Annotated in this window: 59 protein-coding genes and 1 pseudogene (1 of these 60 cut by a window edge); 28 read left to right on the top strand and 32 right to left on the bottom strand. The window is 44.2% G+C overall.

The window, feature by feature from the left end:
* Positions 1–185 precede the first annotated feature (185 nt).
* The 4 genes from leuC (at position 186) to leuB (ending at position 4,064) form a co-directional block, all read left to right on the top strand.
* Entirely contained in the window at positions 186–1,619 is a 1,434-nt protein-coding gene (gene leuC / locus FTU46_RS06240) for a 3-isopropylmalate dehydratase large subunit (protein ID WP_180104568.1), read from the top strand.
* Between the two features lie 21 nt (positions 1,620–1,640).
* The gene (gene leuD / locus FTU46_RS06235) at positions 1,641–2,291 is read left to right on the top strand and encodes a 3-isopropylmalate dehydratase small subunit (RefSeq protein WP_180104567.1); all 651 of its coding nucleotides are present in this window, start codon (positions 1,641–1,643) and stop codon (positions 2,289–2,291) included.
* A gap of 88 nt (positions 2,292–2,379) precedes the next feature.
* Complete coding sequence (locus FTU46_RS06230) at positions 2,380–2,943, top strand: hypothetical protein (RefSeq protein ID WP_180104566.1); 564 nt, start codon at positions 2,380–2,382, stop codon at positions 2,941–2,943.
* Between the two features lie 41 nt (positions 2,944–2,984).
* Positions 2,985–4,064 (top strand): 3-isopropylmalate dehydrogenase, encoded by a 1,080-nt coding sequence (gene leuB / locus FTU46_RS06225; RefSeq protein ID WP_180104565.1) that lies wholly within the window; start codon positions 2,985–2,987, stop codon positions 4,062–4,064.
* A gap of 63 nt (positions 4,065–4,127) precedes the next feature.
* Here leuB and FTU46_RS06220 read toward each other — a convergent pair whose 3' ends face one another.
* Complete coding sequence (locus FTU46_RS06220; protein ID WP_159123639.1) at positions 4,128–4,541, bottom strand: hypothetical protein; 414 nt, start codon at positions 4,539–4,541, stop codon at positions 4,128–4,130.
* Positions 4,542–5,266: 725 nt separating this feature from the next.
* Positions 5,267–5,488, bottom strand: coding sequence for a translation initiation factor IF-1 (gene infA, locus FTU46_RS06215; protein ID WP_001284370.1), 222 nt, complete (start codon positions 5,486–5,488; stop codon positions 5,267–5,269).
* A 231-nt stretch (positions 5,489–5,719) separates the two neighbouring features.
* On the opposite strand from infA, the gene FTU46_RS06210 reads away from it, so the two are divergent.
* Positions 5,720–6,727 (top strand): AraC family transcriptional regulator, encoded by a 1,008-nt coding sequence (locus FTU46_RS06210; protein WP_004781856.1) that lies wholly within the window; start codon positions 5,720–5,722, stop codon positions 6,725–6,727.
* Positions 6,728–6,835: 108 nt separating this feature from the next.
* On the opposite strand, the gene truA is transcribed toward FTU46_RS06210, so the two are convergent.
* From truA to asd, 5 genes are all read right to left on the bottom strand, one after another.
* Entirely contained in the window at positions 6,836–7,633 is a 798-nt protein-coding gene (gene truA / locus FTU46_RS06205) for a tRNA pseudouridine(38-40) synthase TruA (protein ID WP_159123637.1), read from the bottom strand.
* Positions 7,634–7,651: 18 nt separating this feature from the next.
* Positions 7,652–8,620, bottom strand: coding sequence for an asparaginase domain-containing protein (locus tag FTU46_RS06200; RefSeq protein WP_180104564.1), 969 nt, complete (start codon positions 8,618–8,620; stop codon positions 7,652–7,654).
* Between the two features lie 46 nt (positions 8,621–8,666).
* Positions 8,667–9,995, bottom strand: a complete 1,329-nt coding sequence (locus FTU46_RS06195) for a fimbrial protein FimV (RefSeq protein WP_180010941.1) — start codon at positions 9,993–9,995, stop codon at positions 8,667–8,669.
* 65 nt (positions 9,996–10,060) lie between these two features.
* Positions 10,061–11,665, bottom strand: coding sequence for a FimV family protein (locus FTU46_RS06190; protein WP_180010938.1), 1,605 nt, complete (start codon positions 11,663–11,665; stop codon positions 10,061–10,063).
* 138 nt (positions 11,666–11,803) lie between these two features.
* The gene (asd, locus tag FTU46_RS06185) at positions 11,804–12,922 is read right to left on the bottom strand and encodes an aspartate-semialdehyde dehydrogenase (protein WP_180010936.1); all 1,119 of its coding nucleotides are present in this window, start codon (positions 12,920–12,922) and stop codon (positions 11,804–11,806) included.
* Between the two features lie 188 nt (positions 12,923–13,110).
* Here asd and FTU46_RS06180 point away from each other — a divergent pair, with 188 nt between their 5' ends.
* Together FTU46_RS06180 and FTU46_RS06175 are read left to right on the top strand one after the other, a co-directional pair.
* A complete protein-coding gene (locus FTU46_RS06180; protein WP_180104563.1) occupies positions 13,111–14,241 on the top strand; it encodes an endonuclease/exonuclease/phosphatase family protein in 1,131 nt (376 codons plus the stop codon).
* A gap of 335 nt (positions 14,242–14,576) precedes the next feature.
* Positions 14,577–14,984, top strand: a complete 408-nt coding sequence (locus FTU46_RS06175; RefSeq protein ID WP_180104562.1) for a GNAT family N-acetyltransferase — start codon at positions 14,577–14,579, stop codon at positions 14,982–14,984.
* Between the two features lie 40 nt (positions 14,985–15,024).
* Here FTU46_RS06175 and FTU46_RS06170 read toward each other — a convergent pair whose 3' ends face one another.
* The gene (locus tag FTU46_RS06170; protein ID WP_180010930.1) at positions 15,025–15,960 is read right to left on the bottom strand and encodes a lauroyl acyltransferase; all 936 of its coding nucleotides are present in this window, start codon (positions 15,958–15,960) and stop codon (positions 15,025–15,027) included.
* Between the two features lie 123 nt (positions 15,961–16,083).
* Positions 16,084–17,991, bottom strand: a complete 1,908-nt coding sequence (locus tag FTU46_RS06165) for an ATP-binding cassette domain-containing protein (RefSeq protein ID WP_180104561.1) — start codon at positions 17,989–17,991, stop codon at positions 16,084–16,086.
* 39 nt (positions 17,992–18,030) lie between these two features.
* Between FTU46_RS06165 and FTU46_RS06160 the strand changes: the two genes are divergently transcribed.
* The 13 genes from FTU46_RS06160 (at position 18,031) to FTU46_RS06100 (ending at position 30,440) form a co-directional block, all read left to right on the top strand.
* A complete protein-coding gene (locus FTU46_RS06160; RefSeq protein WP_004781873.1) occupies positions 18,031–18,276 on the top strand; it encodes a SlyX family protein in 246 nt (81 codons plus the stop codon).
* Positions 18,277–18,500: 224 nt separating this feature from the next.
* Positions 18,501–19,502, top strand: a complete 1,002-nt coding sequence (locus FTU46_RS06155) for a hypothetical protein (RefSeq protein ID WP_180104560.1) — start codon at positions 18,501–18,503, stop codon at positions 19,500–19,502.
* A gap of 19 nt (positions 19,503–19,521) precedes the next feature.
* On the top strand, positions 19,522–20,460 hold the full coding sequence (locus tag FTU46_RS06150; protein ID WP_180104559.1) for a PIN domain-containing protein: 939 nt from the start codon (positions 19,522–19,524) through the stop codon (positions 20,458–20,460).
* 71 nt (positions 20,461–20,531) lie between these two features.
* On the top strand, positions 20,532–20,981 hold the full coding sequence (locus tag FTU46_RS06145) for an ammonium transporter (RefSeq protein WP_004781877.1): 450 nt from the start codon (positions 20,532–20,534) through the stop codon (positions 20,979–20,981).
* Positions 20,982–21,012: 31 nt separating this feature from the next.
* On the top strand, positions 21,013–23,655 hold the full coding sequence (topA, locus tag FTU46_RS06140) for a type I DNA topoisomerase (protein WP_005232311.1): 2,643 nt from the start codon (positions 21,013–21,015) through the stop codon (positions 23,653–23,655).
* Positions 23,656–23,779: 124 nt separating this feature from the next.
* A complete protein-coding gene (locus tag FTU46_RS06135) occupies positions 23,780–23,977 on the top strand; it encodes a hypothetical protein (RefSeq protein WP_180104558.1) in 198 nt (65 codons plus the stop codon).
* A 32-nt stretch (positions 23,978–24,009) separates the two neighbouring features.
* Positions 24,010–24,768, top strand: a complete 759-nt coding sequence (locus FTU46_RS06130; protein WP_180104557.1) for a hypothetical protein — start codon at positions 24,010–24,012, stop codon at positions 24,766–24,768.
* A gap of 125 nt (positions 24,769–24,893) precedes the next feature.
* Positions 24,894–25,466: an HdeD family acid-resistance protein gene (locus FTU46_RS06125; protein ID WP_180104556.1), complete on the top strand. Its 573-nt coding sequence runs from the start codon at positions 24,894–24,896 to the stop codon at positions 25,464–25,466.
* A 122-nt stretch (positions 25,467–25,588) separates the two neighbouring features.
* Complete coding sequence (locus FTU46_RS06120) at positions 25,589–26,731, top strand: glycerate kinase (RefSeq protein WP_180104555.1); 1,143 nt, start codon at positions 25,589–25,591, stop codon at positions 26,729–26,731.
* 289 nt (positions 26,732–27,020) lie between these two features.
* Positions 27,021–29,009: an ATP-dependent helicase gene (locus tag FTU46_RS06115; protein WP_180104554.1), complete on the top strand. Its 1,989-nt coding sequence runs from the start codon at positions 27,021–27,023 to the stop codon at positions 29,007–29,009.
* Positions 29,010–29,092: 83 nt separating this feature from the next.
* Complete coding sequence (locus FTU46_RS06110; RefSeq protein ID WP_004781890.1) at positions 29,093–29,344, top strand: RNA-binding protein; 252 nt, start codon at positions 29,093–29,095, stop codon at positions 29,342–29,344.
* A 209-nt stretch (positions 29,345–29,553) separates the two neighbouring features.
* Positions 29,554–30,057, top strand: coding sequence for a DUF6586 family protein (locus FTU46_RS06105; RefSeq protein ID WP_159123620.1), 504 nt, complete (start codon positions 29,554–29,556; stop codon positions 30,055–30,057).
* A gap of 104 nt (positions 30,058–30,161) precedes the next feature.
* Entirely contained in the window at positions 30,162–30,440 is a 279-nt protein-coding gene (locus tag FTU46_RS06100; RefSeq protein WP_004781893.1) for a hypothetical protein, read from the top strand.
* A gap of 200 nt (positions 30,441–30,640) precedes the next feature.
* Here the strand turns inward: FTU46_RS06100 and FTU46_RS06095 are convergent, their stop codons facing one another.
* The 4 genes from FTU46_RS06095 to FTU46_RS06080 all read right to left on the bottom strand — a co-directional run bounded on the left by FTU46_RS06095 (position 30,641) and on the right by FTU46_RS06080 (position 34,544).
* The gene (locus tag FTU46_RS06095) at positions 30,641–32,368 is read right to left on the bottom strand and encodes a cation:proton antiporter (RefSeq protein WP_159123619.1); all 1,728 of its coding nucleotides are present in this window, start codon (positions 32,366–32,368) and stop codon (positions 30,641–30,643) included.
* A 153-nt stretch (positions 32,369–32,521) separates the two neighbouring features.
* Positions 32,522–32,677, bottom strand: a complete 156-nt coding sequence (gene rpmG, locus FTU46_RS06090; protein ID WP_001205031.1) for a 50S ribosomal protein L33 — start codon at positions 32,675–32,677, stop codon at positions 32,522–32,524.
* Between the two features lie 16 nt (positions 32,678–32,693).
* Complete coding sequence (gene rpmB / locus FTU46_RS06085) at positions 32,694–32,930, bottom strand: 50S ribosomal protein L28 (protein ID WP_000048256.1); 237 nt, start codon at positions 32,928–32,930, stop codon at positions 32,694–32,696.
* Positions 32,931–33,095: 165 nt separating this feature from the next.
* The gene (locus tag FTU46_RS06080; RefSeq protein WP_180032011.1) at positions 33,096–34,544 is read right to left on the bottom strand and encodes a coniferyl aldehyde dehydrogenase; all 1,449 of its coding nucleotides are present in this window, start codon (positions 34,542–34,544) and stop codon (positions 33,096–33,098) included.
* A gap of 115 nt (positions 34,545–34,659) precedes the next feature.
* Here FTU46_RS06080 and FTU46_RS06075 point away from each other — a divergent pair, with 115 nt between their 5' ends.
* From FTU46_RS06075 to FTU46_RS06055, 5 genes are all read left to right on the top strand, one after another.
* On the top strand, positions 34,660–35,379 hold the full coding sequence (locus FTU46_RS06075) for a TetR/AcrR family transcriptional regulator (RefSeq protein ID WP_034580311.1): 720 nt from the start codon (positions 34,660–34,662) through the stop codon (positions 35,377–35,379).
* A 61-nt stretch (positions 35,380–35,440) separates the two neighbouring features.
* Positions 35,441–36,307 (top strand): formyltetrahydrofolate deformylase, encoded by an 867-nt coding sequence (purU, locus tag FTU46_RS06070; RefSeq protein ID WP_004781900.1) that lies wholly within the window; start codon positions 35,441–35,443, stop codon positions 36,305–36,307.
* Between the two features lie 193 nt (positions 36,308–36,500).
* The gene (locus tag FTU46_RS06065) at positions 36,501–37,277 is read left to right on the top strand and encodes a TonB-dependent receptor (RefSeq protein ID WP_034702349.1); all 777 of its coding nucleotides are present in this window, start codon (positions 36,501–36,503) and stop codon (positions 37,275–37,277) included.
* A gap of 25 nt (positions 37,278–37,302) precedes the next feature.
* Positions 37,303–37,926: a MotA/TolQ/ExbB proton channel family protein gene (locus tag FTU46_RS06060; RefSeq protein ID WP_004781903.1), complete on the top strand. Its 624-nt coding sequence runs from the start codon at positions 37,303–37,305 to the stop codon at positions 37,924–37,926.
* Positions 37,926–38,330: a biopolymer transporter ExbD gene (locus FTU46_RS06055; protein WP_159123616.1), complete on the top strand. Its 405-nt coding sequence runs from the start codon at positions 37,926–37,928 to the stop codon at positions 38,328–38,330. Before FTU46_RS06060 ends, FTU46_RS06055 begins: the two co-directional genes overlap by 1 nt.
* Positions 38,331–38,419: 89 nt before the next feature.
* Here FTU46_RS06055 and msrA read toward each other — a convergent pair whose 3' ends face one another.
* The 6 genes from msrA to FTU46_RS06025 all read right to left on the bottom strand — a co-directional run bounded on the left by msrA (position 38,420) and on the right by FTU46_RS06025 (position 42,798).
* Positions 38,420–38,944 carry a peptide-methionine (S)-S-oxide reductase MsrA gene (gene msrA, locus FTU46_RS06050; protein ID WP_004781907.1) on the bottom strand — a complete coding sequence of 175 codons (525 nt, stop codon included), beginning with the start codon at positions 38,942–38,944 and terminating at the stop codon, positions 38,420–38,422.
* A 98-nt stretch (positions 38,945–39,042) separates the two neighbouring features.
* Positions 39,043–39,504, bottom strand: a complete 462-nt coding sequence (locus tag FTU46_RS06045) for an META domain-containing protein (RefSeq protein ID WP_004781908.1) — start codon at positions 39,502–39,504, stop codon at positions 39,043–39,045.
* A 103-nt stretch (positions 39,505–39,607) separates the two neighbouring features.
* Positions 39,608–40,654, bottom strand: coding sequence for a DUF4105 domain-containing protein (locus FTU46_RS06040; RefSeq protein ID WP_004781909.1), 1,047 nt, complete (start codon positions 40,652–40,654; stop codon positions 39,608–39,610).
* A gap of 26 nt (positions 40,655–40,680) precedes the next feature.
* The gene (dfrA40, locus tag FTU46_RS06035; RefSeq protein ID WP_179993111.1) at positions 40,681–41,193 is read right to left on the bottom strand and encodes a trimethoprim-resistant dihydrofolate reductase DfrA40; all 513 of its coding nucleotides are present in this window, start codon (positions 41,191–41,193) and stop codon (positions 40,681–40,683) included.
* Positions 41,194–41,291: 98 nt separating this feature from the next.
* Positions 41,292–42,134: a thymidylate synthase gene (gene thyA / locus FTU46_RS06030; RefSeq protein WP_180012673.1), complete on the bottom strand. Its 843-nt coding sequence runs from the start codon at positions 42,132–42,134 to the stop codon at positions 41,292–41,294.
* Positions 42,135–42,306: 172 nt separating this feature from the next.
* Positions 42,307–42,798, bottom strand: coding sequence for a lipocalin family protein (locus FTU46_RS06025; protein ID WP_180104553.1), 492 nt, complete (start codon positions 42,796–42,798; stop codon positions 42,307–42,309).
* A 388-nt stretch (positions 42,799–43,186) separates the two neighbouring features.
* Here FTU46_RS06025 and FTU46_RS06020 point away from each other — a divergent pair, with 388 nt between their 5' ends.
* Positions 43,187–43,732, top strand: coding sequence for a CHAP domain-containing protein (locus FTU46_RS06020; RefSeq protein WP_159123612.1), 546 nt, complete (start codon positions 43,187–43,189; stop codon positions 43,730–43,732).
* 49 nt (positions 43,733–43,781) lie between these two features.
* Here the strand turns inward: FTU46_RS06020 and FTU46_RS06015 are convergent, their stop codons facing one another.
* From FTU46_RS06015 to lgt, 3 genes and pseudogenes are all read right to left on the bottom strand, one after another.
* Positions 43,782–44,168: a hypothetical protein gene (locus FTU46_RS06015; RefSeq protein ID WP_180104552.1), complete on the bottom strand. Its 387-nt coding sequence runs from the start codon at positions 44,166–44,168 to the stop codon at positions 43,782–43,784.
* Positions 44,161–44,553, bottom strand: a pseudogene (locus FTU46_RS06010) (hypothetical protein). Before FTU46_RS06010 ends, FTU46_RS06015 begins: the two are co-directional and overlap by 8 nt.
* 89 nt (positions 44,554–44,642) lie before the next feature.
* A complete protein-coding gene (gene lgt, locus FTU46_RS06005; RefSeq protein ID WP_180104551.1) occupies positions 44,643–45,455 on the bottom strand; it encodes a prolipoprotein diacylglyceryl transferase in 813 nt (270 codons plus the stop codon).
* Between the two features lie 93 nt (positions 45,456–45,548).
* Between lgt and FTU46_RS06000 the strand changes: the two genes are divergently transcribed.
* Entirely contained in the window at positions 45,549–46,340 is a 792-nt protein-coding gene (locus tag FTU46_RS06000; RefSeq protein WP_180104550.1) for an NRDE family protein, read from the top strand.
* A 34-nt stretch (positions 46,341–46,374) separates the two neighbouring features.
* Here FTU46_RS06000 and FTU46_RS05995 read toward each other — a convergent pair whose 3' ends face one another.
* The 4 genes from FTU46_RS05995 to FTU46_RS05980 all read right to left on the bottom strand — a co-directional run bounded on the left by FTU46_RS05995 (position 46,375) and on the right by FTU46_RS05980 (position 50,217).
* Entirely contained in the window at positions 46,375–48,603 is a 2,229-nt protein-coding gene (locus FTU46_RS05995) for a PhoX family phosphatase (RefSeq protein WP_159123607.1), read from the bottom strand.
* A 187-nt stretch (positions 48,604–48,790) separates the two neighbouring features.
* Complete coding sequence (tatC, locus tag FTU46_RS05990; protein ID WP_180012668.1) at positions 48,791–49,570, bottom strand: twin-arginine translocase subunit TatC; 780 nt, start codon at positions 49,568–49,570, stop codon at positions 48,791–48,793.
* Complete coding sequence (gene tatB / locus FTU46_RS05985) at positions 49,567–49,989, bottom strand: Sec-independent protein translocase protein TatB (RefSeq protein ID WP_179992406.1); 423 nt, start codon at positions 49,987–49,989, stop codon at positions 49,567–49,569. Before tatB ends, tatC begins: the two co-directional genes overlap by 4 nt.
* Positions 49,990–49,998: 9 nt before the next feature.
* Positions 49,999–50,217, bottom strand: a complete 219-nt coding sequence (locus FTU46_RS05980) for a Sec-independent protein translocase subunit TatA (RefSeq protein ID WP_159123604.1) — start codon at positions 50,215–50,217, stop codon at positions 49,999–50,001.
* Positions 50,218–50,403: 186 nt separating this feature from the next.
* On the opposite strand from FTU46_RS05980, the gene FTU46_RS05975 reads away from it, so the two are divergent.
* Positions 50,404–51,285, top strand: coding sequence for a permease (locus FTU46_RS05975; protein WP_159123603.1), 882 nt, complete (start codon positions 50,404–50,406; stop codon positions 51,283–51,285).
* Between the two features lie 166 nt (positions 51,286–51,451).
* On the opposite strand, the gene rdgB is transcribed toward FTU46_RS05975, so the two are convergent.
* From rdgB to FTU46_RS05945, 6 genes are all read right to left on the bottom strand, one after another.
* Positions 51,452–52,078 carry an RdgB/HAM1 family non-canonical purine NTP pyrophosphatase gene (rdgB, locus tag FTU46_RS05970; RefSeq protein ID WP_180104549.1) on the bottom strand — a complete coding sequence of 209 codons (627 nt, stop codon included), beginning with the start codon at positions 52,076–52,078 and terminating at the stop codon, positions 51,452–51,454.
* 116 nt (positions 52,079–52,194) lie between these two features.
* Positions 52,195–52,785 (bottom strand): tetratricopeptide repeat protein, encoded by a 591-nt coding sequence (locus tag FTU46_RS05965; protein WP_218951175.1) that lies wholly within the window; start codon positions 52,783–52,785, stop codon positions 52,195–52,197.
* Entirely contained in the window at positions 52,782–53,375 is a 594-nt protein-coding gene (gene metW / locus FTU46_RS05960; RefSeq protein ID WP_004781976.1) for a methionine biosynthesis protein MetW, read from the bottom strand. The genes FTU46_RS05965 and metW overlap by 4 nt, the downstream gene beginning before the upstream one ends.
* Positions 53,375–54,535 carry a homoserine O-acetyltransferase gene (locus FTU46_RS05955; RefSeq protein ID WP_034704397.1) on the bottom strand — a complete coding sequence of 387 codons (1,161 nt, stop codon included), beginning with the start codon at positions 54,533–54,535 and terminating at the stop codon, positions 53,375–53,377. Before FTU46_RS05955 ends, metW begins: the two co-directional genes overlap by 1 nt.
* A 112-nt stretch (positions 54,536–54,647) precedes the next feature.
* A complete protein-coding gene (leuA, locus tag FTU46_RS05950; RefSeq protein WP_180104548.1) occupies positions 54,648–56,345 on the bottom strand; it encodes a 2-isopropylmalate synthase in 1,698 nt (565 codons plus the stop codon).
* A gap of 464 nt (positions 56,346–56,809) precedes the next feature.
* Positions 56,810–57,345: the 3' portion of a TonB-dependent siderophore receptor gene (locus tag FTU46_RS05945; protein ID WP_180104547.1), read on the bottom strand. 1,783 nt of this gene lie beyond the right edge of the window; 536 of the gene's 2,319 nt are visible here — the last part of the coding sequence; its start codon lies off the right edge, out of view; its stop codon occupies positions 56,810–56,812.

Below are 57,345 nucleotides of genomic sequence, written 5' to 3'. Positions count from 1 at the left end.
ATTTTTAATAAAACGATCGGAAAATTAAATTTATAAAAAGAGAGCTAAACCATGATTTAATTTAAGTTTTAAAATATTCCAAAAAGTTTTTTAACTAATAAAAATGATAAATTAGATTTATGTGAATGCAGCGATATAATCAAAATTAGCGAAAGAATTTACCCAGTCCAGTGGAGCACATCGACATGGCAGGCGAGACCCAAACAGCAAAAACATTATACGATAAGTTATGGGATGACCATTTAGTAAAACAACGAGATGATGGTTCAGCTCTACTTTATATCGACCGTCATTTATTGCATGAAGTGACTTCGCCACAAGCCTTTGAAGGCTTGCAACTTGCTGGCCGTAAGCCATGGCGTTTAAGTGCCAATATTGCGACACCTGACCATAACGTACCGACCTCTAAAAAAGAGCGTGAGCAGGGCGTGGCTGGGATTGAAGATGATACTTCACGTATCCAGGTACAAACCCTGGATGATAACTGTAAGACGTTCGATATTGTTGAATTTGATATTAACGATATTCGTCAAGGCATCGCGCACGTTGTTGGTCCTGAGCAAGGCTTAACCTTGCCAGGTATGACCGTTGTATGTGGTGACTCACATACTGCAACACATGGTGCATTTGGCTGCTTGGCACACGGGATTGGAACATCAGAAGTTGAACATGTATTGGCAACCCAATGCCTGGTTCAGAAGAAAATGAAAAATATGTTGGTACGCGTTGACGGTAAATTGGGTCAAGGCGTAACACCGAAAGATGTGGTTTTAGCCATTATCGGTAAAATCGGAACTGCAGGCGGTACAGGTCACGCGATTGAATTTGGTGGTCAGGTGTTCCGTGACATGTCGATTGAAGGCCGTATGACCGTGTGTAACATGGCAATCGAAGCGGGTGCACGTGTCGGTATGGTCGCAGTCGATGAAAAAACCATTGAGTATGTTAAAGACCGTCCATATGCACCGAAAGGCGAGCAATGGGATCAGGCGGTTGCGTACTGGAATACCTTGCACTCCGACGAAGGTGCTCACTTCGATACAGTTGTAGTGTTACAAGGTGAAAAGATTGAACCGCAAGTGTCTTGGGGGACTTCTCCTGAGATGGTGATTCCGGTGTCTCAAGCGGTTCCAACTTTGGAACAGGCCAAAGATGATGTACAGCGCAATGACTGGAACCGTGCTTATCAATATATGGGCTTAACTGCAGGTCAGCCTTTAGCAGATATTCAGTTAGACCGTGTATTCATCGGTTCTTGCACCAACTCACGTATCGAAGATATTCGTGCTGCGGCTGAAGTAATCAAAGGCCGTAAAGTGGCTTCTAGCATTAAGCAGGCCATGGTCGTTCCGGGTTCGGGTTTAGTGAAACAGCAGGCAGAATCTGAAGGTTTGGACAAAGTCTTTATCGAAGCTGGTTTTGAATGGCGTGAACCAGGCTGTTCTATGTGCTTGGCAATGAATGCTGACAAGTTGCAGCCAGGCGAACATTGTGCCTCAACTTCAAACCGTAACTTTGAAGGTCGTCAGGGTAATGGCGGTCGTACCCACTTGGTGAGTCCAGCCATGGCGGCGGCGGCAGCGATTGCCGGTCACTTTGTTGATGTCCGTTCATTTTAATTGGTACGCAGGAGCAGAAATATGAAAGCTTATACCGTTGAACAAGGTATTGTTGCACCCTTAGACCGTGCCAATGTCGATACAGATTTAATTATTCCAAAACAGTTTTTGAAATCGATCAAACGTACCGGTTTCGGTGAAAACCTGTTTGATGAATTGCGTTATTTGGATGAAGGTTATCCGGGTCAGGATAACTCGGTTCGTCCGATTAACCCGGACTTCGTGTTAAACCAGCCACGTTATCAAGGTGCATCGATTTTAATTTCTCGTGCTAACTTTGGTTGCGGTTCAAGCCGTGAGCATGCGCCGTGGGCATTGAATGAATACGGTTTCCGTACTGTGATTGCGCCAAGCTTTGCTGATATTTTCTTTAATAACTGTTTTAAAAATGGCATGTTGCCGGTGATCTTACCGGAAGAAACGGTTGATCAGTTATTTAAGGAATGTGCAGCAGCTGAAGGTTATCAGTTAACAATTGATCTGGAAGCGCAGGAAGTTCGTACACCAAATAGCGAAAGCTTCAAGTTTGAAGTGGACCCATTCCGTAAACATTGTTTGTTAAATGGTTTGGATGATATTGGCTTAACTTTGCAGGCAGCAGATGATATTCGTGCCTACGAAGAAAAAACCAAACAATCACGCCCATGGGTATTTGCTGAAATTCATTCATAAAACAGCAAAAATTGTCATGGCATGACTGCGAAGGCCTTGCTAATATCAGAAGATTATTAATTTTTTTTGATAGGTTAATACAGACATCATGGCAACGTATTGGAAACAGTGGCTTGCTCTAAGTGCAGTATCAGTGCTGATGACCGCGTGTCAGAGCATTGATACCTTCAAACTTAAACATGCCAAAGAAGATGCAGAAAGCGAATCCAATGCCTTGATTTATTGTGTAGGCACACCGGATTGTCAGTTTGAACGTTTAGATCGGACCATGATTGTGGATGAGGCCACCAAGCGAATCAGCCCAGAAGCGCTGGATCAGCGTCTGGTTCGTTTGCAGGCCAAAAACCTGAAACAGGATAATCCGATTTATTTATCTGTACCGGAAGGGCAGCATGAACTGGTGGTGCGTTTCTATCCGATTAGCAAGGATAAGGCTGAGACCTTGCATCTGTTCCAGCAGTTTAAGGCGAATAAACGCTATACCCTGAAAATGTTCCGTGACCGAAATGCACGTAGCACCAGTTTATTAAATGCCTCTGCACCTGATCCATTGTGTGTGGACCTGTTGCAAGAGCAGAAAGTGATTCGTCGTTTTTGCAAACCTTATAATGTCATCAATGGCATTGCAGAGTTTGTAGAAAAAAAAATTTAACCTAGTCAGGTGGATGCCTGACCTTATAAATGGAAAAGCTCATGTCTAAACAAATTTTGATTTTAGCTGGTGACGGTATTGGCCCTGAGATTGTAAAAGCCGCAGAACAGGTGCTTACACGAGTTAATGAAAAATTCAATCTGGGTTTAACATGGGAACAAGGTCTGTTGGGCGGTGCTGCGATTGATGCACACGGTTCACCTTATCCAGAGGTAACGTCTGAACAGGCGAAAAAAGCAGACGCAATTCTGCTCGGTGCTGTAGGTGGTCCAAAATGGGATACGATTGAGCGTTCAATCCGTCCAGAACGTGGCCTGTTAAAACTACGTAGTGAATTGAATCTGTTTGCAAACTTGCGTCCAGCGATTCTTTATCCGCAATTGGCTGATGCCTCTAGCTTGAAACCGGAAATCGTCTCTGGTCTGGATATCCTGATCGTACGTGAATTGACTGGTGGTATTTACTTCGGTCAACCACGCGGGATTCGTGAACTGGAAAATGGCGAAAAACAAGGTTTCAATACTGACGTTTATGCAGAGTCTGAAATCAAACGTATTGCCAAAGTTGCGTTCGAACTTGCTGGCCTGCGTGGCGGTAAAGTATGTTCAGTCGATAAAGCCAACGTGCTTGAAGTGACTGAGCTTTGGAAACAAACCGTGACTGCACTGAAAGAAGAGCAATATCCAGACATTAACCTGTCTCATATGTATGTAGACAATGCTGCGATGCAGTTAGTACGTGCGCCTAAGCAGTTTGATGTGATTGTGACTTCAAACCTGTTCGGTGACATTCTATCTGATGAAGCTGCAATGCTGACTGGTTCAATCGGTATGTTGCCATCAGCATCATTAGATGAAAATGGTAAAGGCATGTACGAACCTTGCCATGGTTCTGCACCAGACATCGCAGGTCAAAACCTGGCAAACCCATTGGCAACCATTCTGTCTGTAGCCATGATGCTGCGTTATACCTTCCGTGAAGAAGCAGCCGCAAAAGCCATTGAAGATGCAGTAGGGAATGTTCTAGACCAAGGTCTGCGTACTGCTGACATCATGTCTGAAGGCATGACTAAAGTGGGTACAGTGGAAATGGGTCAGGCAGTGGTAACTGCATTGAACTGAGTTACTCATTAGTTCCACGTAAAAAACGCAGCCTTGAGCTGCGTTTTTTACGACTGATTTTGATTAACAGGTTCGACCCGAAAGGCTGACAGAAGTTGCAATATTGTCTTTGAGCAAAAAGGTAATCTTGCATTGCAAATTCACATCATAACCTGATGCAGGACTCACAGTGACTGGAACCGGAACTGTGCCAGTACCTGCTGCCGGAAACTGGGCAATCGGTAAGGGAACGGTCACAGGACGTTCCACGACATAGCTGAGCTGTTGGGAGCTGAGCTCAGGTTCACTGATTTGCTGATAACCCAAACGTTTCAGATCTAAATTGCGATCAATATACTGGCTACTCTGCCCAATAAATTGCTGTAAATAAGTTTCACGGTCAGTCTGGCTGATCGTAGGTGTCTGTGCACACCCTGACAGACCGAGCAACAGGATGCTCAAGCCCAATACCAGAGAAGTACCTTTGCTTAACAACATCACATCACTCCTACTCAAGGAACGCTTAAAAACAGTGTAGTAGCAAAGTGTGAGAGGAACTGTTGTAATTTATTATTAGGCAAGACAGGATCAATCAGGCAGTTAGATGTTAGCTGTAGCTGTCAAATTCAAGACAACTTAGAACGCTCTTATATCCACCTCAAAATGAATAAAAAGCAAAAATGAATCTTAACAGGCACGTCCGCTATATTGCACGGATTGGGCAATCCCTTGTTCTAGCTGAAAATGAATCTGACAGGACATTTCAACCTGATAACCCGGGCCGGGTGCAGTTGCGAGTCGTACAGGGGCACCTATACTGACACTTTGCTGAATGGCCGGTGTTCCCAGCGGAAGTTCAATGGTGCGAAGTACGGTATAACTCAGACGTTTTTCCGTTTGTACAGGTGCTTTTGAGGTCTTAAAACCGAGTGCAGTTAAATCCAGATCCTTGCGAATCGACTCTGCAGATTGGCCGATATATTGCTATAACTGCTGATCTATTTGTCGTAATTTTGTCGAATTGGTAGTGGCGCAGGCAGTCAGGCTGATTCCTAGGATCAGAGAAAGCAAGATTTTTTGCATGAATGATTCACTGTTTTTATTAGAGGAAAAATAGAAATTATTATCTTCGAATGCAGTATAGGGAATGTGCAGGGGAATTGATATAAAAGAAAAGACAATAAAAAAGCCACTGGATGAGTGGCTTTTGCTTCCGCTAAAACTTAGCGCGCACGGTATGTGATACGACCCTTAGTCAAATCATAAGGAGTCATTTCGACCTTCACGCTATCGCCAGTCAAAATACGAATATAGTGTTTACGCATTTTACCAGAAATATGGGCAATTACTTCGTGACCGTTTTCTAAACGTACACGGAACATAGTATTAGGAAGCGTCTCGGTGACAACGCCTTCGAACTCGATGAGTTCCTCTTTATTGGCCATAGCCTACCTGAATGAATAAATTGGAAAGGCGCAAATTATAGTCAATTTTTTCGCAAAACACAAGGTGTAACGGGCGTTAGACTGATCATCTGTCAGTAAAATAAGCGAAGTATGAGTTTAAACTTTTTAACTAAAAAGCGTGTGGTATCTGTTGTCAGTTTGGTCAATCACAGTTAATCTAATTTCAATCTTTTTAAGTATAAATGAAGTACATACAAGGAAGGTTTTTGAGTGAGTCAGCTAACGGATGCATCAGTCGTATTGCGTTTAGGCTATCAAGCGATTCGTCGTGCAGGTTTGCCAACAGAAGAACTTCTGACAAAAGCAGGAGTCGCTTTAAATCAGGTGGAGACCAATGATCGTACTCCGCTCAGTGCTCAGTATGCCTTCTGGGTTGCCGCAGAAGAGGTCAGTAAGGACCCGGATATCGGATTGCATCTGGGTGAACATTTGCCGCTCTATCGCGGACAGGTGATCGAGCATCTGTTTATTTCATCAGAGAATTTTGGTGAAGGCTTGAAACGTGCACTGGCTTATCAGCGTCTGATCAGTGATGCCTTTCATGCCAAGCTGGTGGTCGAAGACGATCGCTGCTATCTGACCAATGGTGAACAGCCTTTTGCTGAAAGTCTGGTCAATCGTCACTTTACCGAATGTGCGATGTCGGGTGTGCTGCGTTTCTTTAAATTTATTACTGAAGGCCGCTTTGAACCGATCTATATCGATTTCAATTTTTCCAAAGGCGCGGCAGATGAAGAATATTTCCGGGTTTATGAATGTCCGGTAAGTCTGGGACAGAAAGAAACCCGTTTGTATTTTGATCCAAGCATTCTTGATTTCCCGCTTTGGCAGGCAGAACCGGAACTGTTGCAGCTACATGAACAGCTGGCAATTGAAAAATTACAGGAACTGGCTCGTTACGATTTAGTCGGGGAAGTACGTCGTGCAATCGGTTCTACTTTAGAAAGTGGTGAAACGACTTTGGAAACTGTAGCCGCTCAACTGAATATTACCCCACGCCGTTTACGTACCCAGCTCAGTGAGGCTAATACCAGTTTCCAGCAGATTCTGTCCGATTATCGCTGTCGTCTGGCTAAACGTTTATTGGCGAGTACCAATGAAAGTGTAGAACGTATCGTTTATCTGACTGGATTCTCGGAGCCAAGTACCTTCTACCGTGCTTTTAAACGCTGGACCAATGAAACGCCGGTGGAATATCGGAAGCGCAAGCAGCGTTAATCTTTAAAATCTAAAATCCTCCCCCAACCCCTCCTTTAATAAAGGAGAGGAGTTCCTCCCTTTTTCAAAGGGAGGTTAGGAGGGATTTAAAAATTAAAAATAATTAGCTTATTCCGGCATATTTAACCAGTATGGACCCAAAGGTACTTTGGGTAGGTCAAAATACTCTGGATATTCAGCCTGGATAAAATACAGACCGTCCGGTGGTGCGGTAACACCGGCTGCTTTACGATCTTCTGCTGCAAAAATATGGTCAATATGGTCAACCCCATACATGCCTTGGCCGATTTCCAGCAAACAGCCCATGATATTGCGTACCATATGATGCAGGAAGCCATCCGCCTGAATATCTAGAATCAGATAAGGCCCATGCTGGATCAGGCGGCAGTGACGGACGTGACGTACCGGCTGATTGGACTGGCAGGCTGCTGCACGAAAACTCTCAAAGTTATGTGTGCCTTCAAACTTTGCAGCCGCTTCAATCATCTTTTTGACATCAAGTGGATAGTAAATATGAGTGACCTGTTTATGCAGCAAGGCAGGGCGTACCGGATAGTTATAGACAATATAACGATAACGGCGTGCCTGTGCTTTAAAGCGTGCATGGAAGCCATCATCCATCTCCTTGATCCATTGGATTGAGATATCCTTAGGTAACTGGCTATTTGAGCCCATTAACCAGCCTCGTTCAGAACGCAAGGCATGGGTATCAAAATGTGCGACCATATTGGTCGCATGCACGCCGGCATCGGTTCGGCCTGCACCATGCAGAATAATCGGTTCATCGGCAATTTTACTGAGAACCTTCTCGATGGTTTCCTGAACACTGATTACGCCCGGTTGTTGAGTCTGCCAACCTCGATAATTCGTTCCACAAAACTCAATTCCCACCGCAAAACGCTGCATAATGACCTCAAAACCTGACTAATCGTACCAATGGGCATGCCATTGTTCTACCGTGTCATATTGTAAATACATTTTTAGGGCTTTTGCATAAAGATCAGCATGGCCATAACTTTCATTGAGTAGAATTTTGCAATCATGCACCCATTCAGCAATGGCATAACGCTGATCGGTGGCACCGAAAGGCACTTGAGTAGTTAAGACCGAGATACAGCCTTTGGCATAGAGCTGATTGATAAAATCTACGATCTTTGGATTGACGGCCAGATTGCCGGTTCCAAAGCCTTGCAGGAATAGAAAATGCGGAGGATAGGCCAAAATATTTTTCAGATTATTGAACTGTTGAACTAAATCGATCGGCTGCATCATCAAGCTCATACAGTTAAAATCCAGAGCTTTGGCAATATCGTCTGCTGTAACCTGATGACTTTGCTGGTTGGCCTGAATAGCGATATGCGCATCCAGACCAGTAAAGGCATTCAGCTCAGTGGTATGTTGCTTTAAGGCAGTTTGAGCATGAATCAGTTGCTGATGAAAAGCCAGATAAACACCTGCATTACACTGAGTTACTGAAGCGAGCGCAAAGCTCAGATTGTCCATGGCATCGCTAAATTCGCGTTGCGCATCGCCTTCAGCATTCAGGAGGGGATACTGGCTGCCAGTCAGCACAATATGAGCCGAATTCCCCATAAAATGTGCCAATACTGCGCTGGCATAGCTCAGGGTATCTGTCCCGTGAATAATCACAAAATGTTGTATCTGCTGTTCAGATTGCAGATTTTGGATAAATTGCACCAGTTCTAACCAGTCTGTAGCAGTACAGGCACTACTGTCCTTAATCACAGGAGCGCAGTAATACTGAATGAACGGTTGATCTGTAAGTAGCTGTTCCAGTTTTGGAATAAATAAATCGGCAGACATAGGGGCGAGCGGATCACCGACACAGCCAAAGGTGCCGCCCATATAAATCAGTGCAATATCTTTCATCATAAAAAAAGCAGCCAAATGTGACTGCTTTAGTGTAAAGGGAAATTGATTAAGATGCGATTTGATTCAGCAACTGATCGGCTTGCTGACGTTGTGCTGCTGTATATTCAGCTTCACGTTCAGCTATGACTTCACGGGCAGCTGCATAAGCGCCTAACTGGATATATTGCTGTGCCAGCTCCAGGTTAAGGTCCGCTTCATTAACTTCCATCAGTTCCGGGAAGGACTGCACCAATGGATCATGTTGATCGGTTGTTGAAGTCACAGGCGCTGTCGGAATCTCAAAATTCACCCCTGTAGAAACAGGAGCCTCTTTTACAGCTTCGACATTATCAAGTTTAAAATCTAGTCCAGATGTTTCAGTCGCAGCAGGCGTTTCAGTTGCAGGCGTTGCAATATCGAGGCTAGACAGGTCAAACTCAGTCGCAGGTTCGGCTGTTTTTTCTGCTGCAGGTATTGGAGTGTCTAAAGAGAAAGAGAAATCTAAAGGCTGGATTTCTTCTGTTGTTGCAGGCGCTGATTCTGTTTTTAAGGATATAGATGGTTCAAGCTCAAGCTTAAAATCCAGAACCGGTGCTGACTCAGTTGCTGCTGTTGGAGCAGTCTGGGTTTCAGCAGTATTCATCTGAAGATCAAATTCAACTGAATTATCTGATACAGGCGGAACTTCTTCCGTTTTTACTGGCTCAGCCGCTGGAATCTTCGGTTCAAAGTTGAACTCTAAGGGTTGGATATCAGGTACTGGTTCCGCTACAGCAGCTGGTTTGCTCGGTTGCAGTTCCTGTTGTAAGGCATCAAATGCCTGTTCGTTTGAAGCGGGAGCGGCAACCAGGTCTGCAAAGGCATCTGTAGAAGGTTTGCTTTCCTGTACAGGAGGGGTTTGTGGCTGAGCACTTGGGAAATCAATAGTATCCTGAACAGCTACCGAAGAGTTTTCGAACTCACGCTTTTTGACCTCAGCCTGAGTCAGAATATCTTCCAGTCCTAGAGAACGGACATGGTTAATCAGCTGTGAAATCGCAAATTCATCTTTTTGCAGGATATGAATGTCGAGTAGCAGTAAATACAACTCATGTTGAGAATTATCGCGATTCAGTGCCTGATTGATTTGCGCTTCAGCTGCAAAGAAATTACGTTCCTGAATCAGACCTTCAATTTTCTTGCGTGTCTCTGCTGATAGAGGCGTTGCTGATTTTTTAACGACTCCGGCTGGCTCGACCACTTTGGTTCTTTGTGAAGTGGATTTTGACGCAGCGCCAGGTTTTTTCACTTTTACAGTTTTAGTTTTTGCTTTATCTGATTCTTGAGCATCTTGTCGTTTTTTTATGACAATTAATACGATGATCAATATCACTAATGGAATCACATAAATCAGCATGTTTTACCCCTTGGGGATAGAGTCCTTAAGTTCGCCTATCCCAATAAATCGTCATGTGTAACTTTTTAATTAATTGGCTTTTTATCTGCCTGTTGTGCTTTAAGCTGTTGTTGCAGCTGGGCAAGACGAGCATTTAATAATTGAATTCTGTGATCCTTCTGATTGAGTGCCAATTCTAGTTCAGTTACGTTTCTCTGTAATTTAACGGTTTTTTCACGGGCTGTCATAACTTTTAATGACAACTCTTTCGAAGTTCGATTTTCTTTTGTGTTTGAGTTGGCAGAAACCTGGCCGGAATCACGCTGATTCTCGGCAACCAGGCTCATTTCAGCCTCATTCAGGCGATATTTGGTTTTTGCAGCAGGTTTAGAGGGTGCTTGAGCAGACTTAATTGCTGAGGCCTGTATCGGAGTTTTCGCAGTATGAACGGTCGCTAAATTAAGTGCTGCGCCTTTACGCAAGCGGTTAGCATCACCCCCAATAAAAGCATGTTCATTCTCACGCTTGATCTGCTGCATGACCTCACTTACTGGACGCTGCTGTTCATTGGCAATCCTGGAAGCAATGCCCCAAAGCGACTCATTTGACTGTACCACATACGTCGGCTTGATCTGGGTTGAGGTGCTTTGTTTGATGGCTGCCGGCTGTGCCTGAGTTTTAGTCGCTAAATTTGGTTTGTCCTGTGCAGTGCTGGATGCCGCCTGCTTGCGAGCCTGTTGTTCTGCATATTTTTTGACAAGTGGATCACTGGACACCATCTGGTTTTCAGTGCTTGTCGGTGCAGAAACTTGCGCTGAGGCTGCATTTTTATTTGTTGGATCTATTGTAATTTCAGCTGGTTTTGTTTCAGCCTGAATTTTTGTAGCTGCAGCCTGTAAGTTTGACGTTGCATCTGCTTGAGCCGCAGTCGCGTGAGCTGCTTTGGATGAAGTATTCACTGGCGCAGTGTTTACATTGCCAGCTTGCTGTGAACTATGACTTGTCGCTGCTACCGCAGTTTCAGTATTAAGTTTTGTTGGGCTTGTGACTTGAGCTGCAATACTCGATGTCGGCTCATGGGTCACAGCAGCTAACGCTGTTTTAGGGATAGAGCTGGCTGATAATGCAGGAGGTGCTGTGTTTTGTAAGGCTAACGGTTTTTCTGCCACAAACGGGGTGGTTGGTTTGGATTGTGCATTGGTATAACGCGTACTCACCGGTAAGTTCAGGGCAATATCTTTTTCACTCACGACTACGACAGGCGCGAGGGGCTGTTCAGTCTGTTTCAGGCTGGCCTGTAACAAATCAGTTTTAGGTCTTAATGCAGTACGGATATGCTGTAGGCGTGCTGCATTGCCTTCCTTGATTTTAACAATGATATTTAATTCACGATCAGTAACCGGGCGCGAGGAGGTAATGGTAATAACCCCAGTTCCATTACTGTTGCGACGGGTGAAAAAATTCAAATGACCCGGTGGCTGATGCGATGCGCCCATAGAAATCAGGTCTTCTGGCGAGGCTAAACTTACCTCAATGGGCAAGTTAATATCTGATTGACGGAAATTCATTTCCGCATAAAGCAATTCCCCAGGTGCAGACTGGATTTGTACCGAATCTACATTAATCGCATAGATATTTTGTGAAGCAACAATGGCTAAAATGGCAAGCTTTAATTTGTTATATACAGTCATCTGTGAGCTCAGTCATTATCGCATAGCGAAAATTATAGATTAACGGGATGTTTGTTTTTTGTAAAATACTTACGCAATAGTTACACAAAAAAGCCGATCAATAAAGATCGGCTTCATGCTTTATTTCCTGACGGAAACTTAAGAGTTTTTATAGTCAATCAAGATGCGCAGCATACGACGTAAAGGTTCTGCAGCACCCCAAAGTAACTGGTCACCTACTGTGAATGCACCTAGGTATTCTTTACCCATGTTCAGTTTACGCAGACGACCAACAGGTACAGTTAATGTGCCAGTCACTGCAACAGGAGTCAGATCAGTCATTGAGGCTTCACGAGTGTTTGGCACAACTTTAGACCAGTCATTTGCATTTGCAATGATATCTTCGATCTCATCCAGTGGAACGTCTTTGCGAAGTTTCAGGGTTAATGCCTGAGAGTGACAACGCATTGCGCCGATACGTACACAATGGCCATCAATCGGTACGATCTGCTGGTTACCTAGAATCTTGTTGGTTTCAGCCTGACCTTTCCATTCTTCTTTAGACTGGCCGCTTTCCAGCTGCTTGTCGATGTATGGAATCAGAGAACCTGCTAAAGGTACACCGAAGTTTGCAGACGGGAAGCCTTCACCACGTTGCAATTCAGCAATTTTAGAATCAATGTCCAGAATTGGAGAACGTGGATCATCCAGCAAGTCTTTGGTATTGTTATATAAATAACCCATACCAGTAATCAGCTCACGCATGTTTTGCGCGCCAGCACCAGAAGCTGCCTGATAAGTCATTGAAGTTGCCCATTCCACCAGATTGTTCTGGAATAGACCACCTAAGCCCATCAACATCAGGGAAACAGTACAGTTACCGCCCACGAAAGTTTTGGTGCCTTTGACCAGACCGTCTTTGATCACATGCATGTTCACCGGATCAAGTACGATGATTGCTTCATCATCCATACGCAGGGTAGATGCTGCATCAATCCAGTAGCCATTCCAGCCTTCAGCTTTGATTTTTGGGAAAACTTCAGTGGTGTAATCGCCACCTTGACAGGTAATAATGACATCCATTTGCTTCAGACTGTTAATGTCTGTTGCATCCATAAGTGCTGGGGCAGTCTTACCACCAAATGCCGGAGCTTCACCACCCGCATTACTGGTAGAAAAATAGAATGGCTCAAAATGAGCAAAATCATTCTCTTCAACCATACGTTGCATAAGGACGGAACCCACCATCCCGCGCCAACCGACCAGACCTACTTTCATGTCACTTTGCCTCGGTGCGTTAAAAAATCAAAAGGGATTCGAGTGTATCAAAAAGGGACGTGACTGCAAGAGCTACACAATCAAAACATCAATATTCTTGAGCGAAATATCTGCTTTATGATACATACAAAATTGATAAAGCAATTTTTCTTTTAGAAAAAATAATAACTTAGTAAAGAGTGTATCTTATGGTAGGGTTTATCCAGATCATGGCAATCGTGGTCATCTGGTTAAGTTTCTGGTCGCTGATTCCCCGAGATGAATGGTGGATTCGTGGTGCAGATTTTCCACGTTTACAGATTCTGGTTTTGGGCTTCATTGCCTTTGTTCTTTTTCTCCTGGTCGATCACCCATGGACGGCCTTCAATCAGCTGCTTTTTGTCGGCCTGATCGCTGCTTTGGCGTATCAGCTGAAAATGGTCTTGCCTTATACCTTTGTTTGGAAAAAACAGGTCAAGCAGGTCAAGCAGGATCAGCTGGATCCGGATCGTCAGATTTCCCTGATTGTTTCAAATGTTCTGACCACCAATACTAAATATCATTTACTGATTGAACAGATCCAGACCCATCAGCCAGACTTGGTCTTAACGTTGGAAACCGATCAGGCATGGCAGGATGCATTGGCTGTCATTGAGCCAGATTATCCCTATCGGGTGCCCGTACCTTTGGATAATCTGTATGGCATGCATCTGTACAGCAAACTTGAGCTGAGTGAAACCGAGGTTAAATTTATTCTGAGTGATGAAATTCCCTCGATTCATACCAAGGTCATGTTACGTTCCGGACAGCCGGTACAGCTTTATTGTCTGCATCCGAAACCGCCAAGTCCAACTGAAGCCAAAGATTCAACCTTACGTGATGCAGAACTGCTGATTGTAGGGGATCAGATTAAGGATCTGGATGAAAGCTGCATTGTGATGGGAGATTTGAATGATGTGGCCTGGTCACGCACGACACGTTTATTCCAGCGTATCAGCGGTTTGCTGGATCCACGTGTCGGTCGACGCTATGTAAATACCTTCCATGCCGATTATCCTTTATTACGCTGGTCGCTTGACCATGTGTTTCACAGCACCGATTTCGCTCTGGTGCATATGGAGCGTTTAAAACACGTCGGGTCAGATCATTTTCCGGTTTATCTGGTTTTACAAACTGGGCGGGTATTTGAGCATCACCAGGAAGAGCTGGAAGAAACGGATCAGGATGATCAGGAAGCCAAAGAAGCTATTCAGGAAGGAATTGAAAAGGCAGAGAAAGAAGAGAAGAAAGTCACTGATAAGATTGCGATGGCTTATAAGAATGAGGAGAAATTCTTATAGTTTTAGCTGAAAAGTGTACGATATTGCTTACAGCAGTTTCCGCTTCTTGCGAATGGGCAGTACAGAGGAATCCACGTATTCTAAGCTCATCAGCACAGGGAGTCGAGAAAGGATATTCTCATAAGGAAGACGAAGCTGAATGAAAACATCATGGAAATGATGCTGAAAGGGAAATCACAACAACGAAGAAGCAATTATAACATATGAAAGCACAACCTCATTAACCCGGGTTTTACAGGATGTAGAACCCGGGTTAAATTATTTTTAGCTCATTTTTTATTATAATTAATTGATTATTAAAATAAAATTTAAATTAAAAAATGGATATTACCTGAATGAAAGTTATGATTTCCGATCATGATTCAGTCAATGAATCTGAAGTGCTACAGCTCTATCTTGTCAATCAATGGTCAGCTGCAGAAAAACCTCAATTGCTTTTAAAGGCTTTGCAGCATTTTCATAGTCTGGTGACGGCACGTATCAACGGTCGGCTGGTCGGCTTGGGAAATGCGATTTCAGATGGTTATCTGGTGGTGTATTTCCCACATTTATTGGTTCACCCAGAGGTGCAGCGACAGGGCATTGGTCGTCTGATCATGCAAGAAATGCTGCAACGTTATTCAGGATTTCATCAGAAAATTCTGGTGGCTGATCAGCATGCCACTGAATTTTATAAAGCTCTAGGCTTTGAGCGTGCAGGGCATACACAAGCAATGTGGATTTATCAGGGAACCGATCATTGATTTTTCTTGCCAATAATAGCGTTCATATTAATTCTAGTTCTTAATAGATTTTATCGTAGCCTTCAGGACGGGTCTTAAAGCGACGGTGGAACCACATATATTGCGTCGGTGCAATGCGCAACTGGCGTTCAATAATCAGATTTACCCGGGTTGCATCATCGACTTCATCCGCACTTGGCAGGTTCTCTACCGCAGGCTCGATCAACACACAGTAGCATGGATCTTTAATATCACCAGTTCGATAAAAATAGAGTGGAATGGCAGCGGCTTTGGTCATTTTTAATAAGCGACGATGTGCAGTGACTGTGGCTGCAGGTACTCCAAAAAAGGGTGCCATCACACCCTGTTTTAAACCAAAATCCTGATCCGGACTGTACCAGATAGCATGGCCATTTTTCAGGTTACGCACCAGACCGCGCATATCATCATGGTCAATCTGGTTGGCATAAATGGTGGCACGGCAGCGGTAAATCAGCATATCGAGCAAGGGATTATTTTGTGGTCGATACACCACATCCGGCTCAAAATACTGTGCACATAAATAACCACCAGCATCCAGCAAAGTCGAGTGGGTACCGAGCAATAAAGCCCCTTTACCTTCTGCCTGAGCCTGCTGGATATGTTCCAACCCTTCAATTTGTACCCGGCCTTTAAACCATTTTGGACAGTACCAGGCATTCAAGGTTTCAAATACACCGAGCATCTGGTCAATAAAGACCATACGGGCATTGTCCTGAACTTCTTGAGCTGACCATTCCGGGAAACAGACTTCCAGATTGCGAAGCGTGGTTTCACGGCGAGATTTCAAATATTTAAATGCCATCTGGCCGAGTAGATCTGCCAGACGATGCTGAATCGCCCAAGGTAAGATGGCCAGAATCATCAGAAATACAATACCCACCCAGATACCCCAGTATTGCGGTAACAGGAATGACCATTGAAATTCACCGGGTTGGTATTCTGGCGTTCGACTCATAAATTCAATATTTAAAATCAAAGATGTCAGCAGTGTAGCAGAAGAGCTTTTTGAAATAAAAAACTGCAAAATAAAAAAGCACCTGTATGAATACAGATGCTTAGTGACTAGGCGATTTAAAGATTAACCTTTGGTCATATTTTCCAGTTCGTCCCAACGTTCCATTTTTTCCAGCAAAATCTCATCAATTTCACCTAAACGTTCAGATGCTTTGGTCGCTGCTGCGGCATCTGTGACAAACCACGAGCCATCCGCCAGTTTATCGGAAAGTTCAGCTTGTTCTTTTTCCAGTGCTTCAATTTCAGCCGGTAACATTTCCAGTTCACGCTGATCTTTGTAGCTGAGTTTTTTCTTTGGCGCAGGTGCTACAGGTGTAACCGCTGCTTCGGCTTTGGCCTGAGCTTTTTTGACTGCCATTTTCTGGTCAACCACAGTCTGATCTGGACGTTGCTCCAGATAATCTTGATAACCACCGACATATTCATCAATATTGCCTTTGCCATCAAAGACCCAGGTCGATGTGACGACGTTGTCCATAAAGGCACGGTCATGCGAGATCAGTAGCAGAGTGCCTTTGTATTCAGCTAGCATTTCTTCCAGTAGTTCCAATGTCACCATATCCAGATCGTTGGTCGGTTCGTCCATCACGATCAGGTTTGATGGTTTCAGTAACAGCTTAGCCAGCAGAATACGGTTACGTTCACCGCCAGATAGAGCTTTAACTGGCGTACGCGCACGTTCTGGCGAGAACAGGAAGTCTTGCAGATAGCTATAGATATGACGACGTTGGCCATTCACATCGACATGATCTGAACCTTCCGAAACGTTATCTTTAACTGATTTTTCCAGATCCAGCACATTACGTAGCTGGTCAAAATACGCAATTTCCAGCTGGGTCCCGGTTTTGACTGTACCGCCATGCTCGATTTCTCCCAGAATGGCTTTGATCAGTGTGGTTTTACCGACACCATTATCACCCACCAGACCGATCCGATCGCCACGCATTACCAGCGCCGAGAAATCATTAATGATCGGTGCATTGTCACCAAACTTCACGCTGAGATGTTCAATCTCGAACACCACTTTGCCTGAACGCTGTGCTTCCTGAGTCGACATGTTGACTTTGCCTTGCTGGAAGCGGCGTGCTTTAGACTCTTCACGCAATTCTTTCAGAGCACGGACACGACCTTCGTTACGGGTACGACGTGCTTTAATGCCTTGACGAATCCAGGCTTCTTCTTCAGCGAGTTTTTTCTCGAACAGGGCATTCTGTTTTTCTTCTGCTTCCAGCTGCTGAGCTTTTAGGTCGAGGTAACGTGAATAGTTGCCTTCATAGCTACGCAAAATACCACGGTCCAGCTCGACAATACGGGTCGCAATACTGTCCACAAAGGCACGGTCATGCGAAATAAACAGTAAGGTCAAGTTATTCTGCTCGAGCAAGAATTTTTCCAGCCATTCAATACTTTCGACGTCCAGATGGTTCGTCGGTTCGTCGAGTAACAGCACATCAGGTTGGGTGAGCAGGGCACGTGCCAACAGGACACGACGTTTACGACCGCCAGATAAATCGGCCAGATCCGCTTCAGGATCCAGTCCCATTTTACTCAGGATTGAGTTGACCTTAGTTTCCAAAGCCCAGCCATCCAGCTGATCCATCTGATGCTGCAAATGTCCCATGCGATCACAGGCTTCCATATCGCCCAGCACACAGGCTTCACTGGCTTCATGATAGGCACGCAACACTTCTGAAGCTTCACCGGCGCCATCAGCAACAATATCTGCAACCTTGCCAGAATCCATCGGCACGTCTTGGGCCAGCATGGAAATGGTGATGCCATTTTGTAACGAAACTTCACCACTATCCGGGAGTAAACTTCCTTCAATCAGTTTAAGTAAGGTAGACTTACCCTCACCATTACGGCCAATCAAACATACTCGTTCACCGCGTTCCAAATTAAAGTTGGCGCCGTCGAGCAAGGCAGGTCCGCCAAATGCCAGTTGGACATCCCTTAAAGTAATATAGGCCATAATGTTAATGTTTCCTGAAATCCCAAATGAGGACTTAAAATGACTAAACAACAAAATCTAAATGATCAGGCGTCATTTTCCGCACCCATTGAAGATTTGCAAGTGCGAATTGCATTTTTAGATGATTTAGTTGAACAGCTGAATCAGCAAGTCACTCGCCAGAATCTGGAAATTGCCGATTTAAAAAAACAAATGCAGTTGTTATATCAACGTGTTGAGTCTGCAGATTTGTCCGAAGGGATTGATGCTTTTGATCCGGTCACCAACCGTCCACCGCATTATTAATTTACAAATAATTTTTAAAAAGAAAGCAAAAAGAAAGCCCTCCAGTCGCGAGGGTTTTCTTTTAAGCTGGTGAAGCTCGATAAACCTAAACCAAGTCGCTACTTTTATTCCGTCCAAGATGATCTTTAAAATCTAAATATCGTCATGGAAGGTGGAAACTATTTGACCTTTCACACACTTCCTACTCTAATAGTATTTTCTAGCTCAGTTTTTAATCTTGCCTTATGCGCCAAAAAGTTGTCCTTCTTGATCTCGAAAATAACTTTCCTACAGCCAAACTGTTACGTGACATCGTTGAACATTATCCGACCTTGTATCTGTTTAACTGTGCCGGAAAATTCGAGTTTGCTCTAGAAGAACTGACTGAGTTGGCGAGCTGGATCAGCAGTGGACAAATTATCATTCTGGATGTCCCGGAAGCAGAGCATAAGGAATATGAATATGCTGTGATTGTGGGTCAGCTGATGGCTTTGCTGGAAGCAGATACTCAGGTCGAGCTGATCTCAGCTATGGATAGCAGTGAAATGCTGATGCAAATGCTACAGGCTTCAGATATTGATTGCAGCCTGATTCAGGTGTTGCCAGAGAATGCATCAATAGAGACTCAAGATAAACCTAAAATCCAGTTGCCAAGTATTGAAGCCATTAAAGCTAAACCGGCTTTGCAGCTGGTAAAAAAGTACTGTGATGCGCTCGGTAAGATGAGTGGCAAACCGACCACGCTCGAAACCTTAAAAAATTCTGTCACCAATATTCTGCAAGTTTTACCAGCCAAGGCGCAGCATATAGTTGGCATGCTGATTAATCTGAAAATAGTCAAACGCTATGACGAGCAGATCAGTTTCCGTAAAAAAGTGCTGAAACAGTGGATGCAGCTGGATATCAATGACAACCAACCTGCTGAAAAACCAGCTTTGGATCAGGTGGTCTCGAAGCTTAATCCTGAAGAGCCTGTTGTTGCACCTGCTCAATCTCCAATTCAGTCTGCCCAGCAAGATCTGTTCAAAAACTTTAATAAAATTGATCCGGTACAGCTCGAAGTTGCACGCAAGCTGCGCGAATTACAGGGAAATAAGCCTAAAGATATTTATGAATTACGTGATTTGCTCGAGCAGTTATTTCCAAAGTCAGATGTCCGTCTTTTACTTAAAGAATTGATTGAAAAAGGATATATTTATTGGAATGGTCACGAAGTGTTATATAGTCATGAGATGTTTCTGAATTAGAATAATCTCATGAGGGCATATGAAAAAAATACTGTTATTGGATATTGAAAACTTACCTAAAACTGAAACAGAGCTCCTTCAATATCTTGCCCAATATCAATATGTTTATCTGGTCTATGCCAAAACGCCCATGGGGTTTAGTCTGGATGGTGTCGTCAGGCTTGCACCTGCAATCAGTGCAGGAAAACTAAAAGTCCTGAAGATGCCTAAAATAGGTAAAGACGCTGCTGATTTTGGCCTATGTTTTATTGCTGGACAGCTTTCTACCCAATATAAAAGCTCTGAAGTTTGCTTCGAGATTATGTCGAATGACTTTTCTATGGAATATGTGGCGGACTTACTTAAAATTGCCAAATTTCAGGCTAAAGTTATTTCAGCTAAACCATTAGTCAATCCAAATATTGCTCAGCAAATAAAAGCAGAAATAGACATTCAAAAACTGATTTTTCAATACTGCTCCAATTTAGTGAGAAGTAACTTTTCTAAGCCTGCAAAAGTAGAAACTTTAATCAACTCGCTTAAAGCCAATTTAAAAGTGGAAGAAAAATATGCTCAGCTTTTAGTAGATGAATTAATTAGAATAAAAATTATTAAAAATCATTCTGGTAAGCTTCAATATCAGACTGCAGCAATTGAAAAAATTTATAAACAGCATTTAGCTACCGTCGAAACCGTCGAAACCGTCGAAACCGTCGAAACCGTCGAAACCGTCGAAACCGTCGAAACTCAAGATGAAGTGACTGAAAGAAAATTAAGTCATTTACGTCTGCGCCTGATGCCTTATCTCAATGTTTTTGCAGAACGTCGGCCTAAATTTATTGCCAGTTTCGAGGCGTTACTAGAGCGATGCGTGCCTAAGGAAGAGGTACGAGAATCACTCGATTTACTCATCAAACATCAGCTAATACAGTTAAATAAACGGGAAATTATTTATAGTCCGCAGCTGCTGGGAAATTAAATTTATCCAGCGGTGCTTGCCTTTTATAGCGGGCTTATGCAAATCTAATATAAGAACATAAAGGTTGAACTATGGAAAATACCGGAATCTGGGTGGCAGTTGTCATCATCGTTTTCGTACTGGGGTCTATTTTTGGTCTGCGTGTGAGTCCTAGAGAAAAGGCATTAGGACTTATGCGTGATAAAGCCCGCAAGATGGGCTTACATCCACGTCTGGTGGTTGCACCGGACTGGACCAACATTCCCAAGGCGACTGAAAGTCGTGCCAGTATGGTGGCCTATTATAGTGTGCTGCTTCCAGATGCCCGTTTACCGCTGATGCGTGCCCGCGTGGTTGATAACAAACTTGAACTGGTGCATGGGGATGACAAATTTAAAGATTTTCCCATTGCATTAAAGGGCATTTATGCTATTGATATGCAGGCAAACTGTGTAGGACTCTATTGGGATGAAGAATCTGATCTTAGAGCCACACAACTTGATGACATCAAGGCACTATTACATTCTTTGGCTGAACTTTAATTTTAGAAATAAACAGGATTAAACGGTTAATATGGCGAACGCTCCTCGGTCCACATCAAAAAGCAGCACGGCGAAGTCTTCCGACGCTGGAAGTAAACGTGCCTTGGTGATTGTGGAGTCGCCTGCAAAAGCGAAAACAATCAACAAGTATCTCGGTTCAAACTACATCGTGAAATCCTCGGTGGGTCATGTGCGTGACTTGCCAACGGGCGGCTCTGCGAAAACTGCAGAGAAAAAACCGGTGACCCGAACCAAGCTGACTGAAGCAGAAAAAGCGGAAAAATCACAGCAGGCGTTGATTAACCGGATGGGTGTCGATCCAGAACATGACTGGAAAGCCAAATATGAAGTCCTTCCGGGCAAGGAAGGCGTAGTCGCTGAACTGAAAAAACTGGCATCGCAAGTCGATGAAGTGTATCTCGCAACGGATTTGGACCGTGAAGGGGAGGCGATTGCCTGGCATTTAAAAGAAGTGATCGGCGGCGATGATTCACGCTATCAACGTGTGGTCTTTAACGAAATTACCAAAAATGCCATTCAGGAAGCGTTTAAACAGCCCTCACGTCTAGATACCAATAAGGTCAATGCCCAGCAGGCACGCCGTTTCCTGGATCGTGTCGTCGGCTTCATGATTTCGCCACTGCTATGGGAAAAAATTGCCCGTGGTCTGTCTGCGGGGCGTGTACAGTCTGTCGCTGTAAAGCTGGTCGTGGAACGCGAACGTGAAATTCGTAAGTTCATTCCTGAAGAATACTGGCAGGTTTTTGCAGATACCAAATCCAAGAAAGATGATATTCGTCTGGAAGCGGTCAAGCAAAATGGCAAGACTTTAAAGCTGCATAATAAAGCTGAAACAGATGCTTTACTGAATCTGATTAAAGACGCTGAATATAAAGTTATTAGCCGTGAAGATAAGCCGACCAAGGTGAATCCAAGTGCGCCGTATATCACGTCTACCTTGCAACAGGCCGCAAGTACCCGTCTAGGTTTCTCGGTAAAGAAAACCATGATGCTGGCACAGCGCCTATATGAAGCTGGTTTCATTACCTATATGCGTACTGACTCCACCTTCCTGAGTGATGATGCAGTCAATATGGTGCGTGGTCATATCGAGTCTGAATATGGCGAGAAATATCTGCCAGCCAAGCCGAACCGTTATGGTAATAAAGCTGGTGCGCAGGAAGCCCATGAGGCCATTCGTCCATCCAATGTGGCATTGAAGGGCGATAGTCTGGCTGGAGTGGAACGTGATGCACAGCGTCTGTATGACCTGATCTGGCGTCAATTTGTAGCTTGTCAGATGACACCAGCAGAATATTTATCATCGACTATTTTAGTGGATGCGAATGGTGTTGAACTGAAAGCCAAAGGTCGTACTCTGGTATTTGATGGTTTCACCAAAGTTCGTGGCCAGAACAAATCTGATGATGATGTACTGTTGCCTGCTGTGAAAGTTGGTGAAGTGCTGAAGCTGGAAAAACTAGATCCATCTCAACATTTTACCAAACCACCGGCACGTTTTACTGAAGCATCATTGGTAAAAGAGCTTGAGAAAAAAGGTATTGGTCGTCCTTCGACTTATGCTGCCATTATCTCGACCATTCAGGATCGTGGTTACGTAAAACTGGAGAACCGTCGTCTCTTTGCCGAGAAGATGGGTGAGATCGTCACTGATCGTCTGGATGAAAGTTTCAACAACCTGATGAATTATGACTTTACTGCAGACCTTGAAGGTCAGCTGGATAAAGTGGCAGATGGTGAACGCAACTGGAAAGATCTGTTAGACAGCTTCTATGGTGATTTCAAGAAACGTCTGACCAATGCTCAGGGTGAAAACGGCATGCGCCGCAATCAGCCTGTCGAAGTTGAAGCAGTCCATTGTAAAGAATGTGACCGTCCGATGCAGATCCGTACCGGTACAACAGGCGTATTCCTGGGCTGTTCGGGTTATAACTTGCCACCGAAAGAACGTTGTAAAGGTACATTGAACCTGACTCCGGTTGAATCTCTGGCTGCACTGTCTGATGATGATGCAGCAGAAACTGCTGACCTAATGTCGAAAAAACGTTGTCCAGTCTGTGGCACTGCAATGGACAGCTATGTGATTGATGGCGGCCGTAAACTGCATATCTGTGGTAATAACCCGGACTGTACAGGTTATGAGCTGGAAGAAGGCGAATTCAAGATTAAGGGTTATGATGGCCCAACCATTCCATGTGATAAATGTGATGGTGAAATGCAGCTGAAAACTGGCCGTTTTGGTCCATATTTTGCCTGTACCAGCTGTGAGAATACCCGTAAAGTCTTGAAGAATGGTCAACCTGCGCCTCCGCGTGTTGATCCGATCAAGATGGAACACTTACGTTCAACCAAGCATGATGATTTCTTTGTTCTGCGTGATGGTGCCGCCGGTCTGTTCCTGGCCGCGAGCAAGTTCCCGAAAGTCCGTGAAACTCGCGCACCGAAGGTTGCAGAACTGCGTACTGTAGCGGATCAGCTGGATCCAAAATATCAGTTTATTTTGCAGGCACCAGATGTGGATCCTGAAGGAAATCCAACCTTGGTGAAATTCAGCCGTAAGAACCAGTCTCAATATATTGGTTCGGAAACCCCTGAAGGCAAGCAAACCAAATGGTCGCTGGTCTATCAGGATGGCAAATGGGTTGAGGCCTAAGCTATAAGACATCAAGAAAATGCTGACGAAAGTCGGCATTTTTTTATGACTAAGTATTTTTGATCAACACAGTTCTAGGATATTCTAGGCGTTAAATAATAAAAGATTAAAATAGGAATCATGCATGACTTGGCTAGATAAATTCCTGTTCTTAAGTATCGGATTAGGATCTATCCTGTATTTCATGCTTGGAAAGATTAATGAAATGGGTATTCCTATGGATCGGGGAATGCTGATGATTCTGGTGATTATTATGTCGCTGGTTACTTTGAGCTGTGTTTTATATCTGCGCTCTGAAGATCAAAAAACGAAACAAAAATAACATTTAAATTAACTCTCTATTGGCATGTTCATATGTGGAAAAAAATCCGAATCCTGATTTTATTGATGATTTTGTTTGTGGTGGCAGTAAATGCTTATCGAGATCAGAATCAGGACTGGAACAAACCAATCTTTGTTCTGTTGCATCCGATCAATGCAGATGGATTGGCGACCACACAGCAATATATCCAGCAATTGTCTGCTCAGGATCTAAAAGGAACACAAGAATATCTGGAAAAAGCGGCCCAGCAGTACCGTGGACAGCCCACTTATTTTTATTTTAATCTGGGGCGTGAACTTAAAGAATTGCCGCCTAAAGTGCCGGAGCAGGCCTCCTTACTTGGCAATATTTTATGGAGTCTGAAATTCCGTTTCTATGCCTGGCAACAGCAGCAAGGTTCAGATCCTTCATCGAATGTTACGCTCTTTTTAAATTATTATGATCCTGCACACACCCAGCAATTAAAACATTCAACGGCTCTGCAAAAAGGCCGAATTGGTTCAGTCAATCTATTTGCTTCAAGCAGACAGTCTGACCAGAATAAGATTGTGCTGGTGCATGAATTACTGCATGCCTTTGGCGCTTCAGATAAATATGATCTCGCCACAGGCCAGCCGATATACCCCGTGGGTTATGCCAATCCGAATCAGCAGCCTTTATTTCCCCAAACCAAAGCTGAGCTGATGGCAGGGTACATCCCAGTATCGCAAAGCACCAGTAAAATGCCGGAATCTTTAAATCAGACCCTGATTAATGAAATCACGGCGATTGAAATTGGCTGGAAAAAATAATTAACGAAGTGCTGAATAAACCGGCATAACTTACTATTTTTATAAATAAACTCAGTGAATTTTTAACAAATTTATCCATGATTTAAGAGCATAATCAAAGTCATAGCTAATAATTTGAGAAGAATATGAAGACTGTTGGAAATGATCTGGTTCGGCATCAATTGCATGAAAACCGTAAATGGTATTTAGGCCTAGGTACCTTATTAGTGTTATTTGGAATCGTACTGTTAGCATCACTGCCTTTTGCCACCTTATCCGTAGTATTCCTGTTTGGTATCCTGATGATGATAGGTGGGGGAGTTCATCTGATCGCCGGGATTAAAATCTTCGATGGGGCATTTCGTTGGCTCTGGCTGCTATTCGGTATCATCTATTTTATTGCGGGCTATTATGCCTTTAGCACGCCAGCGAAAACTGCGATTGTACTGACCCATCTGCTTGCGATTGCTTTGATCGTGGCGGGGATAATTCGCATCTTGAATGCTTTTATCTTTAAAGCATTCCGCGGCTGGGGCTGGACTTTATTTTCCGGGATTTTGACTTTAGCTACAGGTATCCTGATTCTATTGTCACCGAATGCACCGTTCTGGGTTCTAGGTGCTTTTCTGGCAATCGATATTTTGTTCCAAGGGATTAACTATCTGACTTTAGCTTCCTATATCAAGCATCGTGTGCCAAAAAGCTCCGCAGATATTTAAGTAATACCAGTATAAAAAAGAGTGCAATGAGCGCTCTTTTTTATTGGCATGTTCAGCTTTGGCTGTAAGATGGGTATGCATTTCAAATTAGTATATAACCTATCACGCGGCCGATCATATTCATGAAAACCTTTGTTCTAGCGCCAGATTCTTTTAAGGAAAGTATGACTGCCGAGCAGGCCTGTCAGGCGATGCAGCGTGGTATTTTGCAGGTCTTTCCGGATGCAAATTGTATTACTGTGCCTATGGCAGATGGTGGTGAGGGAACTGTAGATGCATTAATCTCAAGCCTAAAGGGTGAACGAGTAACGTGCCGAGTCACCGGGCCATTAGCCAGTCAGTCGATCGAAACTTACTTTGGCTTGGTTGATGCTGGTCAGACCGTAGTGATTGAAATGGCCAAGGCAAACGGGATTCATCTGCTCGAAGTTGCTCGGCGTAATCCTATGCTGACTTCAACCTATGGGACGGGTGAAATGATCAAGCAAGCACTGGATCTTGGTGTAAAGAAAATCATTATTGGGCTCGGTGGTAGTGTTACCAATGACGGTGGTGCCGGTATGGCTCAGGCTTTGGGAGTCCGATTCTTAAATACTGCAGGAGAATCAATTCAGGTCTGCGGTGGTAATCTGGATCAGATTGATCAAATTGATTTTTCCCAACTCGATGCTCGTTTAAACAATACGGAAATCTTGATCGCTTCAGATGTGAATAATCCGCTCTGTGGGTCGAATGGTGCTTCAGCGATCTTTGGGCCGCAGAAAGGTGCAACATCGGAAATGGTGCAACAACTGGATCGGAACCTGAGTCATTTTGCTGATCTGGTTGAAGCAGGTTTAGGTATTTCTTCTAAAAACCTTCCCGGCGCAGGGGCAGCCGGTGGGTTAGGTTTTGGGTTGATGGCGTTTGCAGGAGCAAAGCTGCAATCCGGTGTAGCGTTAATTATGGAACAGAATAAACTGGCACAAAAAATTGCGAATGTAGATTATGTTTTCACTGGCGAGGGCAAGATTGATCATCAGACTGCTTTAGGAAAAACACCATTTGGTGTGGCTCAGGTCGCCCAGCAATTAAATAAACCGGTAATTGCGTTTGCAGGTTTGGTCGGTGAGGGGATTGAGTCACTGTATCAGGTTGGTTTTAGTCAGATTGTCGGGATTAATCTACCAGATTATTTATTGGAAGAAGCCTTAAAGAATGCAGAAATCAATCTGGAAAAAGCGGTTGTTCAAACTGTTCAAAATATTAAGGAACAGGGTGTTTGAGTAAGATGGTCATTGCCGCAAAAGCTTTATAAAAAGACAAATATAAACGCGTAAGCAGATTTTACTTTTCAGGGATGAGAAGCCTCAAAATATATTTTGAGTTTGTAAGGTAACAAAAATCCTTTGCTGGATTTAGGGTATATCCCTATACCTCAATCCAGCGGAAGGCATCCATGCCGTCAACCCTATAGCTCATTAAGAATAAAAGTTCGCCCTGTTCCAGAGCAGCTCAAAGCTATAATAAGAGTGATCTGTTAAACTACACCTATCCACAAATTGATGAGTGACCATGAGTTTAGCCTCCCTGATAGATGAATTAAATCCGCAACAAAAGCAAGCTGCGACAACAGAAGCAAAGCACAGTTTGGTTTTGGCTGGGGCAGGCTGTGGCAAGACCAAAACTATCGTGGCACGTGCAGCTTATCTGATTGATCAAGGCGTACCAGCGAATCAAATTCAGATTCTGACCTTTACACGTCGTGCGGCGAGTGAAATCGTGGCACGGGTGGAACTGGCACTCGGTGAACAGGCCAAAGGCTTACGTGCATCAACGTTTCATACCTTCTGTATGTATCTGCTGCGCCGGATTCCAAAGGCTTTTGGACTGGAACAGTTTTCAATTATTGACCGTGATGATCAGCTGATGATGTTCCGCCTGATTCGTGGGCGTGATGACAAGAAAAATCCAAATTACTTGCCGAAGCCACAGGAACTCTGTGATTTATATTCCTTTGCGCGGAATACCCGGCAGAAACTGAGTCTGGCTTTGGAAAAGCAGATGCCAGAATATCTGGCACTCAAAGACCAGATTGCCGACATTATGAAGGAATATGAAGCGCGTAAGTGTGCGCGTAGCTTTCTGGATTATGATGATATCCTCGCTGTGGTGGCGACTGCTTTGGCACAGTCTGAAGGGCTAGTGGAATATGTGTCCTCAATTTGTCGGCATATGCTGGTGGATGAAATGCAGGATACTAATCCATTGCAATGGGCATTGCTGGAACCGCTAAAAGATCAGATCAGTCTGTTTTGTGTTGGCGATGATGCACAGTCGATTTATGGTTTCCGTGGTGCTAATTTTGAAAATATTCACCATTTCAAGGAACGGGTACCGGATGCAAAAATTTTTAAACTAGAAAAAAATTACCGCTCAACTCAGGAAATTCTGGATCTATCTAACTGGCTGCTGGATCAGTCCGAAATCAAATATGACAAGCGTCTGGATGCGCATCGCGGTGAAGGCATCAAGCCAAAGATGCATATTTTCCCGAATGAGTTTGATGAAGCGAAATGGATCGCGATTGATATAAAAGAGCGGCATTACTTGCAAGGCAGCAAATGGTCCGATCACATGGTGCTGGTACGTTCCAGTTATGCAGCGCGACATATTGAAGCAGCTTGTATCGCGGCCAATGTTCCGTATCGATTCATCGGCGGGATGAAACTGTTAGAAACTGCGCATGTGAAAGATCTGCTCAGCCTGTTGCGTGTGGTGGCGAATCCTCTGGATGATATTGCCTGGATGCGCTTTTTGACCTTATGGAATGGTGTGGGTGATGTCGGGGCGAGTAAGCTGTCTCAGCAGCTTTTAGCTGAGCCAGAGATGGATATCATTGCCGACAAGCTAAAAAAATTTGGCAAGATTCCACTGGAAACCATTCTGATTATGAAGCAAATGGCGGTACTCAAAACCGAAGTACAGGCCTGTGTTGGTCTGGCAGTCCAAGCCATTGAAGCACAATTGGCCGAGAACTATAAAAAAGACTGGAATCGCCGTCAGGGAGATTTTGAATTGGTAAAACAGCTGGCTTCCAAGCATGCTCAAGTGAGTGAGTTTCTGGAAGAGTATGTGCTTGATCCGGTCTCTATTTCCGAAATTGAACGCCAGTCGGATACGGATGTGGTGACCCTCATTACCATTCACTCGGCCAAGGGTACGGAACAGAAAGTCTGTTATGTGGCTAATGTTACGCCGGGACAATATCCGCATGCACGGGCGCAAGGGGATTTTGATGATGTCGAGGAAGAGCGGCGTGTATTGTATGTGGCGCTGACTCGTGCACAGAATGAACTGATTCTGACCAAGCAAAACCTGAATCACTGGGCGCGTGAAACGGTAGATGAGCAGGGGCGTAAAATTGAAAGCTATTTTCTCAATGATTTGACCCGCAATTTATGTGTCACAGAAACTCATTACAAAACCCGTCAACAGACTGTGAAAAGTGCTTTAATTGAGCGCCAGTCGATTAATTTAGATTTTGGGATTGATCTCGATTAAACTATCCCTTCTGGGTTTGACGCAAAAAGTAGAGTAGGCACGTGCTTTTTGATTATTTTTGCCTATCTTCTTAAGGTTATCCGATGAAAATTTTAGTTCGTAACTTGGCGCGCACTGTAACAGAAGCTGAATTGCTGACCCTGTTTCAGCAATATGGTACTGTTGAGTCTTGTACGCTGGTCATGGATGCAGAAACAGGCAAGTCTAAAGGTTTTGCCTTTGTAGAAATGCCACATGGCCGTGAAGCTGTTAAAGCGATTAAAGGTTTAAATACACTGCGCCTGCATGGTCAGGGGATTCGTGTGAAGCAAGCTGAAGAAAAGCCACAGGCTTAAATAACAGCTGATAAAAAAGAGCATGTATGATGCTCTTTTTTTTGCCTTTAAAAAGGCCTAGATTTTTACTGAAGGGTTAATATCAGCAGTCTGAAGTATCAAGATCATGCAGAATAGATCGACAGCGTAGACAATCTTACATTGCGTAATGCGAGCGGACGTTTTACTTTATAAGAGCCAAAATTTGTTTTAATGCTTAGGAAATCTCGATGACACGAGTTGCTCGCTATCATGCGGACCGTACCAATCAAAAACTTTATTTCGCCCGTATGGCCTGTCAGCAGGCTGAACAGACTGATCATGTGCAGCAGGCACAAGCTCATCGTGAAGCTGCCGTATTCCATCTGCATGGGGCGCTGCTGGCCTTTTTGCAGGAACTGGTACGCTATTACCGTCTGAATGACCTGAGCCCGACGCTGAAATCGATTGAAGAGCTTATGGCGGCTAAGGGGCAGGTATCACCTGAAGTGACCGTATTACAGCATTTATCCAAAGATGGTTTTCTTGCTGAACTGAAACGTGCTTACCGTCTCTGCCAATATGCGCCAGAGCCAAGTTCGCCACAACCCGAAGACGAAACTTCTTCAAATCTCATCATTAAAGTCACACAGACACCACAAGCCTGGTTACCTGATACTGCTATATTACGAGAATGGCATCGTGACCTGACGCAGCTTATTGATGGTTTTCGTAATGAGATGGTTGAATTTTAATCTGATCAGCTGTACTTGAAATTGCGATTATTAACCCTATATCAATTACTCTAATGATGCAAAGTGCAATCGCTCTTTGCCACCATGTTGAACATGGAGGATATATGTCTATAGAACAGTTGAAAGATTTATTTGGTAATCAAGACGCGATTTTGGAACTCGTTCAACTTGAAGGTGGCGCGTTGGCATTACGAAATGCGGGCTCAAAAAAACAGCCATTAGTCATGATTCAGTTTAATGACGAGGTCAAAGCCCTGTTGGGTGATCAAACGCCTGTGATTGCACAACACATGATTCAGGCCGCTTTATATGGTTTGCTGGAACAGCAGGTCAATGAATGGCAAGCTGAAGTTGTGGATGAAGAGCCAAAATATATGAGCTGAATTGCCTACCCTGGCGAGCAGAAAAGCATACTTGAAGTGTGCTTTTTTTGTTTTTATCAAATGAAAAAAATAGAGAATAAGAGAAAAATTAAGTCGGTTAGATTAGAGACGCAATTTGAAATTTTATGGTTCAGCGATCTGATAAATTCCAGTTCAATCAAAAAAAAGAAGTTGCCAATTCTGACAACTTCTTTAAGAAATCAGCCTGAATAATGCGTAGGCGGATGGTTATGCGCAATCTCGATCTGGTTCAAAATATGATTGCTCATATTTCTCGCCATTTCCTCTTTGGCATAGTACACCTCGCCAATATTGTCACGGCGAATCACTTCGGCTTCTTCCTTGCTTTCCGCACATAGCAGGATCTGAATAGCAGGGTTTAGGGTCTTGGCAATATCCACGATTTTATGGATATCAATAATATCCATCGGTGAGATCACCAATAGACGTGCATGCTGAATGTGAGCCTGAATCAACACACCCGGTTCAGTTGCGACACCAGAAACTGCCGCAATGCCTTTTTTACGCAAGTTCTCTACGATCTCACGGTTTTCTTCGGCAATGACTACCTTAATATCTTGCTCCATTAGAGATAAGGTAATTCGACGACCGACTTCACCATGACCCACAATCACCACCTGATCACGCAGATAGTCCTGCGAGACCTCATCCGGTAGCATGGCAAGCGGATCACCACTACGCTCCAATAAGCGCGCCAGAGACGAACGTTCGCGGATCCATTTTTGTACCGGTTCTACTGCTGAGAAAATAAACGAGTTCAGGGTAATCGAAATCAGGGCACCCGCTAGAATCAGGTTTTGTCCATCGAGTGACAATAGATTTAGCGATACACCAAGTGCGGCCAGAATAAAAGAGAATTCACCGATTTGTGCCAGAGATGCACCGACGGTGAGTGCCGTATTGATTGGGTAGCGGAAGAACAGCACCAGTGCCATCGCTGCGATGGTTTTACCAATCATGATAATACCGAGCACCGCCAACACATGAAGTGGCTGATCCATCAGGATACGCGGATCAAACAGCATACCGACGGACACAAAGAACAGAATCGAGAAGATTTCACGCAGCGGTAAGGTTTCTTCTTCGGCACGGTGGCTGAAGTCAGACTCTTTCACTACCATCCCGGCAAAGAACGCACCGAGTGCCATGGATACGCCAAAGACCTTATAAGCCCCAAAGGCAATCGATACGGCTGCAGCTACGACGGTTAAGGTAAATAGCTCACGTGAGCCTAAACGTGCCACCACCTGCATGATCATTGGCACTAAACGTTTACCAATAATCAGCATGAAAGCAATAAAGCCGGCTACTTTGAGCAAGGTAATGCCTAAGGTGATCCAGACATTCTGATCGCTACTACTGCCTTCCAGTGCCTGACCACCGAGAAGTACTGCAGTTGCGGGTAATAATACCAGTGCCAGAACCATAACCAGATCTTCAACCAGAAGCCAGCCGACTGCAATTTTCCCGTTAATGGATTCGAGCAGGCCACGATCCCCTAGGGCTTTGAGAAGCACGACGGTACTGGCACAGGACAGGCTTAAGCCAAAGATCAGGGCAGAGCCAAAATTCCAGCCCCAGAGCATGGAGACCCCGACCCCGAGCAGTGTCGCGACTGCAATCTGCAAGACTGCACCCGGCAAGGCAATACGCCTGACCTGCATCAGGTCATTCAGAGAAAAGTGCATCCCGACACCAAACATCAGGAACATGACGCCAAGTTCGGCCAGCTGGTTCGCCAGATGCACATCTCCAACCACGCCTGGGGTGTTCGGGCTAATCAGAATCCCGGCAACCAGATAACCAATCAGTGGGGGAAGGCGTAGACGTGCAGCGATATAGCCAAAAACCAGGGCCAAGCCAAAACCGACAGCTAACAGGATAATGAGCTCTACGTCATGTGGCACTAAACACTCCTTTAAAATAAATTTTATGAAATTTCAGTTTTTTATGGGAAATAAGCACAGAAAATGCCAGAAGAAACAGAAAGTTTATCAAGCCGCATAAAAAAAATGCAAAAAAAAACGACCGGGAAGGTCGCTTTTTTCAAAAAACTAAAATTATTTGATTTTAGCTTCTTTGAAGATTACGTGTTGACGGATTTTTGGATCAAATTTTTTGATTTCCATTTTTTCCGGCATAGTACGTTTGTTCTTAGTAGTGGTATAGAAATAACCTGTACCAGCTGAAGAAACTAAGCGAATCTTATCACGCATTGTCCTGACTCCTTACTTAGATCTTTTGACCTTGAGCACGAAGGTCAGCAACAACCTTTTCAATGCCCAATTTGTCGATAATACGCATACCTTTAGTGGTTAAACGAAGACGTACAAAACGTTTTTCGCTTTCTAACCAGAAACGGTGGTGGTGCAGGTTCGGCTCGAACCGGCGCTTAGTTTTGTTGTTGGCGTGTGAGACGTTGTTACCAACGACTGGACGCTTGCCGGTAACTTGGCAAACCTTAGACATGGTGTAACTCCATTGATTTAGCCAACAGCAAATCTGTATGGCCAGTCAAAAATAAACGGATTGAATTCATTCAAGGGGCGTTTTATATCAAAAATGCGCTTAAAAGACAAGCGATTTTGTCTAAAACGAAGCATGAGCCCGTGTGATAGCTCATGCCTTGATCATTTATCGAAGAAGTGTCTTCGAAATCAGCTTATGGATCGGCTTATTAAACGGAGGCAGAATGTATTTCAAGCTATACAGCTTAGGATTCGACATTACTGACCGTTCATGCGACAAACTGAAGAAGCCTTCTGGCCCATGATATTTACCCATACCGGAAGCACCGACACCACCAAATGGCAGGTCATCCTGTGCGACATGGGTTAATACAGTATTTTGCCCGAAATGCCCTGAATGGGTACGCTGTGCGACATAATCAGCACGCGCCTGATCAAAGTCGAAATAGTATAATGCAAGTGGACGCGGACGGCTATTAATAAAGTCGATAACGTCGTCAATTTGATCATATTCCATGATCGGCAGGAGTGGCCCAAAGATTTCATGCTGCATGATCTGCATGCTTGGCATGACATTGGTCACGATGGTCGGTGCAATTTTACGCAGGTCTGCTGGCGATTCATTACGTGGATTGATTTCAATAATCTGCGCGCCTTGCTCACGGGCATCATCCAGATAACCTTGCAAACGATTGTACTGCTTGTCATTGATAATCGAGGTGTAATCCTGATTATGGCTGATGTCCGGATACATGCTTTCGACACAGGCTTTAAAATGATCGATAAACTCGGCAGTTTTGCCACGCGGCAGGAACATATAATCCGGTGCCACGCAGGTTTGACCCGCATTCCAGAGCTTGCCCACGGCAATACGCTGAGCCACATCACGCAGGTCAATCGATGGATGCACCAGTACAGGGGATTTGCCACCCAGTTCCAGAATCACAGGTACCAGATTTTCCGCAGCTGCCGCCATCACGGTTTTACCCACAGCCGTTGAACCAGTAAAAATCATCTTGTCAAAAGCCAGTCGGCAGAAGGCATCAGACACCGTACCGCCACCATTCACCACGGCAACCAGTTCTTTAGGAAAGGCTTCAGCTAAGGCTTTTTCCAATACCTTGCCAAAAGCAGCCGATGAACTGGAAATCTTGATCATGGCATGGTTACCCGCAGCCAACGCACAGATCAGAGGGCCGATGGATAATAATAAAGGGTAGTTCCACGGTGCGATGATGCCGATCACGCCCAGAGGTTGATACTGTACCCAGGCTTTTGCCGGCTGGTGAATAATACCGACATGACGCTTGGATGGTTTCATCCAGCTGGTCAGGTTTTTGCTGTAATATTTAATATGTTCAAGACAAGTCAGTAACTCGCCAATTTTGGTTTCTCCGACAGAGCGGTTACCATAGTCCTGATTAATTGCATCGGCAAATTGATCTTGATACTTAACTAAGATACGCTTAAGCCGAGCTAAACGATCGATACGTTCCTTTGCAGTCGGCAGTGGGTAGCGTAAGTAGGCGTGTTTTTGTTGAGCCAGAATTTCATTGAGGTGCTGGCTATCAAGAAAATGTGGTGTCATTGAAGTTGTTTTTGTGTGACTGTTCATGCCGCACTACCATTATTCAAAATCGATTAATTAATTTTTAGAGCAAATACTCTAATTAGTCAAGTTACTTTGTGTGTTAGCCTTACTAATGCATGAACTGAATGGTTATTTTAGGATGTCCCAAACCAAAACGTTAAAAACCAAAGAGCGTATCTTACAGCTCAGCTTGCAGTTGTTTAATGAACGTGGCGAACGATCTGTAACCACCAACCATATTGCTGCTGAACTCGGCATGAGTCCGGGTAATCTGTATTATCACTTCCGTAATAAAAATGAAATTATCAAGGAACTGATGGAGCAGTATCAGCATCAGACGCTGGAGATGCTGGCACTTCCGGAAGACCGTGCTCTGGATGCCAATGACAAGATTCATTATTTTCAGGTACTGAGCAGTCAGCTTTGGGCTTATCGTTTTCTGCACCGTGACGTATACCATCTGGTCGAAAATAACGAAGATTTCCGCAAGCTTTATCCGCGTTTTGCCGGACAGGTTATGCAGCAGGGACAAAAAATTTATAAAGCCTTCGTAAATGCCGGCCTGATGGAAATGACCGATTCAGAAATTGAAGCGCTGATCATTAACCTCTGGATCGTACTGACCAACTGGACCAACTTCCTGTATATGTCGGGACATATTACCGATTCCAACACTCTGGAAGAAAAATGGGTCTGGCAAGCACTGCGTCAGATGGTGTTCCTGGAAGGTGCTTATCTGCGTGGTGAAAGCCGTCAGACGTATGAAAGCTTACTTAACTCGTTCGGTTCCTCAGAGCTGTTTGCCAGTCTGTCGTCGCCTAAACCGCCTGAATCTGAACAAACTATTCAGAATATCTAAGAAACGCGTTAGAATACTCGGCTTATTTTTTTAATTTAACTAATTAGTGACCTTAACCAACATGAATATGACGACTGCTAATACCGCACGTTTATTGATTACTTGTGAAGACAAGCCAGGCATCGTGCAGGCTGTTTCAAGCTTCTTGTATCATCAGGGTGCCAACATTACGGCGCTTGATCAATACGCGACAGCAGCGCAGGGCGGACGTTACTTCATGCGTGTTGAGTTTGAACTGGACAATCTGCAAAGCCGTAAAGAAAGCCTGTTGCAGACTTTTGCTGGCAATGTTGCAGAGCGCTATGGCATGCACTGGCGTCTGGCACTGGTCAGTGATGTGAAAAAGGTCGGTATTCTGGTTTCTAAAGTCGACCATGCGTTGCTAGAGCTGTTATGGCGTCATGCACGCGGCGGTCTGCCATGTGAAATTACTAAAGTGGTATCTAACCATGAGACTCTACGTGAATCAGTAGAAAACTTTGGTATTCCGTTTGAAGTGGTTCCGGTGACCAAAGAGAACAAACGTGAGGCCTATGCACAGATTGATGAACTGATGCAGGGTAACGATCTGCTGGTATTAGCCCGTTATATGCAGATTCTGGATGAAGAATTCGTAAGTAAATGGGAAATGAAAGTGATCAATATTCATCATTCATTCCTGCCAGCATTCGTGGGCGCCAATCCATACAAACAAGCTTATGACAAAGGTGTAAAACTGATCGGTGCAACTGCACACTATGTGACAGCCGATCTGGATCAGGGTCCAATCATCGAGCAGGATGTAGAGCGTGTGAACCATGACTTTACTGTGGAACAGCTGCGTGAACTGGGTCAGGACGTTGAACGTAATGTACTGGCACGTGCAGTGAGATGGCATCTGGAAGACCGTGTCATTGTCGACGGCAATAAAACTGTCGTGTTCCAATAAGCGCTTGCATCTCGGTTTAAAAAAGGCATACTTTAAGTATGCCTTTTTTGTTTGAAACAAAAATAATGGAGAAAAGTGGGATTAGTAGTTGCAAATGAAAACACTTCTCATTTATTATTGGCGTACTTTAATTGTGCTAACCGATGAGCTTGATAGTTTGTTTCACATCATCTCTTCGAGGTAAATAGATTTAATGAGTCAAGTTGCTGCTCCCATGACACCACCACCGTCAAATCAGATGAAAAAGAAAGTCGTTTCTATTCTGGCGGCGGTTCTGGTTGGACACGTGGGTCTTTTATGGGCAGTCAGCCAGATGGAAGCACCTGAACTGAAACAGGTCGATAAAGAACCTTTAAAGGTTCGTTTCGTCAAACTTCAGGAAGCCCCAAAACCTTTACCACCGAAGCCAAAGCCGCCAGAGCCTAAACAAGAGCCACCAAAGCCGAAAGAAGTTAAAATTGTAGAAAAACCGCTGCCACCGCCACCCAAAAAAGTAGAAAAAATTGAGCAGGTGAAAAAAGCAGAAACGCCTAAACCTGTTACTGCACCGCCAGTTGAAACCAAACCGGCACCAAGTCCAGTGGTTCCTGCGGTCGTGACTGAAACTAAAAAAGTGGCACCTGCGCCTGCACCGGTTGCGCCACCAGCACCTGTCGCACCGCCGGCTCCACCTGCACCGCCAGCACCGAAAAGTGTTGCAATTGGCGGCGGCGTATCGTGGCAGCGTGCACCAAAAGTGTCGCTCTCGGCAGGAGAGTTAAAATCAGCCTGTTCGCTAGTGGTAGATGTATCTGCAAATGAGCAGGGGAAAGTGGTCTCTGCGACCGCACGAAATTCAAGTTGTAGTCCGGCCGTTACGCGCAAAGTCGAATCAGCAGTACGTCGTGCACAACTGACCAAATATGTTGAAAATGGTGTGGCTTATCCAACCCGTGTGGAACAGCCTTTCGATTTTCAGATTACCAAATAACGGCTAACCCATTAGGAGTTCGAATATGAACTTTTCAGTTTATTGGCAACACGCTGATGCAGTCAGTAAAACACTGTATTTCGTGTTATTGGCAATGTCGATTGCGACATGGACCATTTTTGTGCTGCGTTTGATGGGCACTCGCCAACTTAAACAGATTGCCTATGCTCAATTATCTAAAGCATTAGGGCAATTGAAAAATAAAATGACTCCTTTGGCATTTGAACAACGTAAAGCTGTAGCTGAGCAAGCTTTATTGCGTCAGATCGCATTAGAAAAAGGTAATGCGGAAAAAGGTGTATCTGTCTTGGGTACCATCGCTTCAATTTCACCCTTTGTCGGTCTGTTCGGTACAGTATGGGGGATCTTCCACGCACTGGTTGCCGTGGGTAAGAGTGGTCAGGCAGGTTTGGCACAAGTAGCCACTCCAGTGGGTGAAGCGCTGATCATGACCGGTCTGGGTCTGGCTGTGGCGATTCCTGCGGTACTTGCATATAACATCTGTGTACGTGTTAACCGTACTTTAAGCAATGAACTGCAAGACCATGCGCATAGCTTATTGATTGATACCATGTTGCAACAGGATTCTTCTGCAAAGAAGGCTGATGCAAAAGTAGCACAAGACAGTTTAGTTGGAGGTCAAGCTTAATGGCTTTTCAATTGGGTGAAGACAACGATACAGGCATGAATGAGATGAATCTCATTCCCCTGATCGACATTATGTTGGTATTGATGATCATCTTTCTGGTGACAGCGACCGTTGCGAACCCATCAATTCCATTAACTTTGCCGCAAACCACTGCAGAAATTATTGACCTGCCACCGGAAAATGTCACCATCAGCATCAATGCGAAAGGTGATGTAGCATGGAACGGCGATGTGCTGACCTTGGAACAACTTGAAACCCGTTTCAATGAGGCGAGCCAGGCACAGCGTCAACCGACCATCGTATTGAAAGCAGATAAAGAATCACGTTATGACACCGTTGCTCAAGTGATGTCACGCGCGAGTGGAGCCGGACTCAGCGATATTGCCTTTGCAACTGATAACTAATTTTTTACTCTCAATGAAAAAAGCGACTGATCTCAGTCGCTTTTTTATTACCTTAATTTAAGAGGGCATTTGATCAAGCCGCATCCAGATTAATGAGTTTTGAGCAGCGTCATAAACTTATGTTGTAATTTGTTCAGCTTGGGCGGAATCGCGAAATTACAGTAGCCCTGATTCGGATTCTTGGCAAAGAAATTCTGGTGATATTCTTCAGCAGGGTAGAAAGTCGGTGCAGGGCTAAGTTCAGTCACAATATTCAATCCTTCAGCTTTCAATGAGTCTATTGTGAGCTGTGCAGTTTCTTTCTGCTCATCATTAAAATAATAAATCACAGAACGATACTGCGTGCCGACATCATTGCCCTGACGGTTTAATGTCGTTGGATCATGGGTTGCGAAAAAGACTTCGAGCAACTGACTATACGTAATCTGATTTTCATCGAAATCGATCAGGATCACTTCGGCATGATTGGTATCACCGCCGCAGACTTGCTCATAGGTCGGATTAGGATTTTGTCCACCCGCATAGCCGCTGACGACCTTCTGTACGCCCTGAAGCTGTAAAAATACTGCTTCGGTACACCAAAAGCATCCACCACCAAATAGTGCTTGTTGCATGGTTAAGTCCTCATCATTGTAGAGTGCTGATTATTGAATGTTCATATGAGTATGAAAGATATAAAGCCTGCACGACACAGGTTTTTTGTAGTCAAAACTTAGCGAGGCTGTACTGCACTTTCTAACTGAATGAGTAAATTGCCATGACGGTCCATTAATTTCAGGGTTTTACCATAGACCTGATAATGAGTCACTTTGCTCAGTGCCTCCTTAAATTTCTGATCCAGACCTGCATTATCCAGACAAGCCATTTCGGTACTCGCCATCTGGCTTAAGTTAAGGGTGTCTTTGCCGGCAGTGTAGCTGCCCATTATACGGTTACAGCCATCTGCGCCAGACACGCGTTGAGTCGCTGCATCGAATTGCAGACTTGGAATATTGCGTGTTGTCGGTGTTGTAGTAATTTCGGTATTACCAATCTGGTTCACAATCCAGGTGCGATTTTGCAGGAGCTGTAAATTATTTTCAGTTTTGACTGATGAAGTACTCGGTACGGTTTCACAACCTGATATAGCAAAGACTGAACCTAAAATCATGATTGCTGTTAATTTTTTTAGCATGAGAGAGACTCTAATTCTGAGTTAGCTATTTGTATATAAACAAAAAAATGCAATATATGCCAGTTGATTTTGTATCTTTCTTTAAGTTGGATAACTTAGAAGATTATCTGGAACTCGGCTCAGGTAGGCCCTGACGCAGGCGTTGTGAATACTCCTGACTGGAAATCTGACCGGTATCTCTAACTCGTGGATTAACGTGTGCACGCTGATACCAGGTTTGTATATCCCAGCGTTGATCTAGCGCTTTTAAATCATATAAATAATCAGGTAAATACCCAGAAGCCAGCAAGCGGTAATCTGAAGGAAGCTGTTGTTGAGATACTGCCTGAGCCATATCAAAGACCAGCGTCGTGCAGTTACTGCTCAAGGTGTTATACCATTTAGGTTCTTTGGCCAGTTCATCAGCCTTACGCAGATATTCTTTAAATAGGGCCTGAGCTTCTGCTTGCGGCATTTTGACCGGAAAAAAGTAAACCTGCTCACCACGAATATTGCTACGCGTATATACAATATCTTTCTCATCTGAGGCGACCAAACTCAGTTCATATTTTCGGAAGAAGCCACCAATAGCAGAAAATTTCTCATCCTTTTCTTTGCGAATTTCGATCGAGAAGGCGAGCGGTTTCTGATTGGCAAAATCAAAACTGACCAGCGTATGGGCAATTTTAGGTCCCATCCAGTAAGAGGTAATAATGTTTACCCCGGTAATGTCGTTTAGATCAAAACTCCGGCTTTCCCAGCGTTCGGTATATTGACCCTCTGCTTGCCAGTCAAAATTACGGATATTGTGCAAGGTGACTTGATTGCCTTGCTGCTCATAGGAGAGCAGTCGGGAAACTTCAGGATTCCAGTCACGATCCTGACGAGGTTCTATGCTTAAATAAGCCAGTAAGCTGACCAGAAAGGCTAGCAGATAAAGCACTGTATCCACCTGGCGGGAAATCAGATGCTTGGTGAAATAAATGCCCAAGACCACACAGGCAAATAGAAGCCAGAGACCGATCAGAATGATGCTGCCAATTTTGCCCAAGGGTTGTTGCACCCAGAGCATCAGGCTCAGCCAAAGACTTGAACACAGGACAAATACACTAAACAGACTCCCTAATAACCACAGGCTCCAATGCTTTTCTGAATGGTCTTGTCCTTGCATGTTCAATCTTTTATAGAAAATAGGCTTTATTTTCTGTATGTTGCGAACTCAAATGCAATACCGGTTTTGTCATCGATATGTTGTTCTGATGCAACTTTTTTGAACTGGGCCGGAATTTCCGGATAGTAGGCGTGACCTTGCACATCCAGTTCAACATGGGTCAGTTCCAGACGATCAGCGATCTCCAGAGTCTGTTTAAAGATTTCACCACCGCCAATAATAAAAATAGCATTCGGTTTTTCTGAAGTCTGCACATCGGCCACGGCTTGAGTTAAGGCATCTTCAATCGTATGCGCGACCTTAACGCCTTCAAAAGACCAGTCAGGATCACGGGTAATCACCCAGTTCACACGTTTAGGCAATGCACGGCCCATCGACTCAAGCGTTTTACGGCCCATGACAATCACGCCACCTTGGGTGATTTCCTTAAAGTGTTTGAGATCTGCTGAGATATGCCAAGGCAGGTCATTGTCCTTACCAATACAGCGCTGCTGATCCATTGCCACGACATGAACGACTTCTAAATCCTGAAATGCCATACCCATACTCAAAAACAGATAAAAATTATTGCTATTAAAATGCAAAATCCCACTTTAAGCAAAGTGGGATTTGAATATTTTCCGGGGTTTAACGGGAATTAAACTGCAACTGGTGCTTTAATTCCTGGATGTGATTCATAACCCACTATTTCAATATCTTCAAATTTGAAATCAAACAGGTCTTTAACTTCAGGATTCAGTTTTAACTGGCACAGGCCTAAAGGCTCACGACTGAGTTGAAGTTTAGCCTGTTCAAAGTGATTGGCATATAAATGCGTATCACCACCTGTCCAGACAAAATCACCTACATCCAGATCACACACCTGTGCAATCATATGTGTCAATAGGGCATAGCTGGCAATATTAAATGGAACGCCAAGAAATACATCAGCACTACGTTGATAAAGCTGGCAAGACAATTTGCCATTATATACAAAGAACTGGAACAGGGTATGGCAAGGCGGTAAAGCCACCTGACTCGCTTCATTCGGATTCCAGCCAGATACAATCAGACGGCGTGAATTCGGATTGGTCTTGATCTCATTGATCAGCCATTTGATCTGGTCAAAACCATCCTGATTGTAGCTGCCATCCGTATTTTGAGTAGCACCAAAATTACGCCACTGATGGCCGTAGACTGGACCGAGTTCACCTTCTGGACGACCAAAACGCGCGGTCTGTTCCGCAGTTGCCCATTCATCCCAGATGGTCACTTTATTATCCTGAAGATACTTTACATGGGTATCGCCTTTCAGGAACCACAGCAGTTCAATCACGATCGAACGGAAATGAACTTTTTTAGTGGTGAGTAAAGGGAAGCCCTTGGAAAGATCAAAGCGCATCTGATGACCAAATACCGAGCGTGTACCTGTGCCGGTACGGTCGCCTTTATCGCCGCCGTTGTCGAGGATATGTTGTAAAAGGTCAAGATATTGGCGCATAGGTCTCTCTTAAAATCTGTTGCAAATTGCTTTTCTTTGAATTGGGCAATTTAAAATTGCGCTCATCATAACATTTTTTTTGAGTACTTCCGCATAGCAGTGAAAATGATTAAACATGAGAGAAAAGGGCATAAAAAAGCACCCATGATGGATGCTTTTTTATTATCTTTTTTTAAGCCGTTGGCTTACCGGTATGTACCGTATGGATCAGATCGGACAGGTCATAACCCAGCGATTCAGCATAGGCCAGATATTCCTGTTTGGTCGTTTCGTCCAGTGTCGGCTTACGATGCAGGAGCCATAAATATTTCATATTTGGCTCACCGACCAAGGCGGTCTCATACTTGTCATCCAGTTTGAGAATCCAGTAATCCCCTTTGGTAAAAGGTACCCAGCGCAAACCTTCAGGCAAGAAACTGACTTCCAGTTTGCCATGTTCTGCATCAACAATAGTGGCTTCCCCAATAGATTCATCCAGTTTGCCCGCACCATCCAGACAACGGTTCTGGATGCGGACTGTGCCATTTTCATTCAGGCTGTAGGCTGCGGAAATATCAGTACTGTCTTCAGGTTGGTGTTTCATAGGCAGACGGGCAATTTCGTACCAGATCCCTAAATATTGTTCTAAATTGAAATTTAAAATAGTCTTTACATCATGACTCATATTTTTCTTCCTCATCATCTCAATTTAAATTTACTAAATCAGCCTAATACGAGAGTTGTTAGCCGGAATGATGTAATCCTGTAGTGAAATGTTGACTTTATTATCGTGAGTAAAATTACAGATTTAGTCAGAAAGGCGCTCAAATATTGATTTAGAAATAGTCTGAGCAGAACTGCTAATTAATTTGAAAAGTAGTGAATTTATAACTTTTTTGTGAAAATTGTAAATTTTATAAATCTAAAAGAAATAACAAGTTAAGTAAAATTAAATAAATGCGGAAAAATATATTTACATTTTTAACGTGAAAAGTAACATTTAACCGTCTAGTATTCACCGCGTGTTGAAGATTTGAAAGCCAAACTTACAGGCGAGGAGTACTTGGTCCAATATGATTTATGATCATCAAGTGAATATGAGCGAAGTGCATGCTCCTGTTCAAGCGAACGTCATAATTCGTTCCCAATCGGGACAAAATTCCAAACGTCAGCCTCAGCGCTATACCTCTGCGTCAGCTCGTAACAAAAACTCTGAATCTCGCAAGACTTTCGGTGCAATGAACGGCCAGCGTTTCGATATTGAAAAATTCACCAGCTACCTGCAAGGCATTACCCGCAGTACCAGTACACAGAAATGTGCACGCAGTATTCGCGTCGGATTGCAGTCTTCAGGCGCAAAAATTGTGAATCATCCTGTTGCCGCAGCTGACTGGGGCAACACCCTGCAGCAATTGGGCTATCGAAAAATCAACCTGTCTTTTGACCGTCCGAAAAAAGGTGATATCTATATTATCGACCGGACTTCACAGCATCAGTATGGTCATATTGCAGCGTATTCTGGTTCAGCCTGGGTTTCTGATTTTAAACAGAATGGCTATGCGGTCTATCGTAATTCCGATGTGAAATATACGTATTACCGTCTGGATTCATATCTTTAAATCAGACGCTGAAAATTTCAGAACTTAAAAATGAAAGTCGCGAAATGGTTCAATCTTCGAAGCGTTTCGCACGTTGATTATAAATCGACACGATAAACAGTCCAATCGCCACAAAGCCCAAGCATTGTAGACCTAGCGCTACAGTTTCCCCGATCTCACCTGTTTTGGGTAAATAACCGATCAGGCTAATTACTGCCACAATCGGAATCGCCATCGTTAAAGCACGAAAACCTTCGGCATAAGGATTTTCAGGAGAAAGCTTTAATCTGAATTCACGCAAGACGTGCATCAGCATTCCAATCGCCAGACTGATTCCAACAAATATCGAACCCAGTTTCGTTGCAGTCGATGCTATGTAAATTACGATACATACCGTAATAATAATGATGAGCTTGAGCTGACGATTGCAGTGTTCGGAATACCAGAATTCAAGCATGTGGTGAACCTGAATCCGGCTTGTTCTGATTAAGCAAAGACAGAGGCGAAAACAGGCAGATTGCCAAAGCCATAAAGGCAATTCCCTGAGCGCCTGGCAGCAAGATTTAACCCTGTTTCATGTTCATAAAAATCAGGCTGATTAATAAGGCAATCGGAATCCAGGTCAGGACACGATAGAACAGGCCAGTCGGATTTTTTGCTGCGAAATGAATTTTACAGTAACGACAAATCAGAAAAATAATTCCGGTACCGGCAAACATCAGGATGGCATCTAAAGGCAAAGGTTCCATCCAGTACAGACCTACGGCAATTGCAGCAATCACAACAAAGAACAGCAATTTTTTCAGGATCGACACCTGCGGATTAAACCAGAACTCAAGCATGATGATGTAGGAACAGAAAAGATAAAAAGCACTTTAGCATATTTTACATATAAAAAAGCGAGGCAGATGCCTCGCAATATTTATGAAAATTATACGTTATTTTTCTGTGGACCCCAGTCATAAATTTTCTTCTGATAGGCATACCACAGCATCCACAGACCAATCAGGATCATTGGCAGGCTCAGGAATTGTCCTTTACTCATCCAGCCAATAAATAGCTGACCATTATCCGGTTCACGGAAGAACTCGACGATAAAACGGGCCAGACCATAGCCGGTCAGGAATACCGCAGAAACTGCCATACGTGGACGTGGCTTGCTACTGAACCACCACAGTACAATAAACAGAATCAGGCCTTCACAGAGCGCCTGATACAGTTGTGAGGGATGACGTACCAGTTGCAGCGGATCGGTTGGGAAAATCATGCCTAAAGCAAAGTTTGGATCAGTCACCTGACGGCCATAAAGCTCTCCGCCAATAAAGTTACCGATCCGGCCAAACATCAGGCCTGTAGGAACGCAGGGTGCAATAAAGTCCAGCGTCTGGAACCAGGCCATCTTATATTTCTTGCACCACCATAACATCGCCAAGATTACGCCGAGGAAGCCGCCGTGGAAACTCATGCCACCGGTCCAGATCTGGAACAGCCAGAGTGGATTTTCCAAAAACTGAGAAAAACCGTAGAATAAAACGTAACCGACCCGGCCGCCGATGATCACACCCAAAGCCCCAAAGAAAATCAGATCCGAGACCATATCTGGTGTCCAGCCGCGTTGTTTAGCGCGATAAGTCGCCAGTCCCCAGGCAAATAAAAAAGCCAAGAGATACATCAGTCCATACCAGTGGACTTGCAAAGGCCCGAGCGAAATTGCAACGGGATCTATGTTTGGATAGGTGAGCATTCCTGTTCCTTGTGATTCTGTTTTGCACAGATTTTAGCTGAAAGCGAAGAAAATTGTTGTACATTCAATGTGTAAAGATCGAGAGCATCAATTATGTGTATTGTGGCACTGGCTTGGCGAGTTCTGGATGAAACGCCTTTATGTCTGATTTCAAATCGTGATGAGTTCTATCAACGTCCAACCCAGGCATTATATGAATGGGAGAACAGTCCGATTATTGCCGGGCAGGATCTGCAGTCTGGCGGTACCTGGATGGGTATAACTGCTTCAGGACGATGGGCAGTGATTACCAATTTCAGGGATGGTAATGACAAGAATAACTACCCAACTTCACGTGGACATATCATTCAGCATTTTCTGGAATCTGAATTGAAACCTATCCGGTTTGCTCAAGAGTTGGAAAAACGTCAATGTGATTATGCGGGCTTTAACCTGTTTGTCGGTGATCGTGATCAAGCCGTCTATATGAGTAATCGTGGTGAGGCGCCACAAGTACTGGCACATGGGGTATATGTAGTCTCAAATGGCCTAATGAGCGAAGACTGGCAAAAGACCAGGCATTTGCGCAAGCGCTTTACTCAGGAGCTTCTGCCGATGCTTCAACAGAACAACATTCCACAAGCGGATATATATCATGCTGCCTGGGATATTCTGGAAGATGAGCGTAAAGTGATTCCGGCACTATTGCCCAAAACCGGAATTAACGAGGAGATGGAAGAACTCCTATCATCTACATTTATTCAAAGTCCGGTCTACGGCACACGTTGTTCCAATTTTCTAAGATTGCATCAGCAGCATTGGCAATGGCTGGAAAAGTCCCAGCAGGGTGAAAATGTAGGACAGGTGATTGAAAAAATTATTCCATTGGACAAAAAACAAGGCTGACCTAGGTCAGCCTTGTTTTGAAGTTGCTTGAGAATTAAGCTTGAGTCGTTTCTAAGGCTTCACCTGCAATGATTCCCCCATCTTTACGGGTAATAACCACTGTAGCCGAACGAGGGCGAGAGCCTTTGCCTGTACTGATTAAATTTGCAGGCTGGTTTGATGGCCAAGTACCACCCGGATGCTGAACATTCACAAAAATTGCTTTGTAGTCTGGTGTCATGGTCACACCCGTAATTTCACAATCTGCTGGACCGACCAAGAAACGACGTAACTTGGAGTCATCTAGTTGAGTGCCAAGTGGTGTTTTCTGAGTACCGGCACCTGCAGTAGCTGTAGCTACACTACCATCACCAATTTGACCTGGTAAAGCAGCCAGCATCATACAGTTCGTGGTATCTGTATAAGCACCATCATCGGTTTGAATCCACAGTACGCCACGTGGATCGAACCACATGCCATCTGGACTAGAGAAGTCATTGTCATCGGTCAAGCCTGACAGGTTAACCCCAGGAATCGAATCTGCTTCTGCACCAAACAGGAAAATATCCCAAGTGAAGCCAGTCGAGCTGACATCATCCTGATCTTCACGGAAGCGGATGATATGGCCGTTGATGTTACCGCGCAAGCGATTAGTCGTATCATCATCGTCCGAGTACTGACGTGGGTTGGCTGCATCAATGGCATGGCCGGTACCGCGTTGCGAGTTATTGGTTAAAGTTACATAAACTTCACCATTTTCAGGATTTACGGCAACCCATTCTGGACGGTCCATTTTGGTCGCGCCCGCTGCATCGGCAGCTAGACGTGCATGTACCAAGATATCGGCCTGATCTTTAAACTGATACTTTTCATAACTAGTAATTTTCGGGTTATTCATGGACAGTTCAAGCCATTCACCACGCGCTTCACCCGTAGCTTCATTAAAATCAAACTTGGCGACATAGAACTTACCGTGGTCCATGTATTTATCACCAGCTGCATAGCCACCATTGATATCACTTGGATTCCAATTGGTTGCTGATACAAACTTATAGATGTATTCGCCCTGAGAGTCATCACCCATATAGAATGCAAGTGGCTTACCTTCAATCGCACGGCTAACACGGCAATCTTCATGCGCAAAACGACCCAATGCGGTACGTTTTACTGGGCGACTGCGGTTATCGAATGGATCAATTTCCACGATCCAGCCAAAGGTATTGATTGTATTTCGATAATCTTCTTGAGCTGTGTTCGCTAAAGCAGCAGTGTTCCAACGGCTGAACATATCTACAGATGAAAGTGTTGGAGTTGTAATACTCTGCCAGTTATAACCACTTGCCTTATTGCTCACTTTATAGCGAGAGATGGCATGTTCAGTCATGGCGTCACGTACATCCCCAGCATCATCTTCTGTTTGACGCGCGATGTACTGATTAAAATTTTCTTCAGTGGTGAGGTAAGTACCCCACGGAGTATAACCATTACCACAATTATTAATCGTACCGCGTGTGATCAAGCCAGTTGGGCTAAATGCTGTCTGTACCAAGGCATGGTTTTTTACAGGGCCTCTAAATTCGATTTCACTTGCTGCAGTAATACGACGGTTAAATGGTGAGTCCAGATTCACACTAACAGCTTGAGTGACTGGGTCTTTTTTCAAATGAACAATTGAAACACCATGCGCGTATATTTCACGAAGCGCTTCATCTTCAGTAATATCTTTTGGATCAAAAGCATTGCCGCGAGGGTGTAGATCACCACGTTGCAAATATTCATGGTTCATGACCAACAGACCTTGATCAGATACTGTTGCATCATAATTTTGCTTAGCGGCATTCATACCGAAAAAGGTCATGCCGTCATGGTTATCACCAACACGACGCTCATATGAAATACCACTTGGAATATTGTTTTCATCCCAAACTGGCAGGCTTGAATTCAGAGGATCGCCTACAGCGTGCAAGATTTTGAAATCGTAGCCTTCAGGCACCGAAAATTGTTCTAAAGTATTTTTCTCGACTGCCTTAAATTTTAGCGAGCTTGGTTTCGCTGTTAAATCTGGTTCAGTTGATGGTGGAGTAGGATTGTCTGAGTTATTTGGTTCATCATCGTCATCACTACAACCGGTTAAAGAAGCTGCTAAAGTTAAGGCAACTGCACCACCAGCTGTTTTTTTGATCAATTCACGGCGGTTAATATTTTTTTGCAAAAGTTGAGTGAACTCTGCATTCCCCGAATTGTTGCTGTCATAATCATCATTAAAATCTAAATAATCTGTCATTTTTTCTGATCCTGGTGAAAGGCTTGCTTTTCATTAAGTCAGAAATAAATTAGACCTAAAGTATGACAAAATGGTTAAGTCTATATTTCAATAAAATTAAATAAATCAATATATTGGTGTAAATGTAAACAAAAAGACAGCCAAGGCTGCCTGAGTGAAATACATTCTTTTTGTTTTTGGGTTCTTGTTATTGTTGATCGGTTAAACGGCGTTTTTCGATCAGTTTTCCTGCCAGTAAACCCAGTTCAAACAGTAACCACATGGGGATGGCCAACATGATCATCGACAAGGCATCGGGTGGAGTCACGAACATAGCTACAAAGAAACAGCCAACGATAATAAAGCGGCGTTTTTCGACCAGCGTCTGGGTTGAAACCACTCCAATCAAGATCAGAACCAAGGTAATAATCGGGATTTCAAAGGTAAAACCAAAGACCAGAAACAGCTTTAAACAGAAGCTGAGATAACTGTTGATGTCGGTCATTGGGGCTACGGTTTCAGGCGAAACACTGATAAAAAAATGCAGAATCGAGGGCAATGCCACAAAGTATGCAAAGCTGATGCCAGTATAAAACAGCACGATACTGCCGATCAGAAGTGGTAAAGCCAGACTCTTTTCTTTGGCATACAGCGCCGGCTTAATAAAGGTCCAGAGCTGGTACAAGATGAACGGCATCGCGATCATCAGTGCCACAAAAAAGTTCAGCTTAAACGGTGCCATGAAGGTTGCCGTCACATCAGTGGCAATCATGGTCGAGCTTGCGGGTAGCTGTGCACGCAGCGGTTCAGACAGCCACTGGTAAGTCTGATTGGCAAAGGGTAATAAACAGAAAAACAGGCCAATCAGGACAGCAACTACTTTAAACAGATGCTTTCTTAATACCACCAAATGCTGGGTAATTGGCATCTCTTCAAGATTTACCACTGCAGCATCATTTGAGGCTGGTGTGGTCGGTAAGGATGTCATACAGCCACCTTCATTTCTGTATAGCGTTGTTCGGAAATCGCAGCTTGTGTTATTGCCGGTTTAGGTAGATACACAGGGGATACAGGCTCTACGATCGGCTGATAGCTGACCGATACCTGAACAGGCTGAGGCTTTGCTTTTGATTTCTCAGTTGCGATCGGCTGCTGTAAATCTGCCATTTGTGCCTGCATCTTGGCTTCGAGTTGCTGAATCCGCTGCATTTCAGCCTGCATTTGTTCGCGTAGCTCAGACAGACGTAATTCACGATCAAGATCATTCTGAACATTGCTCACCATACGCTTGATCTTGCCGTACCATGTTCCGACAAAACGTACTGCCTCAGGAAGTTTCTCTGGCCCAAGGACTAAAAGCGCAATAATCCCGAAAATCAGCAGCTCGGTCATTCCGATATTGAGCATAGCGAACTCTTAACTCTTGATCGAGGTTTCAGGGGTTTTGACTTGTGCTTCGATGATGCGTGGCTCTGCTAACTTGGCCTGTTCAGCTTCTTCATCTTTGACCGATTTTTTAAAGTCTTTAATTGCGCCGCCAACATCTTTACCCAGATTTTTCAGTTTCGATGTGCCAAACAATAAAATCACCACAATTGCAAAAATCAGCACATGCCAAATTGATAATCCTGCCATTATTTTATCCTCCATATTTCATGCACCTATCTCAGCAGGCTTGTATGACAATGCAGTGACGCTTTAATGACAGTTTGCCGACACAGCATCAGTGCGATGAATAGCTCATATCAAAAAATCTACGATTCGATCAAAACCATGCTGTGCTAGCATATGGCCTGATATAGAAATCCCAGCAGTACTGTCATGGCCTTGATTCTTCCGCTCCTGTCTTTTCTGACCGGTTATTGGGGCGTGCAATATTTAAAACCGATTCGGCCTTTCTTGGCGGCTTTACTGGCCCGGGTCCTGATTCCGGTGCTGATTATTTACAACATGGTGTTCTACCAGGAAGGCAGTTTGTGGCTGATCAGCTTTAGCTTCTTTTGTTCCTGCCTGTTTTTTGCCGTATTTTATTGCATCCTTAAAAATAAACTGCGTGCCTTATGTCTGAGCTATTTAAATGGTGCATGGCTGGGGATTCCTTTTGCCTTGGCCGTTTTTGGTCCACAAGCGACCAGTACCGTGGTGGCGCTGTACATTGGTGGTTCTTTGTTTGGCAATGTCTGTGCAGTCATGGCAGTCAGTGAAGCCAGACAAGACGCGCGTTATATTTTAAAAAATGTGTTGCTCTCACCGCCAGTGGTGGCTTTGTCGATGGCAGCTTTATTGTCATTTTGGGATTTGAGTCACTGGCAACAAGTGGCTTGGGTAGAGATGCTGTATCAAGCCAATAAAGTGCTGGTGACTTTTAGTGGCATGTGTGTGCTAGGAATGTGGCTAAGCAATGTACGGATCAGCCGCTTCGATTTAATGCGCAGTCTACAACTAATTTTTAGTCGGGGATTGTTTGCGGTGTTACTGTGTGGTGCAGCTTATTTTTATTTGCCGATTCCACAGTTTACTCTAACGTATGCCGTCATGCTGATGTTCTTTTTATTACCACCAGCAGCCAATATTGTGGCGCTGGAAACCCATTATCAGGGCACAGGTTATTCAGCGAAATATATTGCCTCAGGAACGATTGCGAGTGCAATTTTGATTGGAGTGTATGGGATGGTGGTACATGCGGTGGTGCCAACGTTATGAAAGTTCCCTCTCCTTGTAGGAGAGGGTTAGGGAGAGGTAATTTACTATTTAAATCCCTCCCAACCTCCCTTTGAAAAAGGGAGGGGCTCCTTCTCCCCAAGGGTGAGGAAATGGCCTCCCTCTAACTCCCTCCTAAAAGGAGGGAGGACTCCTTTAGGAATTAGATTTATTTTTCCAAACTCGCCTTAAACAGTTTCATCGCCTGACCACGATGGCTGATTTTATTTTTTTCTTCCTTGCTCATTTCCGCACTCGCAATACCCAGTTCAGGTAACCAGAACAGCGGATCATAGCCAAAGCCATTTTCACCACGGGCTGCTTCCAAGATCTCACCTTTCCAGATGCCCTGGAAGATTTGTGGTAATGGGTCTTCGGCATGTTGAACTAAGGCCAGTACACACACAAACATGCCTTCAATCGGTTCACCGTCTTTACGCAGTGGTTTCAGGTCAGCCAGTAATTTTTCGTTGTTCGCTGCATCATCACCATGTTCACCCGCATAACGTGCAGAGTAAATTCCAGGTGCACCGCCCAGAACTGGTACACAAATCCCTGAATCATCAGCAATCGCAGGTTTGCCAGAAATACGTGAGGCATGACGTGCCTTGATAATGGCATTTTCAACAAAGCTCAAACCATCTTCAATTGCGTCTTCAATATTCAGTTTACCTTGAGAAATAACTTCAACTGGGAGTTTTAGTTCGGCAAACATCTTTTCAAATTCTGCAATTTTGCCTTTGTTATTACTTGCCAGTACCAGTGTGCCTTGGGATAACCAGTCAGTTGACGCCATGTTGAATCTCGATATTGAACTTTAAGGATGGGCTATTTTAACCCTGCTTGCCAATGTTCAGGAAATAAAGCGGCAATAAAAAAAGCACCCGAAGGTGCTCTTTACAGGATTTCAGCTTATTGCGCCTGAATCCATTTGTCAGCACGGTCACGCGCCTGACGGATCTGTTCCTGAGTCAGGTTGGCTGCCAAAGCAGTCTTTTTGCCTTCAGACAGGGTAATCACTTTATTGTCCAGCATGCCATCACGGGTCGAAAGTTCATACCACTGATAAGCACCCATATAGTTTTTCTTTTTCTCTTCCATCATCGCCAGGTTAAAGCTGGCACGATTATCACCGCGGCTGGCTGCTTTTTCAAAGTACTGGCGAGCCAGTGTTTCATCTTTCTTGGTGCCAATACCATCTGCCAGCATACGGCCTACATTCAATTGAGCCACTGCCAGACCTTGATCTGCTGCTGCTTTATACCAGGCAAAAGCCTGACGTTCATCTTTCTGAATGTCTTTACCATACTGGTATTTTGTTGCTAAATAAAATTGTGCACCAGGCTGACCTGCTTTAGCCGCTTTAGTCAGACTATGAATGTCCATTACTGAATATTGCGCTGCTTGGCTGGCCACAGAAGGCGTTGGTGCAACGTAATCGGCATGGGCCTGCATGCCAAAAAGTCCAGCCAGTAGCGTCGTACTTAATAATAATTTTTTCATAGAGCGCTCACTCGATAAATTGCGACTTCACCAAATAGATTTGGGAGATGTTTGCTCAGCAAACTATCTTCTTGATTCCCATTCACAGCGAGTCGATTAATAATTTTTATGTTGTTTTCCGCGCATAATGCTTCAAAGTCACGGAAGGTACATAGGTGAATGTTCGGGGTGTTATACCACATATAGGGTAAGGCTTCCGAAACCGGCATTTTCCCTTTTAATGCCAAGAAAGAACGAGTCTTCCAGTGCGCAAAGTTTGGAAAGGTAATAATGGCCTGTTTCCCTACGCGCACCATGTCACGCAATAATACGTCTGGTGCATCTACAGCTTGCAAAGCTTGTGCCATCACCACATAGTCAAAAGACTGGTCAGCAAAACGGCTTAAACCGAGGTTTAAGTCCTGCTGGATGATATTTAACCCGCGACTGATCGCAATTGCAATCTTTTCTTGATCAATTTCTAATCCATATGCACGAATATTGTGCTTTTTGCTCATATGGGCCAGCAGTTCGCCATCACCACAACCGAGGTCGAGGATACGTGAACCGGGCTTGATCCATTTCTCAGCAAGTTGTTGGTCAATACGCATTACACAGCCTCCTTCGGTGTTGATCGCAGATGTTCTTCACCGCCCAGGAAGGCGCGCAAGGATTTTACATACAGGGGAATCGGGAACAGGAAGGAGTCATGGCCTTGTTCAGCATCAATATCGACATAGCTGACCGGCTTATGATTGGTAATGAGGGCATCCACGATTTCAACAGAACGTGAAGGCGAGAAACGCCAGTCAGTCGTGAAAGAAACTACCAGGAACTTACATTTGGTTTGTGCCATCGCTTTGACCAGTGACTGCTGATATTCACGTGAAGGATCAAAGTAGTCCAGTGCCTTGGTCATGATCAGGTAAGTGTTGGCATCAAAGTTACGGCTAAACTGTTCACCCTGATAACGCAGATAGCTTTCCACCTGGAACTCCACATCGAAGCCATACATGAATTTGCCAGATTTTAAATCACGGCCAAATTTCTGTTTCATGGCTTCTTCAGACAGATAGGTAATATGACCGACCATACGCGCCAGAATCAGACCACGTTTTGGATAGCTGTCATTTTCCAGATAACGGCCATGATGGAAGTCCGGATCAGACAGAATCGACTGACGCGCAACTTCGTTAAAGGCAATATTCTGTGCAGACAGTTTTGGTGCGCTGGCAATAATCACACATTTTTGCAGACGGTCCGGATAATCTACCGACCATTGCAAGGCCTGCATGCCCCCGAGTGAGCCGCCAATGATGGAATACCACACATCAATTCCCAGACGGTCAGACAGCATCGCCTGAGTTTTCACCCAGTCACGCACAGTGACCAGCGGAAAGTCTGGACCATATGGACGGTTATCATTTTCGGGATTAGGAGAGGTAGGACCAGTAGAACCATTACAACCGCCGATATTATTCAGCGCCACCACAAAGAATTTATTGGTATCGATTGCCTTGCCCGGACCAATGCAGGCATCCCACCAGCCTGGTTTTTTGTCATCTTCATGATGATAACCGGCTGCATGGTGATGGCCAGACAGGGCATGACAAATCAAAATGGCATTGGACTTATCGGCATTCAGTTCGCCATAAGTTTCTACCATCAGTTCAAAACGTGGGAGGATGCGACCGCATTCAAGCTCTAACGGCTGTTCGAATTGGAACTTTTGTGGGACAACAAGGCCCACTGAGTCAGCTGGAAAAGACACGGGAATGATTCGCCTTAAATCTTTAGTATGAATAAATAAAAGGATACCATTTGCAGGTATCCTTCTAAAGTCTTTTTAATGCTATGAATTATTGCTAATTCAAATACTGGATTTAGACGGCAGCAGCAATCACCTGTTCAGTGCTTAACACATCCTGGTCGATCAGGCGGTTGGTACATGCAATAATCGCTTCAATTGAAGAGGTCACGATGTTGTCATGTACACCAGCACCAAAGGCAGATTTACCTGTGCCTTTTACTTGAAGTTCAACCAATGCCAAGGCTTTGGCATGTGCACCTGAGCTGATGCTACGTTCTTCATAGTTCAAGACATCAATCGGCAATTGTAATGCATCCAAGATCGCAGAGATCGGACCGTTACCTTCACCACGCAAGTGCTGAGTTTCACCATTGACTTCAATATCCAACTCAATCACCTGATTGCCATTTTCATCTGACAATTTGTAGTTTTTCGCTGAATAATGGGCATCTTTTGCGGCAACATATGTCTCTTTGAACAAGCTCCAGATCGCTTGTGCTGAAATCTCAGTACCATCTTCATCAGTTTTTTGCTGCACGATTTGCGAGAATTCGATCTGTAAACGACGTGGCAAGGTCACGTTGTAGTTCGATTCTAATAAGTAAGCGATACCGCCTTTACCAGACTGTGAGTTCACGCGGATGACAGCGTCATAGTCACGGCCCAAGTCTTTTGGATCGATCGGCAAGTACGGCATATCCCAGATTTCTTCGTTTTTCTGGAATTCGAAACCTTTTTTGATGGCATCCTGGTGCGAACCAGAGAAGGCAGTGAAGACCAAGTCACCCGCATATGGATGACGTGGGTGGACTGGCAAGCCCGTACATTCTTCAACAGTCGCAATGATTTCGTTGATGTTCGAGAAATCCAAGTTTGGCGCAACACCCTGGGTATACATGTTCAAGGCAATCGCTGCCACGTCCACGTTACCGGTACGTTCACCATTACCGAATACACAACCTTCGACACGGTCAGCACCGGCCATAATTGCCAATTCAGACGCTGCGATCCCACAGCCACGGTCATTGTGACAGTGAACTGAAATGATCACGCCGTCACGACGCTCGATGTTACGGTGCATCCATTCCACTTGGTCGGCATACACGTTTGGTGTAGAGACTTCGACAGTGGCTGGCAAGTTCAAGATCACTTTGTTTTCTGGAGATGCTTCCCAGATTTCAGTCACAGCGTCGCAAACGTCTTTCGCCACTTCCAATTCAGTTGCAGAGAAACATTCAGGGCTGTACTGGAAAACAAATTTAGTTTCAGGCTGTTTTGCTGCGTATTCTTTCACTTTTTGCGCTGCATTAATCGCTAACTGTTTTGCACCTTCAACGTCTACGTTCAACACTTTTTGACGGAATGTCGGTGAGTTAGAGTTGTAGATATGCACGATTGCGCGTTTCGCACCTTGTAAAGATTCAAAAGTACGTGCGATTAAATGGTCACGTGCCTGAACCAATACTTCGATGTAGACGTCATCCGGAATATGACCTTCTTCGATCAATTTACGAGTGAAGTCGAAATCAATTTGCGATGCAGATGGAAAGCCGATTTCAATATGTTTGAAACCGATTTTTACCAACATCTGGAACATTTTGAACTTCTGCTCGATGTTCATTGGCTCGAAGATCGCCTGGTTACCATCACGCAGGTCAGTACTCATCCAGATTGGCGCTTTAGTGATTTCATTGTTCGGCCATTGACGGTCTGGTAAGTCCACACGTTGATACATGCGACGGTATTTTTTACTTGGATCAGCCAACATCATGAGAGAGCTCCTTAGGTAGCCTGGCATACTCGCTTGGTGTAGCAGTTGCTCGGTCTACAGCATAGATTTTGTCTATATATTCGTTTACAGGCAGGTGAGGATAAATTAGATCAATCCTGTATTTTTTAAGTTTTGATCATCAGGATCAACCAGACACCTGCATGGTGAACCTATAATTAAATTTTAGTCCAGAAAACGTGAAAAGTTTTTGCTTTTTCTATGGATTTTAGTCGTATCTTAAAAAAGATTTTCTTATAAAGTTATTAATTGGAAAAATATTTCTATAATCTATTTTAATTTTGTTGGATTTTCCTGTAATTAAGCGATAAGGCTAAAATATTTCTTTATATAATAGCTTTGTTGGAAGTTCTTAAGCAATGCATACATGAAATCTTTCATATCAAAAAATAAAGGCTAGTTTGATGAATCCAGACTAGCCCTTAATATCATGAAGATTGCTCAGATCAGTATTTAAAATGCAGGCCTAAAACACCACTGATGCCTTCTGCTTCAGTGGCATAGTGGGAAGAATAGGCTTTGCTAAAATAACGTGTATCGGACAGGTTATTGATATTCAACTGTAGATCTACATTGGAGTTCACCTGATAACGTGCCATGGCATCGTAACGCACATAACCGGGAACAAATTTGGTATTGGCGGCATTGCCATAAATTTTATCCATTGCCACAGCACCGGCACCCAATGTCAGTTGAGGCATGACCTGATAGGTCGTCCATAAGGTTGCACTGTTTTTTGCTACGTTCTGAACCCGATTGCCATTGTTCGAGCTTGGTACATAGATGGGATCTGCTGTGGTTCCAATATTTTCAAAGCCACCATCAATCAGTTCACTATCCAAATAGGTATAGCCTGCGGAAATTGCCCATTTCTCGGTGACATTTCCATTGATACCCAGCTCAATCCCATCGACACGGGTCTCACCGATATTACGGGTACTGCCATCAGCATCGGTGGAGCGGGTATTGGTTTTTTCAGTAC

The organism is Acinetobacter sp. YH12108 (genome assembly GCF_013419055.1).
GTDB lineage: Bacteria > Pseudomonadota > Gammaproteobacteria > Pseudomonadales > Moraxellaceae > Acinetobacter.
The sequence above is the reverse complement of the archived record's forward strand: the minus strand, read 5'-3'. Positions and strand labels throughout refer to the sequence as shown.

Coding starts and splice junctions, on each gene's coding strand:
- FTU46_RS06135 (WP_180104558.1), top strand. CDS start 23,780: ATGACTTGGCTAGATAAATTCCTGTTCTTAAGTATCGGATTAGGATCT.
- FTU46_RS06180 (WP_180104563.1), top strand. CDS start 13,111: ATGGTAGGGTTTATCCAGATCATGGCAATCGTGGTCATCTGGTTAAGT.
- infA (WP_001284370.1), bottom strand. CDS start 5,488: ATGGCCAATAAAGAGGAACTCATCGAGTTCGAAGGCGTTGTCACCGAG.
- FTU46_RS06200 (WP_180104564.1), bottom strand. CDS start 8,620: ATGATGAAAGATATTGCACTGATTTATATGGGCGGCACCTTTGGCTGT.
- purU (WP_004781900.1), top strand. CDS start 35,441: ATGAATATGACGACTGCTAATACCGCACGTTTATTGATTACTTGTGAA.
- FTU46_RS06155 (WP_180104560.1), top strand. CDS start 18,501: ATGCGCCAAAAAGTTGTCCTTCTTGATCTCGAAAATAACTTTCCTACA.
- rpmG (WP_001205031.1), bottom strand. CDS start 32,677: ATGCGTGATAAGATTCGCTTAGTTTCTTCAGCTGGTACAGGTTATTTC.
- rpmB (WP_000048256.1), bottom strand. CDS start 32,930: ATGTCTAAGGTTTGCCAAGTTACCGGCAAGCGTCCAGTCGTTGGTAAC.
- FTU46_RS05995 (WP_159123607.1), bottom strand. CDS start 48,603: ATGACAGATTATTTAGATTTTAATGATGATTATGACAGCAACAATTCG.
- lgt (WP_180104551.1), bottom strand. CDS start 45,455: ATGCTCACCTATCCAAACATAGATCCCGTTGCAATTTCGCTCGGGCCT.
- FTU46_RS06220 (WP_159123639.1), bottom strand. CDS start 4,541: ATGTTGTTAAGCAAAGGTACTTCTCTGGTATTGGGCTTGAGCATCCTG.
- FTU46_RS06015 (WP_180104552.1), bottom strand. CDS start 44,168: ATGCTTGAATTCTGGTATTCCGAACACTGCAATCGTCAGCTCAAGCTC.
- msrA (WP_004781907.1), bottom strand. CDS start 38,944: ATGCAACAAGCACTATTTGGTGGTGGATGCTTTTGGTGTACCGAAGCA.
- FTU46_RS06150 (WP_180104559.1), top strand. CDS start 19,522: ATGAAAAAAATACTGTTATTGGATATTGAAAACTTACCTAAAACTGAA.
- FTU46_RS06115 (WP_180104554.1), top strand. CDS start 27,021: ATGAGTTTAGCCTCCCTGATAGATGAATTAAATCCGCAACAAAAGCAA.
- FTU46_RS05965 (WP_218951175.1), bottom strand. CDS start 52,785: ATGAAAAAATTATTATTAAGTACGACGCTACTGGCTGGACTTTTTGGC.
- truA (WP_159123637.1), bottom strand. CDS start 7,633: ATGCAGCGTTTTGCGGTGGGAATTGAGTTTTGTGGAACGAATTATCGA.
- leuB (WP_180104565.1), top strand. CDS start 2,985: ATGTCTAAACAAATTTTGATTTTAGCTGGTGACGGTATTGGCCCTGAG.
- FTU46_RS06110 (WP_004781890.1), top strand. CDS start 29,093: ATGAAAATTTTAGTTCGTAACTTGGCGCGCACTGTAACAGAAGCTGAA.
- tatB (WP_179992406.1), bottom strand. CDS start 49,989: ATGCTCAATATCGGAATGACCGAGCTGCTGATTTTCGGGATTATTGCG.
- FTU46_RS06065 (WP_034702349.1), top strand. CDS start 36,501: ATGAGTCAAGTTGCTGCTCCCATGACACCACCACCGTCAAATCAGATG.
- FTU46_RS06120 (WP_180104555.1), top strand. CDS start 25,589: ATGAAAACCTTTGTTCTAGCGCCAGATTCTTTTAAGGAAAGTATGACT.
- FTU46_RS06060 (WP_004781903.1), top strand. CDS start 37,303: ATGAACTTTTCAGTTTATTGGCAACACGCTGATGCAGTCAGTAAAACA.
- FTU46_RS05975 (WP_159123603.1), top strand. CDS start 50,404: ATGGCCTTGATTCTTCCGCTCCTGTCTTTTCTGACCGGTTATTGGGGC.
- FTU46_RS06025 (WP_180104553.1), bottom strand. CDS start 42,798: ATGAGTCATGATGTAAAGACTATTTTAAATTTCAATTTAGAACAATAT.
- FTU46_RS06190 (WP_180010938.1), bottom strand. CDS start 11,665: ATGACTGTATATAACAAATTAAAGCTTGCCATTTTAGCCATTGTTGCT.
- leuA (WP_180104548.1), bottom strand. CDS start 56,345: ATGATGTTGGCTGATCCAAGTAAAAAATACCGTCGCATGTATCAACGT.
- FTU46_RS06175 (WP_180104562.1), top strand. CDS start 14,577: ATGAAAGTTATGATTTCCGATCATGATTCAGTCAATGAATCTGAAGTG.
- FTU46_RS06000 (WP_180104550.1), top strand. CDS start 45,549: ATGTGTATTGTGGCACTGGCTTGGCGAGTTCTGGATGAAACGCCTTTA.
- FTU46_RS06170 (WP_180010930.1), bottom strand. CDS start 15,960: ATGAGTCGAACGCCAGAATACCAACCCGGTGAATTTCAATGGTCATTC.
- FTU46_RS06105 (WP_159123620.1), top strand. CDS start 29,554: ATGACACGAGTTGCTCGCTATCATGCGGACCGTACCAATCAAAAACTT.
- FTU46_RS06100 (WP_004781893.1), top strand. CDS start 30,162: ATGTCTATAGAACAGTTGAAAGATTTATTTGGTAATCAAGACGCGATT.
- rdgB (WP_180104549.1), bottom strand. CDS start 52,078: ATGGCGTCAACTGACTGGTTATCCCAAGGCACACTGGTACTGGCAAGT.
- FTU46_RS06145 (WP_004781877.1), top strand. CDS start 20,532: ATGGAAAATACCGGAATCTGGGTGGCAGTTGTCATCATCGTTTTCGTA.
- FTU46_RS06040 (WP_004781909.1), bottom strand. CDS start 40,654: ATGCAAGGACAAGACCATTCAGAAAAGCATTGGAGCCTGTGGTTATTA.
- leuD (WP_180104567.1), top strand. CDS start 1,641: ATGAAAGCTTATACCGTTGAACAAGGTATTGTTGCACCCTTAGACCGT.
- FTU46_RS06125 (WP_180104556.1), top strand. CDS start 24,894: ATGAAGACTGTTGGAAATGATCTGGTTCGGCATCAATTGCATGAAAAC.
- FTU46_RS06055 (WP_159123616.1), top strand. CDS start 37,926: ATGGCTTTTCAATTGGGTGAAGACAACGATACAGGCATGAATGAGATG.
- FTU46_RS06165 (WP_180104561.1), bottom strand. CDS start 17,991: ATGGCCTATATTACTTTAAGGGATGTCCAACTGGCATTTGGCGGACCT.
- tatC (WP_180012668.1), bottom strand. CDS start 49,570: ATGACATCCTTACCGACCACACCAGCCTCAAATGATGCTGCAGTGGTA.
- FTU46_RS06020 (WP_159123612.1), top strand. CDS start 43,187: ATGATTTATGATCATCAAGTGAATATGAGCGAAGTGCATGCTCCTGTT.
- FTU46_RS06075 (WP_034580311.1), top strand. CDS start 34,660: ATGTCCCAAACCAAAACGTTAAAAACCAAAGAGCGTATCTTACAGCTC.
- metW (WP_004781976.1), bottom strand. CDS start 53,375: ATGCGTATTGACCAACAACTTGCTGAGAAATGGATCAAGCCCGGTTCA.
- FTU46_RS06130 (WP_180104557.1), top strand. CDS start 24,010: ATGTGGAAAAAAATCCGAATCCTGATTTTATTGATGATTTTGTTTGTG.
- FTU46_RS06080 (WP_180032011.1), bottom strand. CDS start 34,544: ATGAACAGTCACACAAAAACAACTTCAATGACACCACATTTTCTTGAT.
- topA (WP_005232311.1), top strand. CDS start 21,013: ATGGCGAACGCTCCTCGGTCCACATCAAAAAGCAGCACGGCGAAGTCT.
- FTU46_RS05980 (WP_159123604.1), bottom strand. CDS start 50,217: ATGGCAGGATTATCAATTTGGCATGTGCTGATTTTTGCAATTGTGGTG.
- FTU46_RS06230 (WP_180104566.1), top strand. CDS start 2,380: ATGGCAACGTATTGGAAACAGTGGCTTGCTCTAAGTGCAGTATCAGTG.
- dfrA40 (WP_179993111.1), bottom strand. CDS start 41,193: ATGGCATTTCAGGATTTAGAAGTCGTTCATGTCGTGGCAATGGATCAG.
- FTU46_RS06160 (WP_004781873.1), top strand. CDS start 18,031: ATGACTAAACAACAAAATCTAAATGATCAGGCGTCATTTTCCGCACCC.
- FTU46_RS06045 (WP_004781908.1), bottom strand. CDS start 39,504: ATGCTAAAAAAATTAACAGCAATCATGATTTTAGGTTCAGTCTTTGCT.
- FTU46_RS06195 (WP_180010941.1), bottom strand. CDS start 9,995: ATGCTGATTTATGTGATTCCATTAGTGATATTGATCATCGTATTAATT.
- leuC (WP_180104568.1), top strand. CDS start 186: ATGGCAGGCGAGACCCAAACAGCAAAAACATTATACGATAAGTTATGG.
- asd (WP_180010936.1), bottom strand. CDS start 12,922: ATGAAAGTAGGTCTGGTCGGTTGGCGCGGGATGGTGGGTTCCGTCCTT.
- thyA (WP_180012673.1), bottom strand. CDS start 42,134: ATGCGCCAATATCTTGACCTTTTACAACATATCCTCGACAACGGCGGC.